General features: G+C 71.6%; 37 protein-coding genes, 1 other RNA gene and 1 pseudogene. 21 read left to right on the top strand and 18 right to left on the bottom strand.

All coding sequences use genetic code 11. The features are described from left to right. The 8 genes and pseudogenes from NON00_RS00815 to NON00_RS00780 form a co-directional block, all read right to left on the bottom strand. A pseudogene (locus tag NON00_RS00815) lies at positions 1-305 on the bottom strand (hypothetical protein); the annotation flags it as partial. Between the two features lie 22 nt (positions 306-327). Then, positions 328-852, bottom strand: a complete 525-nt coding sequence (gene tolR / locus NON00_RS00810; RefSeq protein ID WP_256016489.1) for a protein TolR — start codon at positions 850-852, stop codon at positions 328-330. A 4-nt stretch (positions 853-856) separates the two neighbouring features. Then, positions 857-1,570 (bottom strand): protein TolQ, encoded by a 714-nt coding sequence (gene tolQ, locus NON00_RS00805; RefSeq protein ID WP_256016487.1) that lies wholly within the window; start codon positions 1,568-1,570, stop codon positions 857-859. Positions 1,571-1,674: 104 nt separating this feature from the next. Beyond that, positions 1,675-2,103: a YbgC/FadM family acyl-CoA thioesterase gene (locus NON00_RS00800; RefSeq protein WP_256016484.1), complete on the bottom strand. Its 429-nt coding sequence runs from the start codon at positions 2,101-2,103 to the stop codon at positions 1,675-1,677. Next, positions 2,100-3,128, bottom strand: a complete 1,029-nt coding sequence (gene ruvB / locus NON00_RS00795) for a Holliday junction branch migration DNA helicase RuvB (RefSeq protein ID WP_256016481.1) — start codon at positions 3,126-3,128, stop codon at positions 2,100-2,102. Before ruvB ends, NON00_RS00800 begins: the two co-directional genes overlap by 4 nt. Positions 3,129-3,282: 154 nt before the next feature. Beyond that, positions 3,283-3,906, bottom strand: a complete 624-nt coding sequence (gene ruvA / locus NON00_RS00790) for a Holliday junction branch migration protein RuvA (protein ID WP_256016479.1) — start codon at positions 3,904-3,906, stop codon at positions 3,283-3,285. Then, a complete protein-coding gene (ruvC, locus tag NON00_RS00785; protein WP_256016504.1) occupies positions 3,903-4,409 on the bottom strand; it encodes a crossover junction endodeoxyribonuclease RuvC in 507 nt (168 codons plus the stop codon). The genes ruvA and ruvC overlap by 4 nt, the downstream gene beginning before the upstream one ends. 5 nt (positions 4,410-4,414) lie before the next feature. Then, entirely contained in the window at positions 4,415-5,164 is a 750-nt protein-coding gene (locus NON00_RS00780) for a YebC/PmpR family DNA-binding transcriptional regulator (RefSeq protein ID WP_256016476.1), read from the bottom strand. 208 nt (positions 5,165-5,372) lie between these two features. On the opposite strand from NON00_RS00780, the gene NON00_RS00775 reads away from it, so the two are divergent. The 3 genes from NON00_RS00775 to NON00_RS00765 are packed head-to-tail and all read left to right on the top strand — an operon-like array spanning position 5,373 to position 7,070. After that, positions 5,373-5,951, top strand: coding sequence for a cytochrome b (locus NON00_RS00775; RefSeq protein WP_256016474.1), 579 nt, complete (start codon positions 5,373-5,375; stop codon positions 5,949-5,951). Between the two features lie 60 nt (positions 5,952-6,011). Beyond that, complete coding sequence (locus NON00_RS00770; RefSeq protein ID WP_256016471.1) at positions 6,012-6,653, top strand: MSMEG_1061 family FMN-dependent PPOX-type flavoprotein; 642 nt, start codon at positions 6,012-6,014, stop codon at positions 6,651-6,653. Positions 6,654-6,713: 60 nt separating this feature from the next. Continuing rightward, positions 6,714-7,070, top strand: a complete 357-nt coding sequence (locus tag NON00_RS00765) for a hypothetical protein (protein ID WP_256016459.1) — start codon at positions 6,714-6,716, stop codon at positions 7,068-7,070. Positions 7,071-7,221: 151 nt separating this feature from the next. Here the strand turns inward: NON00_RS00765 and NON00_RS00760 are convergent, their stop codons facing one another. From NON00_RS00760 to NON00_RS00740, 5 genes are all read right to left on the bottom strand, one after another. Beyond that, positions 7,222-8,043, bottom strand: coding sequence for a TIGR00282 family metallophosphoesterase (locus NON00_RS00760; protein WP_256016456.1), 822 nt, complete (start codon positions 8,041-8,043; stop codon positions 7,222-7,224). Positions 8,044-8,048: 5 nt separating this feature from the next. After that, positions 8,049-8,657, bottom strand: coding sequence for a 5-formyltetrahydrofolate cyclo-ligase (locus tag NON00_RS00755; RefSeq protein ID WP_256016453.1), 609 nt, complete (start codon positions 8,655-8,657; stop codon positions 8,049-8,051). After that, positions 8,644-8,799: non-coding RNA, 6S RNA (gene ssrS / locus NON00_RS00750), on the bottom strand. The genes NON00_RS00755 and ssrS overlap by 14 nt, the downstream gene beginning before the upstream one ends. Positions 8,800-8,808: 9 nt before the next feature. After that, the gene (locus tag NON00_RS00745) at positions 8,809-9,144 is read right to left on the bottom strand and encodes a cell division protein ZapA (protein ID WP_256016450.1); all 336 of its coding nucleotides are present in this window, start codon (positions 9,142-9,144) and stop codon (positions 8,809-8,811) included. 2 nt (positions 9,145-9,146) lie between these two features. Next, positions 9,147-9,398, bottom strand: a complete 252-nt coding sequence (locus NON00_RS00740) for a hypothetical protein (RefSeq protein ID WP_256016447.1) — start codon at positions 9,396-9,398, stop codon at positions 9,147-9,149. 98 nt (positions 9,399-9,496) lie between these two features. On the opposite strand from NON00_RS00740, the gene NON00_RS00735 reads away from it, so the two are divergent. The 3 genes from NON00_RS00735 to thiE are packed head-to-tail and all read left to right on the top strand — an operon-like array spanning position 9,497 to position 11,832. Next, positions 9,497-10,201, top strand: coding sequence for a hypothetical protein (locus NON00_RS00735; protein WP_256016445.1), 705 nt, complete (start codon positions 9,497-9,499; stop codon positions 10,199-10,201). Between the two features lie 36 nt (positions 10,202-10,237). Then, positions 10,238-11,161, top strand: coding sequence for a class I fructose-bisphosphate aldolase (locus NON00_RS00730; RefSeq protein WP_256016442.1), 924 nt, complete (start codon positions 10,238-10,240; stop codon positions 11,159-11,161). Continuing rightward, positions 11,161-11,832, top strand: coding sequence for a thiamine phosphate synthase (gene thiE, locus NON00_RS00725; protein ID WP_256016439.1), 672 nt, complete (start codon positions 11,161-11,163; stop codon positions 11,830-11,832). The genes NON00_RS00730 and thiE overlap by 1 nt, the downstream gene beginning before the upstream one ends. Positions 11,833-11,957: 125 nt before the next feature. Here thiE and NON00_RS00720 read toward each other — a convergent pair whose 3' ends face one another. The 3 genes from NON00_RS00720 to NON00_RS00710 all read right to left on the bottom strand — a co-directional run bounded on the left by NON00_RS00720 (position 11,958) and on the right by NON00_RS00710 (position 14,082). Continuing rightward, positions 11,958-12,443 (bottom strand): cupin, encoded by a 486-nt coding sequence (locus NON00_RS00720; protein ID WP_256016437.1) that lies wholly within the window; start codon positions 12,441-12,443, stop codon positions 11,958-11,960. Positions 12,444-12,670: 227 nt separating this feature from the next. Continuing rightward, positions 12,671-13,357, bottom strand: a complete 687-nt coding sequence (locus NON00_RS00715) for a glutathione S-transferase family protein (RefSeq protein WP_256016434.1) — start codon at positions 13,355-13,357, stop codon at positions 12,671-12,673. A gap of 5 nt (positions 13,358-13,362) precedes the next feature. Continuing rightward, positions 13,363-14,082 (bottom strand): glutathione binding-like protein, encoded by a 720-nt coding sequence (locus tag NON00_RS00710; protein ID WP_256016431.1) that lies wholly within the window; start codon positions 14,080-14,082, stop codon positions 13,363-13,365. A 357-nt stretch (positions 14,083-14,439) separates the two neighbouring features. Here NON00_RS00710 and NON00_RS00705 point away from each other — a divergent pair, with 357 nt between their 5' ends. Both NON00_RS00705 and NON00_RS00700 read left to right on the top strand, forming a co-directional pair. After that, positions 14,440-16,659, top strand: a complete 2,220-nt coding sequence (locus NON00_RS00705) for an EAL domain-containing protein (protein WP_256016429.1) — start codon at positions 14,440-14,442, stop codon at positions 16,657-16,659. A 10-nt stretch (positions 16,660-16,669) separates the two neighbouring features. Continuing rightward, positions 16,670-19,243, top strand: a complete 2,574-nt coding sequence (locus NON00_RS00700; RefSeq protein ID WP_256016427.1) for a hybrid sensor histidine kinase/response regulator — start codon at positions 16,670-16,672, stop codon at positions 19,241-19,243. Between the two features lie 173 nt (positions 19,244-19,416). Here NON00_RS00700 and NON00_RS00695 read toward each other — a convergent pair whose 3' ends face one another. Further along, positions 19,417-20,355 carry a crotonase/enoyl-CoA hydratase family protein gene (locus NON00_RS00695; protein ID WP_256016425.1) on the bottom strand — a complete coding sequence of 313 codons (939 nt, stop codon included), beginning with the start codon at positions 20,353-20,355 and terminating at the stop codon, positions 19,417-19,419. 276 nt (positions 20,356-20,631) lie between these two features. On the opposite strand from NON00_RS00695, the gene NON00_RS00690 reads away from it, so the two are divergent. Next, entirely contained in the window at positions 20,632-21,183 is a 552-nt protein-coding gene (locus NON00_RS00690) for a sigma-70 family RNA polymerase sigma factor (RefSeq protein ID WP_256016422.1), read from the top strand. A 136-nt stretch (positions 21,184-21,319) separates the two neighbouring features. Here the strand turns inward: NON00_RS00690 and NON00_RS00685 are convergent, their stop codons facing one another. Then, the gene (locus NON00_RS00685) at positions 21,320-21,703 is read right to left on the bottom strand and encodes a PRC-barrel domain-containing protein (protein WP_256016420.1); all 384 of its coding nucleotides are present in this window, start codon (positions 21,701-21,703) and stop codon (positions 21,320-21,322) included. Between the two features lie 160 nt (positions 21,704-21,863). On the opposite strand from NON00_RS00685, the gene NON00_RS00680 reads away from it, so the two are divergent. The 12 genes from NON00_RS00680 (at position 21,864) to NON00_RS00625 (ending at position 41,584) form a co-directional block, all read left to right on the top strand. Further along, positions 21,864-22,085 carry a hypothetical protein gene (locus tag NON00_RS00680; protein ID WP_256016417.1) on the top strand — a complete coding sequence of 74 codons (222 nt, stop codon included), beginning with the start codon at positions 21,864-21,866 and terminating at the stop codon, positions 22,083-22,085. A gap of 163 nt (positions 22,086-22,248) precedes the next feature. Continuing rightward, a complete protein-coding gene (locus NON00_RS00675) occupies positions 22,249-22,542 on the top strand; it encodes a general stress protein (protein ID WP_256016415.1) in 294 nt (97 codons plus the stop codon). A gap of 47 nt (positions 22,543-22,589) precedes the next feature. After that, complete coding sequence (locus tag NON00_RS00670; RefSeq protein ID WP_256016411.1) at positions 22,590-22,790, top strand: hypothetical protein; 201 nt, start codon at positions 22,590-22,592, stop codon at positions 22,788-22,790. Further along, a complete protein-coding gene (locus NON00_RS00665; protein ID WP_256016408.1) occupies positions 22,787-23,035 on the top strand; it encodes a hypothetical protein in 249 nt (82 codons plus the stop codon). Before NON00_RS00670 ends, NON00_RS00665 begins: the two co-directional genes overlap by 4 nt. A gap of 148 nt (positions 23,036-23,183) precedes the next feature. Next, positions 23,184-26,387: an alpha-1,4-glucan--maltose-1-phosphate maltosyltransferase gene (locus tag NON00_RS00660; RefSeq protein WP_256016405.1), complete on the top strand. Its 3,204-nt coding sequence runs from the start codon at positions 23,184-23,186 to the stop codon at positions 26,385-26,387. 3 nt (positions 26,388-26,390) lie between these two features. Beyond that, on the top strand, positions 26,391-29,642 hold the full coding sequence (treS, locus tag NON00_RS00655) for a maltose alpha-D-glucosyltransferase (RefSeq protein WP_256016402.1): 3,252 nt from the start codon (positions 26,391-26,393) through the stop codon (positions 29,640-29,642). A 3-nt stretch (positions 29,643-29,645) separates the two neighbouring features. Continuing rightward, complete coding sequence (gene glgB, locus NON00_RS00650; RefSeq protein WP_256016399.1) at positions 29,646-31,817, top strand: 1,4-alpha-glucan branching protein GlgB; 2,172 nt, start codon at positions 29,646-29,648, stop codon at positions 31,815-31,817. A gap of 2 nt (positions 31,818-31,819) precedes the next feature. Then, positions 31,820-33,958, top strand: coding sequence for a glycogen debranching protein GlgX (glgX, locus tag NON00_RS00645; protein ID WP_256016397.1), 2,139 nt, complete (start codon positions 31,820-31,822; stop codon positions 33,956-33,958). Then, positions 33,955-35,730, top strand: coding sequence for a malto-oligosyltrehalose trehalohydrolase (gene treZ / locus NON00_RS00640; protein ID WP_256016394.1), 1,776 nt, complete (start codon positions 33,955-33,957; stop codon positions 35,728-35,730). Before glgX ends, treZ begins: the two co-directional genes overlap by 4 nt. Then, a complete protein-coding gene (gene malQ, locus NON00_RS00635) occupies positions 35,727-37,778 on the top strand; it encodes a 4-alpha-glucanotransferase (RefSeq protein ID WP_256016391.1) in 2,052 nt (683 codons plus the stop codon). Before treZ ends, malQ begins: the two co-directional genes overlap by 4 nt. Next, the gene (gene treY / locus NON00_RS00630) at positions 37,775-40,474 is read left to right on the top strand and encodes a malto-oligosyltrehalose synthase (RefSeq protein ID WP_256016389.1); all 2,700 of its coding nucleotides are present in this window, start codon (positions 37,775-37,777) and stop codon (positions 40,472-40,474) included. The genes malQ and treY overlap by 4 nt, the downstream gene beginning before the upstream one ends. A gap of 78 nt (positions 40,475-40,552) precedes the next feature. Then, complete coding sequence (locus NON00_RS00625) at positions 40,553-41,584, top strand: extracellular solute-binding protein (RefSeq protein WP_256016386.1); 1,032 nt, start codon at positions 40,553-40,555, stop codon at positions 41,582-41,584. Positions 41,585-41,683 lie beyond the last annotated feature (99 nt).

Raw genomic sequence — 41,683 nt, 5'->3', positions numbered from 1 at the left:
GGCGGCGGCGGCGGGGGGGGCGGCGGCGGCGTGGGCGGTGTCGGCTTCGCCGGCTCGCTCGACGGGTTGGGCGAGGGGTTGGGCGTCGGCGTGGGCGCGGGCGGTGCCGGCAGCGGCAGGGGCGAGGGCGCCTGGGCGAGCTGCGGCATGTCGGGCGTCACCAGCTCGACCGGCACGGCTTCCTGCGGCACGGGCAATTCCTTGCCCGGCATGCGGAGCAGCAGCAGCAGCCCGATCAGCACATGCAGCGCCGCCGAGATCGCCGCCCAGAAACGGAGGCCGTAGCCTAGGCCATGACGGGCCATGATGGTCGTGCCGTGATCCTGATCAGCGCCGCGGGGTGAGCGGCGCCGGCTGCTGCTGCGGGGTGGAAGGCGTGGCGGGACGCGCGCCGGAGGCGGCGGGGCGGCCGCCGGGGCCCGAGGGCTGCTCGGCCAGCAGGGCCACCTTGGTGAAGCCGGCGGAGGAGACGGTGCCCATCACCTCCATCACCCGGCCGTAATTGATGCCGCGGTCGCCGCGCACGAAGATGCGGCGCTCCGGCGCGCCGGGCTTCTGCTCGCGCATGATGGCCTGGAGCTGGGGCACCAGCCCCTCCAGCTGGACCTCCGTCTCCTGGAGGAAGATCCGCCCCTCGGCATTGACCGAGATGGTGAGCGGCTCGCTCTCCTGGTTGATCGCGCTGGCCTGGGTCTTGGGCAGGTCGATGGGCACGCCCACCGTCATCAGCGGCGCGGCCACCATGAAGATGATCAGCAGCACCAGCATGACGTCCACGAGGGGCGTCACGTTGATCTCGGCCATGGCGCGGTAGCGCCCGCGCCCCTTTCCGCCGCCGGTGGACATGCCCATGGTGTCAGCCCCGCTCCTCGGCCTGGCGGGAGAGGATGGCGCCGAACTCGGTCGCGAAGCCCTCCAGCCGCGCGGCGAAGCGCGCCAGGTCGGTGGTGATCTTGTTGTAGGCGAGCACCGCCGGAATGGCGGCGACGAGGCCGATGGCGGTGGCGAAGAGCGCCTCGGCGATGCCCGGCGCCACCACGGCGAGGTTGGTGTTGTTCATCCCGGCGATGGCCGAGAAGCTGTTCATGATGCCCCAGACCGTGCCGAACAGGCCAATGAAGGGCCCGACCGAGCCGACGGAGGCGAGGAAGACCATCCAGCGCTCCAGCCGGTCCATCTCGCGCTGGATCGCCACGTTCATGGCGCGCTCGGCGCGCTGCTGCACGCCGGCCAGGGAGGCGTCGGCCGGGCGGGCGGAGCTGCGCTCCCATTCCCGCATGGCGGCGCCGAAGACGGCGGCGATGGGGTGGGTCGGGCGCTCGCCCTCCTGCTGGTAGAGCGCCTCCAGGCTGCCGCCGGACCAGAAGCGGTCCTCGAAGGCATCGGCCGCGCGGTTCACCCGGCGCAGGCTGGTCACCTTCTCGAACACCACCGCCCAGACCCACACGCTGGCCACCAGCAGCGCCAGCATCACGCCCTTCACCACCCAGTCGGCCTGCATGAACAGGCCCCAGAGGGACAGATCGTGTGCCACCTGGCCGAGGTTGGACGCGGTCACGCTGTCACCCACGGCAATCTCCCTTCTCTCACCCCGCCGGCGAACCCGCCGGCCTCACCACGCACGCCCCAAGCCCATCCCTGGCCGCACCCTGGCGCTGGCGCAGGCTCCCCCGCTCAGGCCGGGGGCACCGTCTCCAGCGCCGCGCGGAAGGCGCTGCGCCAGGGTTCCGGCACCGGCACGGGGCGGACACCTTCCGCCCGCACACAGACCAGCCCGACCAGCAGCCGCGCCTTGTAGCCACCGGCCTCGTCGCGGATATCCTGGGTGAGGTCCACCGAGGCACCGCCCAGGCGGCGCACGGCGGTTTCCACCACCAGGGACTCGTCGAGGCGCGCGGGGGCCACATACTCCACTTCGATGCGCCGCACCACGAGCATCGAAGCGTGACGTTCTATCATAACTTGATGCGGCAAGTTTATGGCACGCAAGGATTCCGTCCGGCCCCGCTCCGCCCAGCGCAAGTAATTGGCGTGATAGACGATCCCGCCCGCGTCGGTGTCCTCGTAATAGACGCGGATGGGCCAGCGATGCGGCCAGTTCATGCCAGCCCCCCGCCCAGCAGGTCCGGCTGGGTGCCGGCCGGCGGGCTCAGGCCGAGATGGCGCCAGCCCGGATCGCCCAGCACCCGCCCGCGCGGGGTGCGCAGCACGAAACCTTCCTGGATGAGGTAGGGTTCCACCACCTCCTCCAGCGTGTCCCGCCCCTCGGCCAGGGCGGCGGCCAGGGTCTCGACGCCGACGGGGCCGCCATGATGGTGCTCCGCGATGCGGCGGAGATAGCGGCGGTCCATCGAATCCAGGCCCTTCGCGTCCACCTCCAGGCGGTTCAGCGCGGCATCGGCCATGGCGCGGTCCGCCGGCCTGCCGGAGACCAGGGCGAAATCCCGCACCCGGCGCAGCAGCCGCCCGGCGATGCGCGGCGTGCCGCGCGAGCGGTTGGCGATTTCCCGCGCGCCTTCCTCGGTCAGCGCGAAGCCGAGCTTCTGCGCGCCGCGCCGGACGATCAGCAGCAGTTCCTCGGGCGTGTAGAATTGCAGCCGCAGCGGGATGCCGAAGCGGTCGCGCAGCGGGGTGGCGAGCAGCCCGGCCCGCGTCGTCGCCCCCACCAGGGTGAAGGGCGGCAGGTCGATGCGCACGGTGCGCGCCGCCGGCCCCTCGCCGATGATGAGGTCGAGCTGGAAATCCTCCATCGCCGGGTAGAGGGTTTCCTCCAGGGCCGGCTGCAGGCGGTGGATTTCATCGACGAAGAGCACGTCGCGCGGCTGGAGGTTGGTCAGGATGGCGGCGAGGTCGCCGGCGCGCTGCAGCACCGGGCCGGAGGTGGCGCGGAAGCCCACCCCCATCTCGCGCGCCACGATCTGCGCCAGCGTCGTCTTGCCAAGGCCCGGCGGGCCGTGCAGCAGGACGTGATCCAGCGCCTCGCCCCGGGTGCGGGCGGCCTGGATGAAGATGGCGAGGTTCTCGCGCAGCGCCTTCTGGCCGGTGAAATCGTCCAGCGTCTGCGGGCGCAGCGTGGCCTCGGCGGCGTCTTCCTCGCTGCGGTGCGGGTTGGCGATGCGGTCGCTCATCGGCACAGATTCCGGGGGAATGAATTCCCCCGGACCCCCTTCTCTTTTTGTCCGTTCCCGGGCCCGCCGCTGGCGTGCCCTCCGGCGCCTTTTCTTACTGACAGAAAAAAGATGGGGGCCTGGGGGAATTCATTCCCCCAGCCTTTTTTCCTGTTCATCGCGGCGCCAGTTCCTTGAGCGCCTCGCGGATGAGCGGCTCCAGCCCTGCCCCCTCCCCCAACCTTTCGGCCACCCGCTGCACGGCGGCGGCGGCCTCGGCCCGCTTCCACCCCAGATTGGTGAGAGCGGAAATGGCATCCGCCTGTGCCCGGTCCGCCGGCGGCAGCTGCGCGGCGATGGTGACACTGCCCGGCGAGACCCCGGCCCCGGTCGGCAGCGCCCCCACCTTGTCGCGCAGTTCCGCCACCAGCCGGGCGGCGAGCTTGGCCCCCACACCGGGGGCGCGGCTGACCGCGCCCTTATCCCCCGCCATCAGCGCGCGGGCGAGGTCGGCCGGCGCCAGGGTGGAGAGGATGGCCAGGGCCAGCTTCGGCCCGACGCCCTGGATGGCCGTCAGGGTCCGATACCAGTCGCGTTCCGCCGCATCGGCGAAGCCGTAGAGCAGGATGGCGTCTTCCCGCACCACCGTCTCGATCAGCAGGGAGCCGGTGGCGGGCGGCTGCGGCAGGGCGGCCAGGGTGCGGGCGGAGCAGGCCACCAGATAGCCCACCCCGTTCACGTCGAAGATGCAGCCCCCGTCAAAGGGCGTATCGAGCCGCCCGGTCAGCTTGCCGATCATGCCAGGGTGTATCCCTTCGCCAGGGCGACGCGGGTGCCGCGGTGATGCGCGTGGCAGATGGCCACCGCCAGCGCGTCCGAGGCATCGGCGCGCTTCAGCGTGGCGCCGGGCAGCAGGCGGCGCACCATGGCGGCCACCTGCTCCTTCTCGGCATGGCCGGTGCCGACCACGGCGCGCTTCACCTCCATCGCCTGGTATTCGGCGACGGGGATGCCCGCCAGGGCCGGCGCCAGCAGCACCACCCCGCGCGCCTGGCCGAGCTTCAGCGCGGCGCCGGGGTTCTTGTTGACATAGGTGTGCTCCACCGCCGCCTCATCCGGCTTCCACAGGTCGAGCAGGGTGTTGAGCGCGCGGTGGATCTGGCACAGGCGCTCGGCCAGGGAGAGGTCGGCGGTGGTGGAGATCACCCCGTCCCCCAGGTGCCGCAGCCGGCTGCCCGCGCTTTCCACCACGCCCCAGCCGGTATGCTGGAGGCCCGGGTCAAGGCCGAGCAGCCGGACCACCGCCATCAGGCCGAGAGACGGGCGAGGATCTCTTCCGAGACCTCGAAATTGGCGGTCACGGCCTGCACGTCGTCATGCTCGTCGAGCACGTCGATCAGCTTGAGGACGGAGCGCGCCTTCTCCTCGTCGAGCGGCACGGTGACATTGGGGCGCCATTCGAGCTTCGCGCTTTCCGCCGGGCCGAATTTTTCTTCCAGCGCGTCGCGGACGGTGAAGAGGTCCTCGATGGCAGTGCGGATCTCGTGGCCTTCCTCGCCACTCTCGACATCATCGGCGCCGGCCTCGATGGCGGCTTCCAGCACGGCATCGGCGCTGCCCGCGGCGGCGGGGAAGCGGATGACGCCGTTGCGGTCGAACTGGAAGGAGACGGAGCCCGTCTCGCCCAGCGCGCCGCCATACTTGGAGAAGGCGGAGCGGATGTCGGAGGCGGTGCGGTTGCGGTTGTCCGTCAGCGTCTCGACGATGATGGCGACGCCGGCGGGGCCATAGCCCTCGTAGCGGACCTCCACATAGTCATCGCCGCCGCCGGCGCCGGTCGCCTTCTTGATGGCGCGGTCGATCGTGTCCTTCGACATGTTGGCCACGCGCGCGGCCTGCACGGCGGAGCGCAGGCGCGGGTTGAAGGCGGGGTCCGGCAGGCCCTGGCGGGCGCTGACGGTGATCTCGCGGATCAGCTTGGCGAAGGCGCGCGCGCGCTTGGCGTCCTGCGCGCCCTTCCGGTGCATGATGTTCTTGAACTGGGAATGGCCGGCCACGCGCTTGCTCTCCGGTATTCTCGGGATGTTCCGGGGGTCGGCTCCTATACCGTCCCGGGGCCTCTTAGGCGAGGGGGGCGAGGCCCGGCCGCTTCATCCGCCTCCCGCGCCCTCTTGCCCGCCCCCTTTGCCGGCCCCTTTGCCGGGCGGCGGCGCGGCCATAACATGACAGGGCCGCAATCCACCGGACAGAAAGGCGACTGCCCGCATGACCTCCCTTCCCTGGCGCGACACGCCGGCGCTCTATGGCCGCGTCAGCCGCGCGCTGCACTGGGGCATGGCCCTGCTCTTCGCGTGGCAGTTCACGGGGATGGGGGTGCGCGCCGTGCTGGGGCGGCACCCGGTCAGCGCCTTCTTCGTCGGCACCCATGCGCCGCTCGGCACGCTGCTGCTGGCGCTGGTGGCGCTGCGCGCGGCCTGGGCGCTGGCGCAATGGCGCCGCCGGCCGGGCCATGCGCCGGGCTGGGCCGGGCGCGCCGCCCTGGCCGGGCATCTGGCGCTCTACGGGCTGATGCTGGTGGTGCCCACCCTGGCGCTGCTGCGCGCCTATGGCTCCGGCCGGGCCTTCGCGCCCTTCGGCCTGCCGCTCTTCCCCGGCTTCCCGGGCGGGCCGGTGGGCTGGATGGTGGCGCCAGCCAATGCCCTGCATGGCTGGCTGGCCTGGCTGCTGCTGGCGCTGGTGGCGGGGCATGCCGCCATGGCGCTGCTGCACCGGCTGCGCGGGCAGGGCGACGTGCTGCGCCGCATGGCGGGCAGGATGGGCGGGCAGGATGGCGCCAGGGCCTGAAATCGTTTCTGCTACGGCATCCCGCACCGCCGGGACGCACCGCCAGGAAGCCGCCGCGCCATGACCGACAGCCCCCGCCCCACCCTCCACCCCGACCCGCACCGGGTGACCAGCCAGGAGGCGCTCTCCGCCCTCTACAACCCGCCCAGCGCGCTGGTGATGAACAAGGTGGCGAAGCGGGTGGACCCGCGCACCGCCGCCTTCATCGCCGCCAGCCCCTTCTGCCTGCTCTCCACCAGCGGCGCGCGCGGGCCGCACTGCACCCCGCGCGGCGACGCGCCGGGCTTCATCACCGTGCTGGACGAGAAGACCCTCGCCCTGCCCGACCGCCGCGGCAACAACCGGCTGGATGCGCTGCGCGACATCCTCGACAACCCGGCGCTCGCCCTGCTCTTCCTGGTGCCGGGCATGGGGGAGACGCTGCGCATCGGCGGCCTCGGCCACATCACCACCGATCCGGCGCTGCGCGAGCGCCATGCCGTGCAGGGGCAGACCCCCGCCACCGTGCTGCTGGTGGAGGTGCGGGAGGTCTACATGCAATGCGCCCGCGCCATCGCCCGCTCCAAACTCTGGGCCGGGCGGGCGAAGCCGGAGGCCGCGCCCAGCGGCGGCGAGCTGCTGGCCGCCCATACCGGGGGGCTGGTGGACGCGAAGGATTTCGACGAGACGCGCGCGCCGCAGATCATCGCGACGCTGTACTGAGCAGGCTTTCCGCAAGCACCCGCCGCCAGAATGCGGGGCCGGACCGCGATGAGGACAGGAATGAAACGCCACGCCACCCCTTGGCTGCTGCTGGCCTGCGCGCCGCTGCTGGCCGGCTGCGAGGAGCGCTGGGCCAAGCCCGGCGCCAGCCCCGCCGAATACGAGGCCACCCGCGCCCGCTGCGAGCAGCGCCTGCACGCCCAGTTCCCGCCCATCCTGGAGCGGGTGCAAAGCTCGGGCGGCTATGTCTCGCCCGTGCAGACCCGCTGCTCCGGCGATGCCAATAACCGCCGCTGCACCACCACCGGCGGCAACTGGGTGCCGCCCTCCTTCACCACCATCGACCACAACGAGGATGTGCGCGAACGCGGCATCGCCGGCTGCCTGATCGAACAGGGGTGGCGACGGGTGGAGTGATTTTTTTCAGGAAGGAAGGGTTCTTTTTTGAAAAAAGAACCAAAAAACTTTTTTTCAGTTGGCGTTCCGCTTCAGGCCTGAGGCGGGACGCCTAACTGAAAAAAGTCTTTTTGCTTCTTTTTCTTTAGAAAAAGAAGAATCTTAAAAAAAATCAAACCAAAGGCATCGCCTGCGCCAGATGGCCACCCAGGCGCACCGGCTCGATCCGCGTGGCGAGGCCGGTGGCGTCATCCGTCTCGACGAAAACACCGGCGAGGCTGGCGGTGCCCTCGGCCGGGGCCAGCTTCTCGCCCGGCACCTTCTTCCAGAAACGCAGCGCGGCGCCGCCCTTCTGCATGCCGATCACGCTGTCATAGTCGCCGCACATGCCGGCATCGGTCTGGTAGGCGGTGCCATTCTCCAGGATGCGGTGGTCGGCGCTCGGCACATGGGTGTGCGTGCCGACGACGAGGCTCACCCGCCCGTCAAAACTGTGGGCGAAGGCCATCTTCTCGCTGGTGGCCTCGGCGTGGATATCCACCAGGATGGCCTGCACGGTGCCGGAGGCGCCCATGCTGTGCTGCGCCAGCACCGCCTGCGCGGCACGGAAGGGGTCGTCCAACGGCTCCATGAACAGGCGGCCCATGACGTTGAGCACCAGCGCCTTGCGGCCACCCGGCACCTCAACCACCGTGGCGCCGCGCCCCGGCGTGCCGGGCGGGTAGTTCAGCGGGCGGATCAGCCGCGGCTCGCCATCGATGAAGCCGATGATCTCCTTGCGGTCCCAGGAATGGTTGCCGAGCGTCAGAACATCCGCCCCCGCCGCCAGGAAGGCGCGCACCATGTCCGGGGAGACGCCGAAGCCATGGCTGGCATTCTCGGCATTGACGACGACCAGATCCGCCTTCAGCCGGGCGCGCAGCCCGGGCAGTTCGGTGGTGAGCGCGTCGCGGCCGGCACGGCCGACGACATCGCCGAGAAACAGGATACGCAAGACGCTCAGGACCTTTCGGCAGGAAGGAAGCCGGCCTCGGTGGCGATGCCGGCCAGCGGCCGGTCATTCGGGCCGGTGGGAACCAGGGGCACCTCCTGCGCCGCATAGGCCACGCCGATGGCGGTGGCCCGGGGCAGCAGCGCCAGGGTGCGGTCATAATAGCCGCCGCCATAGCCCAGCCGCGCGCCGCGCCGGTCGAAGGCCAGCAGCGGCACCAGCAGCCAGTCCGGCCGCAGCGCCTCCGCCGCCTCGGGCGGGACGGAGGTGCCGAAGCGCCCGGCCACCAGCGCCTCCCCCACCCGCCAGCGGCGGAAGGTGAGCGGCTGGCCGCGCGGCGGCGTCACCGGCAGGGCCAGGGCATGGCCGCGCCGCTCCAGCCGGCGCAGCAGGGGGCGGATGTCGATCTCCTCCCCCATCGGCCAGAAGCCGCCGATGACGGCACCGGCGGGCGGCGGGCAATGGGCGAGGACGGTATCGGCCAGGGCGGCGGGTTTGCCGGCGGGGTCCACCGCCGCGCGCGCCGCCAGCGCGGCCTGCCGCAGCGCCGCCTTCCCGGCGGCCAGTTCGGGCGGGTCGGCCGCGGGATGCAGCGGAATGACGTGCGGAGCCACCATGGCCGTTGGCGTCTTATCCTCCTAAGGCCTGCGTGAGCAGGTGGGCGCCAGGTAACCGGACCAAGGCCCGGCCAGAGCCAGCTCCCGGAGGATGCTTATTGGCCCCAGGGATAAAGTTGCCTGACGCGCCGGGCAGCCCCGCAGGGTTCATTTAGGGGGCGTCGAGCGTCGCCGCAATGCCCTCGATCCGCTCGGCGAGGCGCGAGAGGCGCTCGGCCAGGACGGGGTCGGCCGCGGCGGCGCCGGCGGGGGCGGGCTGGGCCGACTTGGCGCGGGAGAGTTCGACGCGCAGATCGTGGATCTCATCGGCCAGCAGCAGGGAGGCCAGCAGCAGCAGGCGGCTCTCGCCGAACTGCCCGCCCATGGCGCGGATGGAGGAGACACGGCGGTCCACCTCCGCCGCCAGGGCGATGAGATGGGCTTCCTGCCCATCCTCGCAGGAGACGGGATGGGTATAGCCGCCGACGCGGACCGTGACCTGTCCCATGCTCAGCCTTCCTTGCTGGGGGTGGCGGGGGTGGCCGATTCGGCCTCCTCTTCCGCCGTGGCTTCCGAATCGGCGGCCTCGACCTCCGCCAGGGCGAGGCGCAGGCGGGAGAGGGTCTCATCCAGCCGGGCCGAGAGGGCCGCCACGGCCTCGGGCGGCACGCCCGCCGCTGGCGCGGGGCGCGCCAGGGCTGCCGCCAGCTTTTCCACTGCCCGCTCCAGCCGGGTCGCGGCCTCGCTCACCGCATCACTCATGCTGCTGCCTTCGCTCGCGCCGTAGACTTCATGATGTCAGGCTTTACGCGGCGTGCGCGGGCAGGGTCAACGGATGCTCAACAGATTGGCTTGCGGGAATGGCGCGAGAGCGGGGGTCTGACGGGGTGGTGAAGGCGGAAGCGATGGCCGGGCGGCGGGCCGTGCGGGTGCGCGGGGCGGCCCAGGCGCGGGCGGCGCTGGAGGTGGCGCGCGAGATCGGCTGGGCCGGGCCGCTGCCCCTGCTCTCGCCGCCGGGCGCGGCGGCGTGGCTCGGCGCGGCGGTCTTCCTGGCCCAGATCGCCGCCGCCTGCCGGGGGGAGAACGGGGGGGAAAACGGGGGGGAGGAAGGCGGGCCGATTCCGCCCCACGGCCCGCCTTCCGCCGCGCCCAGGCCCGCGGAATACCCCTCGCCAGAATGGCCGCTGCCAGAATGGCCCGTGCCCTGGCCCGTGCCCTGGCCGGTGCTGGATTGCGGCGCGGCGCCCGGGCTGGCCCTGGCGGCGCTGCGCCACGCGGCCACCCCAGCGCCGGCGGGCGCACCGCGCCTGCAAGCGCTGGTGCTGGACCCCGCCTGCCCCGCCTGGGAACAGGTGGCCGCCGCCGCGGCGCGCGCCGGGCTGCCGCTCTGGCCCGCCCTGCCCCCTGCCCTCGACCCCGGCCCCCGCCCCATCCCCGGCCCGGCGGAGCGCGCGCGCCTGCGCCACTGGCTCGCCGGAGCGGAAGCCAAGGACAGAAGCGGGGGGACAGAAGCGGGGGCGGCCCTCACGGCGGCTCCAGGTGACAGCCCCACGGCCCTCCGCTAAAGGCCCGTCACCCTCGCCGACACGGAAGGACGGACCATGAAGCTCACGCGCCGCGTGAAGGAAATCCTCTCCTGGTATGAGAGCGACAACCCCGGCACCAAGTCCAACCTCGTCCGCATCCTGATGGAGGGGCAGCTGCGCGGCACCGGGCGGCTGGTCATCCTGCCCGTGGACCAGGGCTTCGAGCACGGCCCGGCGCGCAGCTTCGCCCCCAACCCGGCGGCCTATGATCCGCGCTACCATTTCGAGCTGGCGGTGGAGGCCGGCCTCTCCGCCTATGCCGCGCCGCTCGGCATGATCGAGGCGGGCGCGGCCAGCTATGCCGGCGCCATCCCGACCATCCTGAAGGTGAACAGCTCCAACAGCCTGTCCACCACCAAGGACCAGGCGGTGACCGCCACCGTGGCCGATGCCCTGCGCCTCGGCTGCTCGGCCATCGGCTTCACCATCTATCCCGGCTCCGAATACCAGTTCGAGATGATGGAGGAGCTGCGCGAACTGTCGGCCGAGGCCAAGGCCGCCGGCCTCGCCGTCGTCGTGTGGAGCTATCCGCGCGGGCCGATGCTCGACAAGGCGGGCGAGACGGCGCTGGATATCTGCGCCTATGCCGCGCACATGGCGGCGCTGACGGGGGCGCACATCATCAAGGTGAAGCCGCCCACCGATGTCATCGCCCTCGACGCGGCGCGGAAGACCTACGAGACCTATCCGGTCGATACCGCCACCCTGGCGGCGCGCATCCGGCATGTGGTGGAGGCCTGCTTCGGCGGGCGGCGCCTCGTGGTCTTCTCGGGCGGCGAGGCGGGCACCGCCGAATCGATGATCGACATGGCCAAGGCCATCCATGCCGGCGGCGGCAATGGCTCGATCATCGGCCGCAACACCTTCCAGCGCCCGAAGGCGGAGGCCCTGAAGCTGCTGAACGACATCATCGCCGTCTACAAGACGCCGCTCGCCTGATGGCCACCGCCACCCCGGCGCAGGGGAAGCAGGGCGGCGGCGGGGAAGCCGGCTGCCGCCTCTACCTCATCACGCCGCCCGCCCTGGACCCCGCCGCCTTCGCCGATACCCTGGCGCGCGCCCTCGATGCCGGCGATGTCGCGGCGGTGCAGCTCCGGCTCAAGGATGTCGGGGATGAGGCGCTGAAGCGCGCCATCGACATCCTGCGCCCCGTGGCGCAGGCGCGCGATGTCGCCTTCCTGCTGAATGACCGCGCCGACCTCGCCCGCGCCACGGGCTGCGACGGCGCCCATCTCGGCCAGGGCGATGGCGACCATGCCCGCGCGCGCAAGCTGCTGGGGCCGGAGCTGATGCTGGGCATCACCTGCCATGGCAGCCGCCACCTGGCGATGGAAGCCGGCGAGGTGGGGGCGGATTACGTCGCCTTCGGCGCCTTCTTCCCCACCGCCACCAAGACCGTGGAGCACCGGGCCGAGCCCGAGATCCTGGAATGGTGGAGCGAGATGTTCGAACTGCCCTCCGTCGCCATCGGCGGCATCACGGCGGAGAACTGCGCGCCGCTGGTGCGCGCGGGGGCGGATTTCCTGGCCGTGGTCGGCGCCGTGTGGAACCACCCGGATGGCCCGGCCGCCGGGGTGAAGGCCCTCAACGCCGCCATCGCGGCCGCCTGAGGGGGAAAGATCCAGGGGGAAAAAATCCGGGGAAAAAGAATCCGGGGGGACAGGGTCCCCCCGGACCCCGCCTTCTGCTGGCGCCACCGGGGCACGGGGTCGCCAGGGGCGGAGTGCCGGCTCTCTCATGGCCGCCTCGGGTAAGGCTCCCCGGTGACGGGGCTGCCCGGCGGGTCCGGCAGGCGGGCGACGCGGGCGCGGACCTCGGCGGCCTGCCCGGGCGAGGCGCGGCGCTGGTCCGGCACCTGCCCCAGCGGGTAGGCGCCCACCACCAGCAGGTCCGCGCTGGCCTCCAGGCACTGGTGGCCCGTGCCGGCGGGCAGCACCACCACATCGCCCCCGCGCAGCGCAAACTCCGGCCCGGCCTCGCCCCCCAGGCGCAGCTGCACCGCGCCCGCGGCAATGCCCAGCGCCTCATGCGCGGTGGTGTGGAAATGGACATAGGGGTGAATGCCGTCCCGCCAGACGGGCGGCCAGCCATGGCGGGCGAAAAGCCCCTCCACCGCCTCGGGCCGCCCGGCGGCGAAGGCCGCGCGGTACAGCAGCACCGGAAGGCGGGGATTGTTGGGCACCCCCGCTTCACCCTGAAGCCAGATGGTCTCACGCGTCATCGGGTCATCCTGGACTGTGGTGCCAGGGCAACGGCAGGAGGCCCGCATAGGTTGCCCCCACAGGCCGGGGCAGCCCCGCCTCGGAGGCCGTCTGGCGAATAGGGCGCGTGGTCTTGAGAGGGGCTTTGACCCTCTCAAACTCTCCCCACCAAAGGCCTGAGGCCTTTGGAAACCCATGCGGGAGGCTCCCCCGCACAAGGGGAAGCCCCCTCAGGCCAGGCCGCCGCTCAGCAATGCGGCACGTGGCGCGCCAGGCCGCCGAACAGGTCCAGCATCCGCTCCCGCCACGCCGCCACCGGGTCATCCGCCTCCAGCAGCGCGAAGGCGGAGACACAGCGCGCCCACTGGAAATTGCCGAAGACGGCGTAGTCGGCATAATCCGGCGTGGCGCCGCCCAGGAAGGGCTGCCCCTTCAGCACCAGACGCATCGGCAGCAGCGCGGCGCGGAAGGCGCCCACGCGCTCCTCCCGGTCGGCCGTCACCTGCTCCAGCGTCATGCCGAAGCGCGCCTCCCGGCTGGCGCGGAAATAGCCGCGCTGCGCCTCGCCCAGCCAGGGCTCGATGTCGCTGAGGATGAGCCGACCGAGCAGCGGCAGCAGCGCGGCATCCGCCCAGGCGGCGGAAAGCCGCGCCGCCGCCGGGTTGCCGCCGGCGAAGAGCGCCGGGCGCTCCGGATAGGCGGCCTCCAGATAGGCGGCGATGGCCCAGGAATCGGAAATCACCCGCGCCCCATCCACCAGCACCGGCACCTTGTCCTGGCCGGAGAAGGCCAGGGCCGCGCTGTCGGCGAAGCGCCAGGGGATGCATTCCGCCTCCAGCCCCTTATGCGCCAGCGCCATGCGGCTGCGCCAGCAGAAGGGGCTGAAGCGCCGCGCGGGGTCTTCCCCCACCAGTTCGTAGAGGGCGAGGGCCATGATTCTCAGACCTTCGCCGCCGTATTGGACGCTGTCTGGCCGAACAGGATGGCGCGCGACTGCTCGTTGACCGAGGGCTGGGCGCCGGGATTGACCTCGGCGGCGCGGGCATAGGCGCGCTGCGTCGCCGGCCGCGCCTGGATGGCGGCGAACCAGCGCGCCAGCTCCGGGAAATCCTCCAGCTTCTGGCCCTGGCGCTCATGCGGCACGATCCAGGGATAGATCGCCATGTCGGCGATCGAATAATCATCCCCCGCGACGAAGGCGCGGCCCTTCAGCCGGCGGTCCAGCACGCCATAGAGGCGGTTGGTCTCCTTCACGTAGCGGTCGATGGCGTAGGGGATCTTCTCCGGCGCATACTGGGAGAAATGGTGGTTCTGCCCGGCCATGGGGCCAAGGCCGCCCATCTGCCAGAACAGCCATTGCAGCACCTCCGCCCGCGCCGCGACCTCGGCGGCGGGGGGGATGAAGCGGCCGGTCTTGTCCGCCAGATAGAGCAGAATCGCGCCGCTCTCGAACAGCGATACCGGCGCGCCGCCACCGGCCGGCGCCGGGTCCACCAGGGCGGGGATGCGGTTATTGGGCGCGATGGCGAGGAAGTCGGGGTGGAACTGCTCGCCCTTGCCGATGTTCACCGGCACCAGCCGGTAGGGCAGCCCCGCCTCTTCGAGGAACATCGTGACCTTGTGGCCGTTGGGCGTCGTCCAGTAATACAGGTCGAGCATGGCGCCTTCTCCTTGCCGCGTGACGGCGGTGGGGGTGACGCTAGTCGGCACCCGGCGCGCGGGCAAGCCGGCCTGCCCCATGCCGCCCCGCCCGCCGGAAGCCCCGCGCCTGGATGCCCATTTCCTGGACGCCATGCGGGGCAGCGGACGCCACGGCGCCAGAACGCGGCGCCAGACCAGAAGGACGAAAGTTCCACCGCCGCCCGCGCCAGAAGGCCCGTGCCACACGCCCCACCGCCTTGGACCTTGCAACATGGCCGCAGCCATGCCGTGCTCCGCGCAAGATGATACCTCAGCAGGCCTGCCCTCCGGCACGCGGAGGCTGCGCCGCGCTGAGACCGGCCCCCATGGAGCGAAATGGCCACGATCCTGATCCTGGATGACAGGACGACCAACCGCGACATCTTCACCCGCCTGGCGCTGACGCTGGAGCCCGGCGTGCAGGTGCAGTCCTTCGGTGACCCGCAGGAGGCCCTGGTCTGGCTCGCCAGCCACAGCACCGACCTGGTGGTGACCGATTTCCGCATGCCGGAAATGGATGGCGCCGAATTCACCCGCCGCCTGCGCCACCTCCGCCACGCCTCAGGCCAGGGGCCGGCCCCCGCCACCGACGTGCCCGTCATCGTCATCACCGCCTATAACGACCGCGCCTATCGCATGCGCGCGCTGGAGGCGGGGGCGACGGATTTCCTCCTCAGCCCGGTCGATCATTACGAATTCCTGACCCGGGCGCGCAACCTCCTGCGCATGCGCTGGCAACAACTTGAACTCCAGCGCCGCGCCGAATCGCTGGAGCAGAAGCTGGAGCACAGCACCCGCGCCCAGGAGGAGATGCTGCGCGACAGCCGCGCCGCCCTGGCCCAGGTGATCGACACCGTCCCCGCCCTGATCAGCGCGGCGGACCGCCAGGGGCGCTGCGTCTTCGTCAATGCCTGCCAGGCCGAATTCGCCGGCGCCACCCCCGAGGCGCTGGCCGGGCACGATGTCGAGCGCCTCTTCGGCCGCGAGCGCGCCGCCCGCTCCCGCGCGCTGGACGCGCTGGTCTTCGAGACCGGGCAGGCCCTGCCCGGGCGCGAGGAGGAGACGGAGACGCCGGAAGGCCAGCCGCGCATCTTCCTCACCACCAAGGCGCCGCTGCACAATGGCAGGGGCGAGGTGGTGGCGGTGCTGACCACCTCCCTCGAGATCACCGACCGCAAGCTGGCCGAGCGCCGCCTCGGCCACATGGCGCATCACGACGCGCTGACCGGCCTGCCCAACCGCGCCTTCCTGCGCGACCGGCTGCGCCGCGAACTGGCGCGCGGCCGCCGCGGCGACCACGCCTTCGCCCTGCATTTCCTCGATCTCGACCGCTTCAAGGCGGTCAACGACGCGCTCGGCCACCATGTGGGGGATGAGCTGCTGCGCACCGTCGCCCAGCGCCTGGAAGCCACGGTGCGGGAGGAGGATGTGGTGGCGCGCCTCGGCGGCGATGAATTCGCCATCGTGCAGAGCGCCGTCCACGGCGCGGAGGAGGCCGCCAACCTGGCCGACCGCGTCATCGCCGCCCTCTCCGAGCCGGTGTTCTGCGAGGGCCACAGCCTCTCCACCGGCGCCAGCATCGGCATCACCCTCTACCCGCGCGACGGCACCGACCCGGATGAGCTGCTGCGCAATGCCGACCTCGCCATGTACCGCGCCAAGGCGGAGGGGCGGCAGGGCTGGCGCTTCTTCGCCGCCGCCATGGACGCCCGCGCCCGCGAGGCCATGCGCATCGAGGCGGAGCTGCGCGCCAGCCTGGGGCGGGAGGAATTCCTGCTCTACTACCAGCCGCAGGTCGAGCTGCGCAGCGGCGCCATCATTGGGGCGGAGGCGCTGCTGCGCTGGCGCCGCCCCGGCCATGGCATCAGCACGCCCGGCGTCTTCCTCTCCATCGCCGAGGAGACGGGGCTGATCGTGCCGATCAACGAATGGGTGCTGCGCGAGGCCTGCCGGCAGGCGGAGCAGTGGCGCGCCGAGGGGCTGGCGCCGGTGCGCGTGGGCGTCAACCTCTCCCCCGTGCAGTTCCGCCGCCAGGATGTGCGCGCCCTGGTGCTGCGCGTGGTGGAGGAGACCGGCCTGCCGCCCGACCAGCTCGACCTCGAATTGACCGAGGGCATCCTGATGGAGCAGGACCAGGCCACCGCCGCCGGGCTGCAGGCGCTGCGCGCGCGCGGCATCCGCATCTCGGTCGATGATTTCGGCACCGGCTATTCCTCGCTCAACTATGTGAAGAACTTCCCCGTGGACCGCCTGAAGATCGACCAGTCCTTCGTCCGCGGCATGACCAGCGAACCCAACGATGCCGCGATTGTTCGCACAATTGTCGAGCTCGGCCACATGCTGAGGTTGCAGGTGATCGCCGAGGGGGTAGAGAATGAAGACCAGCTCGCCCATCTGCGGGCCGAGGGTTGTGACGAGGTGCAGGGTTACTACTTCAGCAAGCCCCTGCCGGCCGAGGAGTTCGCCCGGCTGCTGCGCCAGCCGCAGCCCTGGCAGCGCCTTGAACGGGAAACCGCCTTGCCCGACCCCAGCAATGCCCTGAGCCAGGGGATGTGAGACCCATGCCATGACCGCGCACCTGCCCCCCGTGCCGCGCCCCGGCTCCCTCGGCTGGCTGCGCGCCCGGCTGCGCGGCCGGCCCGACAGCGAACACGAGATGAGCTTCAACCGGCTGGCCTTCGCCGGGGTCATCACCCTGGTGGTCTGGGCCAGCGCCGGGCCGGGGCCGGCCCTGCTCGGCATGGCGGCCTTCTTCCTGCTCGCCTTCGGCCTGCTCGCCCATATCGTCGCGGTGCCGGATGTCTGCCCGCCGCGCCGCCTCGCCGCCGTGCTGCTCGACTGCGGCTTCCTCTCCCTCCAGCTCCACCTGGGGGGGGAGCCGGTGGCGATGTTCTGGCCGGTCTATCTCTGGGTGATCCTGGGCAATGGCTTCCGCTTCGGCATCACCTGGCTGCGCGTCGCCATGCTGGCCGCCCTGGCCGGCTTCGGCGCCACCGCCCTCGCCACGCCCTACTGGCAGGAGCAGGGCCACCTCGCCCTCGGCCTCTGGGCCGGGCTGCTGCTGCTGCCGCTCTATGCCGGCACGCTGATCCGCAAGCTCTCCCAGGCCAAGCAGCAGGCGGAGGCGGCGAGCCAGGCGAAGTCCCTCTTCCTCGCCAGCGTCAGCCATGAGCTGCGCACGCCGCTCAACGCCATCATCGGCATGGGCGGGCTGCTGCGCGGCACCCGGCTGGACGAGGACCAGCGCGACATGGTCCGCACCGTGGACAGCGCGGCGCGCTCCCTCCTCGCGCTGATCAACGACGTGCTGAACCTCTCCCGCATCGAGGCGGGGCGCATGCCCTCCGAGCATGAGCCCTTCGACCCGGCGGAGCTGCTCTCCGAGCTGCGCGGGCTGCTGACGGCGCAATGCCGGGACAAGGGCCTCTCCTTCAGCCTGCACCTGACGCCGCGCGTGCCCACCGAGCTGCGCGGCGATAAGCGCCACCTGCTGGAAGTGCTGCTGAACCTCGCCGGCAATGCGGTGAAGTTCACCGCCGAGGGCGGCGTGACCGTGGCGCTCGACGTGCTGCCGGCCCCCGCCCGCGGCGGGCTGCTGCTGCGCGCCGAGGTCTCGGACAGCGGCATCGGCATCGCGCCCGAGGCGCAGGAGCGCATCTTCGAGACCTTCACCCAGGCCGATTCCAGCATCATCAACCGCTTCGGCGGCACGGGGCTGGGCCTGTCCATCTGCCGCCAGCTCGTCGCGCTGATGGGCGGGCAGATCGGCGTCCGCTCCGCCCCCGGGGCGGGCAGCACCTTCCATTTCGAGGTGCCGGTGGAGGCCATGGCCGACGCCCTGCCGCGCCCGCTGGCCGGCCTCACCGCCGTGCTGCTGGACCCCGCGCCGATCCGCAGCGCCGCCCTGGCCGAGCGCCTGGCCGCCCTCGGCGTCGAGACCCGCCCCGCCGCCACGCCGGAGGAAGCCGCCGCCCTGCTGCGCACCCGCCCGGAAGGGCCGGAAGGGCGCTGCCTGCTGCTCGCCTATGCCGGGGAGGCCCTGCCGCCGCCCGGCGCCTCCACCCATCCGCGCGTGCTGATCGCCGAGGGCGCGGGGGAAGGGCTGCCGCCCGAGACGCTGCGCCAGGCCTGCGCCGCCCTGCTGCCCGCCCATGCCAGCGGCGAGGCGATCGCCGCGGCGCTCGGCGCGGCCCAGGCCCTGGCCCCGCCGCGCCACCACGCCACCGCCGCCCCCCCGCCCCTCCACACGGGCCTCTCCAGGGCGCCCGCCCAGGCCACGCCGGCGGGCGAAGCCGAGGCCCTTGCCGCCACGCCGGAGGCGCCGCCCGCCACCCCCACCCGCCGCCTGCGCGTGCTGGTGGCCGATGACAGCCGGGTGAACCAGCGCGTCTTCACCCGCATCCTGGAGCGCGGCGGCCATACCGTGCTGCTGGCCGACAATGGCGACATCGCCCTCGACGTGCTGGAGCGCGAGGCGGAGAGTCTCGACCTCGTGCTGATGGACCTCAACATGCCGGAGATGGACGGCGTCGAGGCCACCAAGATGTTCCGCATCATGGCGCTGGGGCAGCCCCACCTGCCCATCCTCGCCCTCACCGCCGACGCCACCGAGGATGCCGAGCGGCGCTGCGCCGAGGCCGGCATGGATGGCCATATCGTCAAGCCGGTGGAGCCCGAGGCGCTGCTGCGCATCGTCGAGGAACGCGCCCGCCCGCCGCGCCCCGGCCAGGCCCTCGCCCCGGCGGTGGCCGACATCGCCTCCCACCCCCGCTTCCGCGCCAGCGGCCCGGCGGTGGACATGGAGACGGTGGACAATCTGCGCCGCCTCGGTGGGGATGACTTCGTCCGCCAGCTCGCCCAGGACTTCGTGAGCGATGCCGCCACGCTGATCGAGGCCATCGGCCAGGCCGCCACGCAAGGGGACATCCCCCGCTTCCAGAGCGAGGCCCATGCCCTGCGCAGCAGCGCCGCCAACCTCGGCGCCGTCGGCATCACGCGGCTCTGTGGCGAGTGGCGCAAGCTGAGCCGCGAGGAGTTGATGCGCGAAGGCGCCGATCAGGCCCTGCGCGCCCGCGCCGAACTGGAGCGGGTACGCCAGGCCCTGCTGCCCTCCAGCAACGGGCAAAGCCATCTTGGCTGAAGCCCGCGCCCGAGGATTTCATTGACCAGAGGATTTCATTTAAAAGAAGCCTTCTTTTTCTGAAGAAAAAGAAGCAAAAAGACTTTCTCAGCTTGGCGTCCCGCATCAGGCCACAGGCGGGACGCCATCTGAAAAAAAGTTTTTGGTTCTTTTTTCAAAAAGAACACTTTTTCTCACTCGGCTGCGGTGGCAAGGCCCGGCGAGCCGATCCCGGACAGGCGCCGCTCCTGCGCCGCCACCAGCCGGCCCATCTTCTTCAGGTCGGCCTCGCCCAGATTCATCGCCGCCTCGGCCCACATCTCGACCACGTCGCGCAGTTCCTCCAGCGTCACCGGGTTCACCCGCCGGCGGGCGCGCAGCATGGTCAGATGGGCATTGTGCTTGCGGGAATGGCGGGCGATGTAGTCCCGCGCCGTCATCTCGCCCTCGCCATCCTCGGACAGCACATCCACCACGCCCATGGCGTGCAGTTCCTCCGCCGTGTGGATGCGGCCCGAGAGGATGAGTTCCTCGGCCCGCCGGCGGTCCAGCCGGCGCGAGAGGAAGCTGTAGGCCCCCATGCCGGGGAACATGTTGAACAGAATCTCCGGCAGGCCGATCTTGGCGCTGCGCTCGGCCACGATCAGGTCGAAGGACAGGGCATGCTCGAAGCCGCCGCCCAGCGCATCCCCCTGCACCAGCGCCATCGTCACCACCGGCAGGCCGAAGGCGATGCTGTTGTTGTGGATGGCCTCCACCGCCACATGGCCATAGCGCACCAGCGAGGCATGGTCGCGCGCGCGGATGCGCTCGGCGAAATGCGCCAGGTCGCCGCCCAGATTGTAGATGCCGGGCACCGCCGAGGCCATGACGAACCAATCCGCCGGCCGCTCCGGCGCCGTGGCGAAAAGGGTGCGGACATGGCGCTGCATGGTGTGCACATCCTGCATCAGTTCCATGGTGTAGCTCGGCCGGCCCTGCGGCCGCATCGTGCACCACAGGCTGCGGCTGCCGGCCTCCAGCCGCAGGTCGAGATTGTCGAGGCGGGCCAGCGTTTCATCCGAAGCCGTGGCGATCTGGCCAAAAGCGGTCTGAGCCGAGGCCTGGGCAGCGAGGGGGCGGTCAAGGAACATGGGGGACTCTCCTGATGCGGCGGCCCTCTGGGCCGGCCCGGTTGCGTGGCGCCGCCCGCCGACCACCGACGGGTGCAACCGGAACGCCACGCAAGCCCTCATCTTAAGCCCCGCTTAACCCTGTCGTGTGGATAGCTTTTCGCATACCCCCATCCATGCGCGCATATCCTGACTGATACGCAACCAAGGCGGGCATTCCACCTTCCCGACCTGCGCCGCAACTCCCTGTGCCGCCGGCACGTTCAACCCGGGATGCAGCATGCGAATCAGGTCCCGATGGCGTCCATCAACGAAGAGCTTCTCGCCTGCCTGCCGGACTTGCGGGCCTATGCCCGCTCGCTCACCCGCAACCGCCATGACGCGGATGACCTGGTGCAGGATGCCGTGGTGCGGATGCTGAACGCGGCGGACCGCTACCAGCCCGGCACCCACTTCAAGGCCTGGGCTTTCACCATCCTGCGCAACCGGTTCCTCAACGAATTCGTCGCCAAGCGCAGGATGACGCGCGCCATGGACGAGGAGGAGATGGAACGCCTGCCCGTCTCCGCCCGGCAGGAGGAGGGGTTGGAACTCTCCGACTTCCAGAAGGTTTTCCATGGTCTGCCGGAGGATCACCGCTCCATCCTCACCCTCGTCGCCGGCTCGGGGCTGCCCTACGAGGATGTGGCGCGCGTGCTGGGCTGCGCGGTGGGCACGGTGAAAAGCCGCGTCCACCGTGCCCGCGCCGCCCTCTTCGCCCTGCTGGAGGAGGCCCATGCGAGCCAGAGCGCCACACCCCGCTTCCACCGCACCGCGCGGGCGGAGGACCAGCGGCGGGGCGCCCGATAAAGTCTTCTCTCCGCGAAGAATTTTCTTCCAGTTCGCGCCCCGCCTCACCTCCCAAGCGGGCCGCAAACTGAAAAAAGTTTTTTGGTTCTTTTTTTCAAAAAAGAACCCTTCTCCTTACAAATCTTCTTACAAACCTTCACATCCCATCCCGCGACCCATAGGGCGCCGGCCCGTAATAGCCGCGCAGGCGTTCGCCCCATTGCCGGTCTGACCAATCCACCGGCCCTTCCTGGCTGAAGGAGGGGGCGGTGGCGAGCTGGGTTTCCGTCACATCGACCACATAGCCGCCGAGGCCGGTGTCGTAGCGCAGGCGGTTCCAGGGCAGCGGGTAATGGGAGCTGCCCAGCCCGAGGAAGCCGCCGAAGCTCAGCACGGCGTATTCCACCGTGCCCGCCACCTTGTCGAGCATCAGCGTCTCGATCCGTCCGAGCCGGTTGCCGGAGGGGTCGTAGACCGCCGTGCCCTGCACCCGGTCCGAGGCGATCAGGGGCGATGGGGCGGGCGAAAATGTCTCGGCCATGCGGGGCTCCTCGCGCTGTGTGCTCGCCAGGCGGCGGGCTTCCGCAAGAGGCAACACCGCGGCGGGCAGGAAGTTCCCGCCCCGGCTGCAACCCTGGCCATGCCGGGGCTTTTCTTCCGCTGCGGGCGCGCGCCGCCCGCCGGGACAGAGGAGCCACCCCATGACCGAGCCTCCCAGGCGCGAAGGCGCCGAGCCTCCCCGGCGCGAAGGCGCCATCGAGCCGCCGGCCACCGGCCACAGCCGGGCCAGGATGCCGGAGCACCCGCTGGAGACCGAGCAGGCCCGCCAGGGCAGCACCCTCGGGCATATGCGCTGGGTGCTGCTGGTTTCGCTCGTGCTGGTGGTGCTGGGCTTCATCCTCTCGGCGGTGATCAGCACCTGATCGCCGCGGCAGGAGCCCGCGTTTTTCACCGCATCCCGCCCGCGTGCCGGAACCTGGCCGAAGCATGGCGGTTGATGCCCTGTCCGGGTCCTGCGGGACCCGCCCCTTCAACCCAGCGCCCACCCCGCCCCCGGGGCGGTGGCCGGCGACAGGAGCAGGACCCATGAGTCAGTCACGCAGCGGCGGCGGCAAGCAGGGCTTCGCCTCGATGGACCAGGAGAAGCAGCGCAGCATCGCCTCCAAGGGCGGCCAGAGCGTGCCGGCGGAAAAGCGCAGCTTCGCCCAGGACCCCAGCCTGGCCGCCGAGGCCGGGCGCAAGGGCGGCCAGGCGGTGAAGGCGGCGGACCGCTCCTTCTCGCGCGACCGCGGCCTGGCCGCCAAGGCCGGGCGCAAGGGCGGCCAGGCCACCCACGGCAAGGCGGGGCGCGACACCGCCGAGCCGACGCAGGACGCGTAAGGCCAGCGCGCCGCGCCGGCCGGCCTCTTCCGCGGAAGCCCTCTTCCATGACCCCTTCCTTCATGACGACAGGCAGCCTTGCCCTGCGGAGCCTTTCCGCCGCTGCCAGCCTCTCCCACAGCCTGCGCCGCGCCCTGGCTGAGCGGCTGGCCGGCCTCCCGCCGCGCGACGGGCGGGAGAGCGCCCGGCGGAGCGTGACAGCCGCCTCCGCCACCCCCTCACCCACCCCTCAGGACAGCCCCGCATGACCCAGCGACATCTCACGCCCCTGTCGGCTACCCCCGGCACTGCCGCGCAGCTCCCCCCGCAGACGCCGCCCTCCGAGGCGCCACAGCCCTGGCCGGATCCCCCCGCCACGCCGCCCCCGCCCGAAGTGCCGGTGCGCGAGGACCCGCAGCCCACCCCGCTGCCGCCCTCGGCCAACCGGCAATTCCCCGGCACCCGCTACGGCACGGCGGAGCCCCAGGACCCGCCACCCGAGACGCAGCGCTGACGCGCCCAAAAGGCCGGGCGCGGACACGCCCCAAAGGCCGGGCGCCCAGGCGCCCCAAAGGCCGAGCGCTCGCGCGCTCCAAAGGCCGGGCGCTTGCGCGCCACGGCACCGCCGCCCCTCACACGCCCTGGCGAAAGGACGCCGCCCTTTGCCTGATGCCACCCCGCCGCACACCCTCTATCACCTGAACCCCTTCGCAGCCGGGCCGCTGGCGCGCTGGCCGGGGGAATTCGCCCGCATCGCCGCGCTCGGCTTCGAGGGCGTGGTGCTGGCGCCGCCCTTTGCCTCGGCGCCGGGCCAGCCCTGGCTGCTGCGCGACCCCACCCTCCTGCACCCCACCCTGGGCGAGGGCGAGGCCCTGCCCGCCCTGCGCGCCATGGCAGACGCCGCGCGGGCGGAGGGGCTGGCGCTGCTGCTGGATGTCCGCGCCGGGGCGGTGGCCCGGGGGGCCGCCCTGCCGGCCGCGCTGCCCCCTACGCCCGACATGCCACCCGACCCGCGCCACCCGCCGGGCGAGGAAGAGGCCCTGCCCCTGCCCAGCCCGCCGCCCGCGCCGCTGGCAGCCTGGTGGGCGGCGCGGCTGGAGGAATGGCACGCGGCCGGCATCGCCGGTTTCCGCTGCCTGGACCCGGCCTGGGGGGGAGATTTCTGGCGCGGGCGCATCGCCGCGCTGCCGGGGGCGCTGTTCATCGCCTGGGCGCCGGGCCTGCCCGCCTCGGCGCAGGCCACCCTGGCCGGGGCCGGGTTCGGGCTGGTGGCCTCCTCCCTGCCCTGGTGGGATTTCCGGGCGGGCTGGTGGGCGGAGGAGGTGGCGCGCCTCGCCGCCGTGGCCCCGCTGCTGTCCGTGCCCGAGGCGCCCTTCGGCCCGCGCCTCGCCGCCGCCGTGGCGGAGCCTGAGGCCGCCGCCCGGCTGCTGCGCCGCGCGCTGTCCTTCGCCGCGCTGTCGGGCACCGCCTGGATGATGCCGATGGGGATGGAATTCGGCGCCCTGCACCGCGCCACGGCCTCCGCGCGCGAGGCGGAGCATTTCGCGGCCCTGCGCGCCGCGCCGCGCCTCGACCTGCGCGGGGAGGTCCGCGCCGCCAACCGGGCGCGCCGGGCGCAGCCCGCCGCCACGGGGCGCGCGGCGCCGGTGGTGCTCTCCGCCCCGCAGGCCCCCGTGGTCCTGCTGCGCGAGGGCGCGGCGGGGGAGCGGCTGCTGGTGGTGGCCAACCCCTCCGCCCGGCAGGGGGCGCGGCTCTCCGCCGGGCAGGTGGCGGGGCTGTTGCCGCGCCCCGCCCTCTGGCCCCGGAAGGCTTTCGGGGCGGAGGGGGTGCTGGAGCTTGGGCCCGCGGAAACCCGCATGCTGCGCCTCACCGGGGTGGAGCCGGCCCGCCATGCCGCCCCGCCGGTGGAGGCCGCCCTGCACGCGGAGCGCATCGCCATCGAGGCGGTGCAGCCCGCGGTCGATGGCGGGCGCTTCGCGGTGAAGCGCCCGGTGGGGCAGGCGGTGCGCGTCACCGCCGATCTCTTCGCCGAGGGGCATGGCAGGCTGGCCGCCCGCCTGCAATGGCGCGCGGCGGATGAGGCGCTGTGGGCCGAGGTGCCGATGCGTCCGGAGGGCAATGACCTCTGGGCCGCCAGCTTCGTGCCCGCGCGGGTCGGGCGGCATGTGTTCCGCGTCATCGCCTGGATCGACCATTTCGCTGCCTTCCGCGAGGAGATCGGCAAGAAGCACGCCGCCGGGCTCGGCGTGGCGCTGGAGCAGCGGGAGGGGCTGGCCCTGCTGGAGGCCGCGTTGCCCGCCCTGCCGCCGGAGGAGGCGGCCGAGCTGCGCGCCCTGGCCGGGCGGATCGCCACGGCCTCCGCCGGGGATGAGGCGGTGGCCCTTTTCACCACGCCGCGCCTGGGCGCGCTGATGGCGGCGGCGGATGCGCGGCCTTTCCTGGCGCAATCGGCCGTGCTGCCGCTGGAGGTGGAACGCCGTGGCGCCGGCTTCGCCGCCTGGTACGAGATCTTCCCGCGCTCGCAGAGCGGCAGCGCGGCGCGCCACGGCACCTGGCAGGACGTGATCCGCGCCCTGCCGCGCGTGCGGGACATGGGCTTCGACGTGCTGTATTTCCCGCCCATCCACCCGATCGGCCGCAGCAACCGCAAGGGGCGCAACAACAGCCTCGTGGCGCAGCCGGGCGACCCCGGCAGCCCCTATGCCATCGGCGCGGCGGAGGGCGGGCATGACGCCATCCATCCCGAGCTGGGCACGCTGGAGGAGTTCCTGCGGCTCGTGGCGGCGGCGCGGGAAAACGGCCTGGAGATCGCGCTGGACTTCGCCATCCAGTGCTCGCCGGATCATCCCTGGCTGCGCGATCATCCCGAATGGTTCGCGTGGCGGCCGGATGGCAGCATCCGCTACGCCGAGAATCCGCCGAAGAAATACGAGGACATCGTCAACGTCGAATTCTACGCGGAGGGCGCGAGGCCGGCGCTGTGGCTGGCGCTGCGCGATGTGGTGCTGTTCTGGGTGGCGCAGGGCGTGCGGCTGTTCCGCGTGGACAACCCGCACACCAAGCCCCTGCCCTTCTGGGAATGGCTGATCGCCGATGTGCGCGGGCGGGAGCCGGATGTGGTCTTCCTGTCCGAGGCTTTCACGCGGCCCAAGCTGATGTACCGGCTGGCGAAGCTCGGCTTCTCGCAGAGCTACAGCTATTTCACCTGGCGCAACAGCGCGGCCGAGATGCGCGCCTATCTGGAGGAGCTGAACCGCCCGCCGGTGGCGGATTTCTTCCGGCCGCATTTCTTCGTGAACACGCCGGACATCAACCCCGTCTTCCTGCAGGAGAACGGGCGGGCCGGGCACCTGATCCGCGCCGCGCTGGCGGCGACGCTCTCGGGCCTGTGGGGCGTCTATAACGGCTTCGAACTCTGCGAGGCGCGCCCCGTGCCGGGCAAGGAAGAGTATCTCGACAGCGAGAAATACGAGATCCGCGCCTGGGACTATGACCGCCCTGGCCATATCGCCGCCGAGATCACCCTGCTGAACCGGCTGCGGCGCGAGAACCCGGCGCTGCAGACGCATCTGGGCGTGACCTTCCTGCCGGGCGGCCATGACGCGCTGCTGGCCTATGTGAAGGCGACGCCGGGGCGGGAAAACATCCTTCTCGTCGTCGTCTCGATGGAACCGCGCCATGCGGTGGAATCCGGCTTCGCCGTGCCGCGCGCCGCGCTGGGCCTGCCCGAGGGCACGCCGCTGCTGGCCGAGAACCTGATCCAGGGCGGGGAGGAGGCATGGCACGGCCCCTGGCGGCCGCTCCGCCTCGATCCCCACCAGCTTCCCTTCGCCATCTGGCGCCTTCGCGCCGCCGACAAGGCCTGATCCATGCCGCGTGACCGCAAGCCGGAGATGCCGGCAGACCCGCTCTGGTACAAGGATGCGGTGATCTACCAGCTCCACATCAAGTCCTTCTTCGACTCGAATGATGACGGGGTGGGCGACCTGCCCGGGCTCATCGCCAAGCTCGACTATATCGTGTCGCTCGGCGTCGATGCCGTGTGGCTGCTGCCCTTCTACCCCTCGCCACGGCGCGATGACGGCTATGACATCGCTGAATACAAGGCGGTGCATCCGGAATATGGCGCGCTGGCCGATCTGCGCCGCTTCATCCAGATGGCGCATGCGCGCGGCATCCGCGTCATCACCGAGCTGGTGATCAACCATACCTCGGACCAGCATCCCTGGTTCCAGCGCGCGCGGAAGGCGAAGCCGGGATCGGCGCATCGCGACTACTATGTGTGGTCCGAAACGGACCGGAAGTATGATGGCACGCGCATCATCTTCATCGACACCGAGAAATCCAACTGGACCTGGGACGCCGAGGCCGGGGCCTATTTCTGGCACCGTTTTTACAGCCACCAGCCGGACCTGAATTTCGACAACCCGCAGGTGATGCGCGAGGTCCTCTCGGTCATGCGCTTCTGGCTCGATGCCGGGGTGGACGGGCTACGCCTGGACGCCATCCCCTATCTGATCGAGCGCGACGGCACCAACAACGAGAACCTGCCCGAGACGCATGCGGTGCTGAAAAAAATCCGCGCCGAGCTGGACCGCCACGCGCCGGGCCGCATGCTGCTGGCCGAGGCCAATCAATGGCCGGAGGACACGCAGCAGTATTTCGGCGAGGGTGATGAATGCCACATGGCCTTCCACTTCCCCCTGATGCCGCGCATGTACATGGCGATGGCGCAGGAAGACCGCTTCCCCATCACCGACATCCTGCGCCAGACACCGGAGATTCCCGAGACCTGCCAATGGGCCATCTTCCTGCGCAATCATGACGAGTTGACGCTGGAGATGGTGACCGACAGGGAGCGCGACTATCTGTGGGAGACCTATGCCTCCGACCGGCGCGCGCGCATCAATCTCGGCATCCGCCGGCGGCTGGCGCCTCTGCTGGAGCATGACCGCCGCCGCATCGAACTGATGAAATCCCTCCTGCTCTCCATGCCCGGCACACCCGTTCTCTATTACGGCGATGAGATCGGCATGGGTGACAACATCCATCTCGGCGACCGCGACGGCGTGCGCACGCCCATGCAATGGTCACCCGACCGCAATGGCGGATTCTCCCGCGCCACACCGGCGCAGCTGGTCCTGCCCTCCATCATGGACCCCGTCTATGGCTTCGAGGCGGTGAATGTCGAGGCACAGGGCAACGATCCGCATTCGCTGCTGAACTGGACGCGCCGCATGCTGGCGGTGCGCAAGCGGCACAAGGCCTTCGGGCGCGGCAGCTTCGGCTATCTCTATCCCGGCAACCGCAAGATCCTCGCCTATCTGCGCGAGCATGAGGGCGAAACCATCCTCTGTGTCTGCAATCTCTCGCGCACGGCGCAGGCGGTGGAGCTGGATCTCTCCGCCTATGCAGGGCGCGTGCCGGTCGAGCTGGTGGGCGGCTCCTCCTTCCCGCCGATCGGCCAGCTGACCTATCTGCTGACGCTGCCGCCCTATGGGTTCTACTGGTTCCTTCTCGCCACGGAGGCCGCGATGCCAGGCTGGCACACACCCGCGCCGGAGCCGATGTCGGAACTCTCCACGCTGGTGCTGCGGGGCGGCCTGGGCGATGTGCTCAACGCCGCGCCGCGCCGCATCCTGGAGCAGGAGGCATTGCCGCACTATCTCACGCGCCGCCGCTGGTTCGCCGGCAAGGATGGCGCCACGCTGGCGCCGCGCCTTGTCCTGGCTGAAACCCTCAGCGTGCGGGAGAGTGAAGTCCTGCTCACGGAAGTCGAGGTCACCGAAGGGAACGGCACGGCGCGCTACCTGCTGCCGCTCGGGCTGGTGTGGGAGGAGGAACTCACCACGGCCCTGCCGCAGCAGCTGGCCCTGGCCCGGGTGCGCCGTGGCCGCCGGGTTGGCCTGCTGACCGATGCCTTCGCCCTCGATGCCTGGCCGCAGGGCGTCCTGCGGGGGCTGCGCGACGAGGCGGTGATACCGCTCTCCGAAGGGGAGATCCGCTTCCTTCCGACATCCCTCTTCATGCCCGACGCCATTCCCGGTGATGCGGAAATTCGCCGCCTCTCGGCCGAACAATCCAATTCCTCGCTCATCATCGGCGAACAGGCGGTGCTGAAGCTGGTGCGCCGCGTCACGGAGGGGATCAGCCCCGAGACGGAAATGACGCGGCACCTGACGGAGCGCGGCTTCGCGCAGACCGCCCCGCTGTTGGGCGAGGTGGTGCGCGTGACGCCGGATGGGACACCCCGCACACTGGTGGTGCTGCAGGGCTTCGTGCGCAACCAGGGCGATGGATGGGGCTGGACCATCGAGTTCCTCAACCGCTCCGTGGCCGATATGGCGGTGAAGGAAGCCGCGGCGGAAGAACAGGATGATGCCTTCTCCAACTATGCCGTCTTCGCCGCGGCGCTGGGGCGGCGCCTGGGCGAGATGCATGCCCTCCTGGCCGAGGATTGCGGGGAGGACGCCTTCAGGCCGGAGATCGCCACGGAGAAGGATGCCCAGGCCTGGGCCAAAGGCGCGCGGGCGCAGTTCGAGGCGGCGCTGAAGACCCTGGCGCAGGTGCCGGAGGCGGAACCGCTGCGCACCGGCCGGGCCGCGCTGCTGGACGCGATCGACCGGCTGGCGGCGCTGGGAGTGGGCGCGCTGAAGACCCGCATTCACGGCGATTTCCACCTGGGCCAGGTTCTCGTTGTGCAGGGTGATGCCTGCATCATCGATTTCGAGGGAGAGCCGGCGAAGTCTCTGGCACAGCGGCGTGCCAAGACATCGCCCCTGCGTGATGTCGCCGGGCTGTTGCGTTCCTTTGACTATGCCGTGGCCAGCGCGGAACCGGACCGTGGCGCGCCCGGGGAGGCCAGCAACCGCCATGACGCGCTGCTCGAAGGCTTCCGCCAGCGTGCTGCTGCCACTTTCCTGGAGGCCTATCGTGATGCCCAGGCCAGGGCGGCGCGCCCCTGGGCCAGCGCGGCCGCAGAGGCTGCCCTGCTCGATCTCTTCCTGCTGGAGAAAGCGGCCTACGAGATTTGCTATGAGGCCGCCAACCGCCCTTCCTGGCTGCCCATTCCACTCGCCGGGCTGCGCCGCATCGCCGACCGTCTGCTGGGCAAGGAGTGACGCATGGTCACGACAATGCTGCACCCCGATACCATCACCGCCCTGGTCGAGGCACGCCATGGCGATCCCTTCGCCGTGCTGGGGCCGCATGACACGGAGCAGGGATGCAGCCTGCGCGCCCTGCTGCCCGGGGCGCAGGCGGTCACGGCCGTGACGGAAGCCGGTGAATTTCCCCTGGCTCTCCAGCATCCTGCCGGATTCTTCGAAGGCCTTTTGCCAGACCGGAAAAAATATCACCTCCGCATCGACTGGGGTGATACCGTCGAGGAGAGCGAGGACCCCTATGCCTTCCCGCCGCTGCTGGGGGAGCTCGACCTGCATCTCCTGCGCGAGGGCACGCACCAGGATCTGGGCCATTGCCTCGGCGCGCATCCCCTGGTGGTGGAGGGGGTGAGAGGGGTGCGCTTCGTGCTCTGGGCACCGAATGCGCGCCGGGTTTCCGTTGTTGGCGACTTCAACCGATGGGATGGGCGCCGTCACCCCATGCGGCTGCGGCATGGTGCGGGTGTGTGGGAAGTGTTCATTCCACGACTCGCGCCCGGTGCCATCTACAAATACGAATTGCTGGACCCGAATGGCAGCCTTCTGCCCCTGAAAGCGGACCCCGTGGCCTGGCGGTCGGAGATGCCGCCGGCGGATGGCTCCATCGTCATGGACACGGCCGCCCTGCCCCGCCCGGCGGCACTGCCCTCCCCGCAGGCCCCCGCCGCCGCACAGCCGCTCTCCATCTATGAAGTGCATGCCGGGTCCTGGATACGGGACGCAAAAAATTCTTCTCTCGGCTGGGAAGATCTCGGGGATCGCCTGATTCCCTATCTGCGCGGCATGGGCTTCACCCATGTCGAATTCCTGCCGGTGATGGCGCATCCCTTCGGCGGTTCCTGGGGCTACCAGCCACTCGGCCAATTCGCGCCCCATGCCGCCTTCGGGCCGCCCGAGCATTTCGCGCGGCTGGTGGAACGCCTGCACGAGGCCGGTATCGGCGTGATCCTGGACTGGGTGCCGGCGCATTTCCCGACCGATGCCCATGGGCTGGCACGCTTCGACGGCACCGCGCTCTACGAGCATGCCGACCCGCGCGAGGGTTTTCACCAGGACTGGAACACCCTCATCTACAATCTTGGCCGCCGCGAGGTGCGCAATTTCCTCATCGGCAGCGCCCTGCACTGGCTGGAGGCGTATGGCGTGGATGGGCTGCGCGTCGATGCCGTGGCCTCCATGCTCTACCGGGACTACAGCCGCGCGGCGGGGGAATGGGTGCCCAACATCCATGGCGGGCGCGAGAATCTCGAAGCCATTTCCTTCCTGCAGGAACTGTCACGCATCGTCGCCGGGCGCTGCCCGGGCAAGCTGCTGATCGCCGAGGAATCCACCGCCTTCCCGGGAGTCACGCGGCCGCCCGGGGAAGGCGGTCTTGGCTTCAACTTCAAATGGAACATGGGCTGGATGCACGACACGCTGCACTACATGCAGCGCGAGCCAATCCATCGCCGATACCACCATGGCGGCATCGCCTTCGGGCTTGTCTATGCCTTCTCGGAACGCTTCATGCTGCCCCTCTCGCATGACGAGGTGGTGCACGGCAAGGGCTCGCTGCTCGGCAAGATGCCCGGCGATGACTGGCAGAAATTCGCCAATCTGCGTGCCTATCTCGGCTTCATGTGGACGCATCCGGGCAAGAAGCTGCTCTTCATGGGCGGTGAGATCGCCCAGCGCCGCGAGTGGAACCATGATTTCGCACTGGACTGGCACCTTCTCGATCAGCCGCCGCATGCCGGGGTGCAGCGGCTGGTGCGCGACCTGAACCAGCTCTACCGCGGCCTCCCCGCCCTGCATGAGCGCGATGCCGAAGCGGAAGGCTTCCGCTGGGTCGTGCTGGATGACGCGCAGAACAGCGTCTTTGCTTTCCTGCGCCAGGGGCGGGAGGGAACGCCGCCGGCCCTGGTGGTCTGCAACTTCACCCCGGTGCTGCGGCAGGGCTACCGCATCGGCGTGCCGCGCGGCGGTGCCTGGCGTGAGGCCTTCAACTCCGACGCCGCGATCTATGGTGGCGCCAACAACGGCAATGGCGGGCTCGCCCATGCGGTGGAGACCGCTTCGCATGGCTTCGATGCCGCGCTGGAGCTGCAATTGCCCGGCCTCTCCACCCTGGTCCTGGTTCCGGCGGAGGGCTGAGCTTGCCGCCGCCGCCGGACTGGCTGCTGCCGGGCCGCCCGGATCCGCTGGGCGCGCACTGGGATGGGCTCGGGGTGAATTTCGCCGTCTTCTCCGCCCATGCGGATCAGGTGGATCTCTGCCTGTTCGATGCCGCAGGGCGGCGGGAGACGGCGCGGCTGCCGCTGCCGGAATGCACGGACGAGGTGTTCCACGGCTACCTGCCGGAGGCCCGCCCCGGCCTGATCTATGGCTACCGCGCGCATGGCCCCTACCAGCCGGAGCGCGGCCACCGCTTCAACCCCAACAAGCTTCTTCTTGACCCCTACGGCAGGAAACTCCACGGCACGCTGCGCTGGTCGGATGCGCTGTTCGGCCACCGCCTCGGCGCGCCGCGCGGCGATCTCAGCTTCGACCGGCGCGACAGCGCCGCCGCCATGCCGAAATCCGTCGTGGTGGATGATGCCTTCAACTGGGGCGATGACCGTGCGCCGATGGTGCCCTGGGACCGCATGGTGATCTACGAGGCGCATCTGCGCGGCCTGACCATCCGGCGCGAGGATCTCGCCCCGCGCGAGCGCGGCACCTTCGCCGCCCTGGCCGACCCGCGCGTGATCGAGCATCTGCTGAAGCTTGGCGTCACGGCGGTGGAGCTGCTGCCGGTGCAGGCCTTCTGCCAGGACCGCTTCCTGGTGCAGAAGCGCCTGCGCAACTACTGGGGCTATTCCCCCCTCGCCTATTTCGCGCCGGAGCCGGCCTATCTCTCCTCCGGCGCGCAGGATGAAATCCGCGTCGCCATCCGCCGCCTGCATGCCGCCGGCATCGAGGTCATCCTCGATGTCGTCTACAACCACACCTGCGAGGGCGGGGCGATGGGCCCGACCCTCTCCTGGCGCGGCCTGGACAATGCCAGCTATTACCGCCTGCCCGCCGAGGATCCGCGCCATTTCATCGATGAGACGGGGTGCGGCAATACCGTGAACCTCTCCCATCCGCGCGTGTTGCAGATGGTGATGGACAGTCTCCGCCACTGGGCCACCGCCTACCGGGTGGATGGCTTCCGTTTCGATCTCTGCTCCACCCTGGGACGGGAGGCGCAGGGCTTCGACCCCGGCTCCGGCTTCTTCGATGCCATCCGGCAGGATCCGCTGCTGTCGCGCCTGAAGCTGATCGCCGAACCCTGGGATATCGGCCCGGGCGGCTACCGGCTCGGCCAGCATCCGCCGGGATTTTCCGAGTGGAATGACCGCTTCCGCGACGGCGTCCGCCGCTTCTGGCGCGGCGATGACGCCATGCGCGCCGATCTCGCCGCGCGCCTCGCCGGCTCGGGCGATCTGTTCGAGCGCCGCCGGCGCCGCCCCTGGGCCTCGGTGAATTTCGTCGCCGCGCATGATGGCTTCACGCTCGAGGATCTCGTCAGCCACACGCAGCGCCACAACGCGGCGAATGGCGAGGAGAACCGCGACGGCCATGGCGAGAATTTCAGCACCAACTGGGGCGAGGAAGGCCCGACCGCCGACCCGCAGATCCGCGCCACGCGCGATCGCGTCAAGCGCGCCATGATGATGACGCTGCTCGCCGCGCATGGCACGCCCATGCTGCTGGGCGGCGACGAGTTCGGCCGCAGCCAGCGCGGCAACAACAACGCCTATTGCCAGGACAACGACATTTCGTGGCTGGACTGGTCGCTGGCGGGGTCGGAGGCGGGCATCGCCCTGTCGCATTTCATCGGCCGCGCGGCGATGCTGCGGCGGCGCCACCCGACGCTGCGCAGCGCCGCCTTCCTGCATGGCCGCACCCGGCCGCTGCCGGGCATCCCGGACATCGCCTGGTTCGACGCCGATGGCCACCCGCTGACGCCCGAGGCCTGGAACGCGCCACAGGGCCGCACCCTGGCGCTGCGCCGCGCCGGCCCGGCGGAGGAAGGCGGCGCCGAGGTCACGCTGCTGCTGCTCAATGCCAGCGCCGTGCCGGTGGATTTCCTCCTGCCGCCGCCTGCCCTGCCCTGGGTGCTGCTGCTCGACAGCGCCGCCCCCGAGGCGCCGGAAACCCCGCTGGGTGTCCCGCCGGACGCAGCGTTGGGCGGCCCCCTCCTCACCCTCGCCGCGCGCTCGGCCTGCCTGCTGGCCGCGTGGCCGATTGCCCAGGACCCCTTGCCATGACCCATGCCTTCGGTGCGCTGCCTCTGGGCGGCGGGCGGTGCCGCTTCCGCCTCTGGGCGCCGGGCCAGCCCGGTGTCACCCTGCTGCGCCGCGATGCCATGCCGCTGCCGATGCAGGCCGCGCCGGAGGGCTGGTGGACCCTGGAGACGGAGGCACCACCCGGCACGCGCTACCGCTATGCCCTGGGCGATGGCCCCACCGTGCCCGACCCCGCCTCCCACGCGCAGGAAGGCGATGCGGAGGGCTGGAGCATCGTCACCAACCATGCCGCCTATCACTGGCAGAACACGGCGTGGAACCCGCATCCCTGGCCGCAGAGCGTGGTCTATGAGCTGCATGTGGGGGCCATGGGCGGCTTCCGCGGCGTCATCGACGCGCTGCCGCGCCTCGCGGCGCTCGGCGTGAACACGCTGGAGCTGATGCCGGTGAATGATTTCTCCGGTGCGCGCAACTGGGGCTATGACGGCGTGCTGCCCTATGCCCCCGATGGCGCCTATGGCACGCCGGAGGAGCTGAAGGCGCTGGTGGATGCGGCGCATGGCCATGGCCTCGCCGTCATGCTCGATGTCGTCTACAACCATTTCGGCCCGGCCGGGAATTACTGGCACAGCATCGCCCCCGGCTTCTTCCGCGGCGATCTGCGCACCCCCTGGGGCGACGCCATCGATTTCCGCCGGCCCGAGGTGCGCGACTTCTTCATCGGGAACGCCCTCTTCTGGCTGCGCGAATACCGCTTCGACGGGCTGCGGCTGGATGCCGTGCACGCCATCGCCAGCGAAACCTTCCTGGCCGAGCTGTCAGAGCGGGTGCGCGCGGCCATCGCGCGGCCCGTCTATCTGGTGCTGGAGAATGAGCGCAACGATGCCGCGCTGCTGGCGGAAAAATTCGACGCGCAGTGGAATGACGATGCCCACCACTGCCTGCACGTGCTGCTGACCGGCGAGGCGGAGGCCTATTACGCCGACTATGCCGATGCCCCGGCGGCGCGCCTCGCCCGCGCCCTGGCGGAAGGCTTTGTCTATCAGGGCGAGGTCTCGGCCCATCTCGGCCATGCGCGCGGCCAGCCCTCGGCGCATCTGCCGCCCTCGGCCTTCGTCAACGCGCTGCAGAACCACGACCAGGTGGGCAACCGCGCCTTCGGCGAGCGCATCGCCAGCCTGGCGCCGCCGGATGCGCTGCGCGCGGCCTTCCTGCTGCTGCTGCTCGCGCCGCCCGTGCCGATGCTCTTCATGGGTGACGAATTCTTCTCGGAACGCCCCTTCCTCTTCTTCACCGGCTTCGCCGCGCCGGCGCTGGCGGAGGCGGTGCGCGAGGGGCGGCGGCGCGAATTCGCCCGCTTCGCCGCCTTCCAGGACCCGGCGCGGCGGGCGCGCATCCCGGATCCCAACGACCCCGCCACCTTCGCCGCCAGCCGCCCCGACCCCGCCGAGCGCATGGCCGCGCCGAAGGCGGAGGCGGAAGCCTATATCGCCGGGCTGCTGGCGCTGCGGCGGGAGCGGCTGGCCTTCCGTCTGGCGGGGGCGAAAAGCCTCGGCGCCCGCGCCCTCGCCCCGCGCGCGGTGCGGGCGGAATGGCAGCTGGCCGATGGCGCCGTGCTCGGCATCGCCGCGCAGTTCGGCGATGGCGCCCTGGCGCTGTCTACGGCGCTGTCTCCGCCGCTGGGGGAAGGCGCCATCCTGGCCGGCTCCGCCCCCGGCGTGGCGGAGGCCGTGGCGGCGGGCGAATTGCCGCCGCGCAGCGCCATCGCCTGGCTGCGCGAGGCCGGGGCATGAACGGGGAGGACAGCCTGCACCGCCTCGCCCGCGCCGTCGGGCTGATGGCGCGCTGGGAGGATGCGCAGGGCCGCCCGCGCGGCACCACGCCCGAGACGCTGCGCGCCGTGCTCACGGCGCTCGGCCTGCCCTGCGCCAGCCAGGCGCAACGGAAAGAAAGCCTTGCCCACTGGCACGCGGCGCAGCGCCGCCCGGCACCGCTGCGCACCGCCCTGCCCGGCGGAGCGCTGCGCTTCTCCCAGCCCCCCGGCCGCTACCGGCTGATGGCGGAGGATGGCACCATGGTGGAGGGCCTGGCCGAAGCTGCCCCGGGCGGCGGGGCGCGCCTCACCGCCCCCGCCCTGCCGGGCTACTACACGCTGGAACTGGGCGGGGCGCCGCTGACCCTGGCGGTCGCGCCGGAGCATGGCCACCGCATCGCCGAGGCCTGCCCGGGCGGCGGGGCCTGGGGGCTGGCGGTGCAGCTCTACGCGCTGCGGCGGGAGGGCGATGGCGGGGTGGGCGATTATGCCGCCCTGGCGCGGCTGGCCGCCGGCGCGGCGGCGCTGGGGGCGGATGCCATCGCCCTCAGCCCGGTGCATGCGCAGTTCAGCGCCGATCCCTCGCGCTTCAGCCCCTATGCCCCCTCCAGCCGGCTGCGGCTGGATGCGCGCCATGCCGAGGGGGAGGCGCTTCTGGGCGCCCTCACCCCCGCCTTCCCGCCCGAACTCGCCGCCGAATGGGCGCGGCTGGAGGCGCTGGACCTCGTGGACTGGCCCGCCGTCGCCCGTGCCCGGCTGGCGCGGCTGCGCCAGCTCCATGCCGCCTTTGCCCGCGTGGCGCCGGAGGGGCTGCGCGCCGAATTCGCCGCCTTCCGGGCCGAAGGCGGCACGGCGCTGCACCGCCACGCGGTGTTCGAGGCGCTGCACGCCACGCAGTTGGCGGAAAACCCGGCGCGCTGGCACTGGCGGGACTGGCCCGCCGCGCTGCGCGACCCGGAGAGCCCGGAGGTCGCCGCCTTCGCCGCCACCCAGGCGGAGGCGGTGGAGCAGCACGCCTTCCTGCAATGGCTGGCCGACCGGGGGCTGGGCGCGGCGCAGGCGGCGGCGCGGCAGGCGGGGGCGCGCATCGGGCTGGTGGCGGATCTTGCCATCGGCGTCGATGGCGGCGGCAGCGATGCCTGGTCCCGCCAGGACGAATTTCTGTCGGATGTCGAGATCGGCGCGCCGCCGGACCTCTTCAACACGCGCGGGCAGGGCTGGGGCATCACCACCTATGCCCCGCACGGGCTGCGCGCCACCGGCTTCGCCGCCTTCCGCGCCATGCTCGCCACCGCCTTCCGCCATGCCGGCGGGGTGCGGCTGGACCATGTGCTGGGGCTGCGCCGCCTCTGGCTGGTGCCGCGCGGCGCCAGCCCGGCCGGGGGCTGCTATCTGCGCTACCCGCAGGAGGACCTGCTGCGGCTGGTGGCGCTGGAATCGCACCGCCACCGGGCCATCGTCATCGGCGAGGATCTCGGCACCGTGCCGGCGGGCTTCCGCCCGGCGCTGGAGCGCGCCGGCCTCGCCGGCATGCGGGTGATGTGGTTCGAGCAGGCGGCGGGCGGCTTCCGGGCGCCGCAGCGCTGGACGCGCGAGGCGGTGGCCATGACCTCGACGCATGACCTGCCCAGCGTCGCCGGCTGGTGGCGCGGGCGCGACCTGGAATGGCGGGAGCGGCTGGGCCTCACGCTGGAGGGGCAGGCGGCGGCGCGCATGGTGGAGCGGCCGCGGCTCTGGGCCGCCTTCCGCCGCGCCGGGGTGGCCGCGGGCCCGCCCCCGCCGCCGGAGGCGGTGGCGCCGGTGGCCGATGCGGCCGCCGCCTATATCGGCCGGGCGCGCTGCGGCCTCGCCCTGCTGCCGCTCGAGGATGCGCTGGCGGCGGTGGAGCAACCCAACCTGCCCGGCACCGTTGACGAGCATCCCAACTGGCGCCGCCGCCTTTCCCCCCCGGTGGAGCGGATGTTCCAGGACCCCGCCATCGAACGGCGCCTGCGCGGCCTGGCGCGGGCGCGGAGAGCGCCCGCATGACCCCCGCCCCCCCCCCTGCCGCCCATACGGCGCCGCGCGCCACCTGCCGCATGCAGTTCCATGCCGGCTTCACGCTGGACGACGCGGTGGCGCGGGTGCCCTATCTGGCGCGGCTCGGGGTGAGCCATCTCTATGCCTCGCCGCTGCTGCCGGCGGCGCCGGGCTCGCTGCATGGCTATGACATCACGGCCTATGACGCGGTGAACCCGGCGCTGGGCGGGGAGGCGGCGCTGCGCCGGCTGGTGGCCGCGCTGCGCGCCGCCGGGATGGGGCTGCTGCTCGACATCGTGCCCAACCACATGGGGGTGGACGGGCCGCACAATCCCTGGTGGCAGGATGTGCTGGCGCATGGCCGGGAGAGCCGCTTCGCCGCCTTCTTCGATATCGACTGGGACAGCGCGGACCCGGCCCTGGCCGGCCGGCTGCTGGCCCCCTTCCTCGGCCGCCCCTATGGCGAGGCGCTGGCGGAGGGGGAGCTGGCCCTGGTGGCGGAGGGGCCGACCGGCCTCTCCCTCGCCTATTTCGACAACCGCTTCCCCATCCGCCCGGAGGATGCGCGCGCCGTGCTGGAGGCGCCGGAGGGCCTCGCGCCCTATGACCCGCGCGGGGTGGCGGGGGCGGCGCGGCTGCATACCCTGCTGGAGCGGCAGCATTACCGCCTCGCCTGGTGGCGCTGCGCGGCGGATGAGATCAACTGGCGCCGCTTCTTCGATGTCACCGGCCTCGCCGGGCTGCGCGCCGAGGTGCCGGCGGTGTTCGACGCCACCCATGCCCTGGTGCTGCGCCTTTATACGGAGGGGCTGATCGATGGCGTGCGCATCGACCATATCGACGGGCTGGCCGATCCGGCGGGGTATTGCCGCCGCCTGCGCCGCCGCATGGCGGCGGCCGGGGCGCGCCGCCCGGCCGGTGCCCCGGCGGGCGCCCCCTATATCGTGGTGGAAAAAATCCTGGCGCCCGGCGAGCGCCTGCCGGAACGCTGGGGCGTGGATGGCAGCACGGGCTATGACTTCATGGACCAGGTGGGCGCCGTGCTGCACGACCCGGCCGGGGAGGCGCCGCTCTCCGCCCTGTGGCGGGAGGTGAGCGGCAGCGCGCGGGATTTCGCGGCGGAGGAGGTGGCGGCCCGCCGCCAGATCCTGCGCGACAATCTCGCCGCCGAACTCGATGGCTGCGCCCGCGCCCTGCACCATCTGGCCCGCGCCCATCTGCGCACGCGCGATATTTCCTTCCGGGCCATCCGGCGGGTGCTGGCGGAATTGCTGGCGCATTTCCCCGTCTATCGCGTCTATGTCCGCGCCGGGCGGCCGGGCGAGGCGGATGGGGCGGTGCTGCGGCAGGCGGCGGGGGCGGCGCGGGCGCATCTGCCCCCCACCGACCACGCGGTGCTGGACCAGATGCTGTTCTGGCTGGCCGGGGAGGCGCCGCGCCAGCGCCCACCCGGTGAATCCCGCCAGGCCCTGCTGCGGGCGCGGGCGCGCTTCCAGCAGCTTTCCTCCCCCACCGCCGCGAAATCGGTGGAGGATACCGCCTTCTACCGCTACGGGCGGCTGCTCTCGCGCAATGAGGTGGGCTCGAATCCCGGCCAGTTTTTCCTCTCCGCCGGGGGGTTTCATGCCGCCGCGGCGGCGCGCGGGCGCGATTTTCCGCGCGCCCTGCTGGCCACGGCGACGCATGACCACAAGCGCGGCGAGGATCTTCGCATGCGCCTCGCCCTGCTCTCCGGCATGGCGGAGGACTGGGCGGCCTTCCTGCGCGACGTGCTGGGGCGTGCGGCGGGGCTGGTGCGGGCGCTGCCGGAGGGCCCGGCGCCGGAGCCGGGCGAGGCCGCCATGCTGGTGCAGATGATCGTCGCCGCCTGGCCGCTCGATCTCGCGCCCGGGGATGGCATGGCGCTCGCCGCCTGGGCGGAGCGGCTGGCGGGCTGGCAGCGCAAGGCGATGCGCGAGGCCAAGCGGCGCACCGGCTGGGCGATGCCCGAGGCGGCCTATGAGGAAGCCTCGGCGGCCTTTCTGCACGGGCTGCTGGACCGCGCGGCGGACCCCGCCCTGCCCCGCGCCCTGCATGATTTCGCGCGGCGGATCGCCGCCCCGGCGGCGCTGGCCTCGCTCGCCCAGGCGGTGCTGCGGCTGACGGTGCCGGGCGTGCCCGATCTCTACCAGGGCTGCGACTTCTGGGATTTCTCGCTGGTGGACCCGGATAACCGCCGCCCCGTGGACTATGCCGCGCGCGCCGCCGCGCTGGCCGACCCGGCGCCGCTGGCGGCATTGGCTGACCCGGCGCCGCTGGCGGCGCTGGCCGGGCGCTGGCGGGACGGGGCGGTGAAGCAGCGGGTGATCCAGCGGCTGCTCGCGCTCCGCGCCACGGCCCCGGCGCTGTTCGAGGCGGGGGATTATGTCCCCCTCTCCCCGCGCGGCGCGATGGCGGAGGGCTGCCTGGCCTTCCTGCGCCGCGCCGGGGGCGAGGCGCTGCTGGTGGCGGTGCCGCTGCGCCCGTTGTGGCTGATGCCGCCGGGGGCGGAAGGGCCTTTCCCCGACCCCGCGCGCTGGGGCGATACCGCCCTGCCGCTGCCCGCCGACCTCGCCGGCCGGGGCTGGGAGGAGGTGCTGGCGGGCGGGCGGGTGGCGGGGGCGGCGGAGATGCGGCTGGCGGCGCTGCCCCTGCCGCTGGTGGTGTTGCGCGCCGCCAGGAATTGAGACGCTTCCGCCCTGGAAATTCCTGCGAGTGCCTCTCATTCTAGGGAGGTGGATTAAAATGCATCCAGGGATGACGCCATGTTCCGCCGCACCGTGCTGGCCACGCTTTCCGCCCTTGCCTTCGCCCTTCCTGCCGTGGCGCGCGCGCAGGGGGGCGAGATCAACCTTTATTCGGCCCGGCATTACGATACCGACCGTGCCCTGTATGACGAATTCACCAAGGAAACCGGCATCCGGGTGCGGCTGATCGAGGGGCAGGCGGACCAGCTGATCGAGCGTATCCGCAATGAGGGCGGCAACAGCCCGGCGGATGTGTTCCTGACGGTGGATGCGGCGCGGATCGCGCGGGCGGCGCAGGCGGGCATCCTGGCGCCTCATGGCTCGGCGGTGATTGACGGGCGGGTGCCGGCGGCGCTGCGCGATCCGGGCGGGCTGTGGTTCGCCATCAGCCAGCGGGCGCGGCTGATCATGTATGACCGCGAGAAGGGCCGGCCCGAGGGGCTGAACCGCTATGAGGATCTCGCCAATCCGCGCTTCCGCGGGCAGATCTGCACGCGCAGCGGCTCGCACCCCTACAATACCAGCCTTGCCGCCTCGCTGCTGATCGCTGACGGGCCGGAGAAGGCGGAGGCCTGGGCGCGCGGGGTGGTGGCCAATTTCGCGCGTCCGCCGCAGGGGGGTGACCGCGACCAGTTCCGTGCCATTCCGTCCGGCCAGTGCGGCATCGCCATCGCCAACAGCTACTATCTTGGCCATTTCGGCCGCAGCGACAAGCCGGAGGAGCAGGCGCTGTTCAAGCGGATTGGCGTGATCTTCCCGAACCAGGGCGAGGGCGACCGGGGGACGCATGTGAACATCTCCGCCGCCGGGCTGGTGAAGAGCGCGCCGAACCGGGCGCAGGCGCTGCGCTTCCTGGAGTTCATGACGACGCACAAGGCGCAGGAGATGTTCGCCCTGGGCAATATGGAATATCCGGTGGTGGAGGATGCGCCGCTGCATCCGGCGCTGGCGGCGATGGGCAAGTTCCGCGCCGAGCCGGTGAATGCCGCGGGCAATCTGGACCGCACACCGGAGGCGCTGCAGCTGTTGCAGCGGGCCGGCTGGAACTGAGCGAGGCGGCGGGCATCGCCCGCCGCCCCTGACAGACAGAAGATGGGGGCCATGCGCGCCGCCTTCGCCGCCTGCGGCTGGAGCGAGGCGGCGTGAGCC

This window comes from Roseomonas sp. GC11 (assembly GCF_024437745.1).
Classification (GTDB): domain Bacteria; phylum Pseudomonadota; class Alphaproteobacteria; order Acetobacterales; family Acetobacteraceae; genus Pseudoroseomonas.
Note: the sequence above shows the minus strand (reverse complement) of the source record. Positions and strands in the feature narration are given on the sequence as shown.

Bases quoted from the DNA above. Each gene is read 5' to 3' on its own strand.
- ruvA (WP_256016479.1), bottom strand. From the start codon at position 3,906: ATGATCGGCAAGCTGACCGGGCGGCTCGATACGCCCTTTGACGGGGGC.
- NON00_RS00740 (WP_256016447.1), bottom strand. From the start codon at position 9,398: ATGAGTGATGCGGTGAGCGAGGCCGCGACCCGGCTGGAGCGGGCAGTG.
- malQ (WP_256016391.1), top strand. From the start codon at position 35,727: ATGAACGGGGAGGACAGCCTGCACCGCCTCGCCCGCGCCGTCGGGCTG.
- NON00_RS00765 (WP_256016459.1), top strand. From the start codon at position 6,714: ATGAAACGCCACGCCACCCCTTGGCTGCTGCTGGCCTGCGCGCCGCTG.
- NON00_RS00730 (WP_256016442.1), top strand. From the start codon at position 10,238: ATGAAGCTCACGCGCCGCGTGAAGGAAATCCTCTCCTGGTATGAGAGC.
- NON00_RS00735 (WP_256016445.1), top strand. From the start codon at position 9,497: ATGGCGCGAGAGCGGGGGTCTGACGGGGTGGTGAAGGCGGAAGCGATG.
- NON00_RS00705 (WP_256016429.1), top strand. From the start codon at position 14,440: ATGGCCACGATCCTGATCCTGGATGACAGGACGACCAACCGCGACATC.
- NON00_RS00745 (WP_256016450.1), bottom strand. From the start codon at position 9,144: ATGGGACAGGTCACGGTCCGCGTCGGCGGCTATACCCATCCCGTCTCC.
- NON00_RS00775 (WP_256016474.1), top strand. From the start codon at position 5,373: ATGACCTCCCTTCCCTGGCGCGACACGCCGGCGCTCTATGGCCGCGTC.
- NON00_RS00800 (WP_256016484.1), bottom strand. From the start codon at position 2,103: ATGAACTGGCCGCATCGCTGGCCCATCCGCGTCTATTACGAGGACACC.
- NON00_RS00770 (WP_256016471.1), top strand. From the start codon at position 6,012: ATGACCGACAGCCCCCGCCCCACCCTCCACCCCGACCCGCACCGGGTG.
- NON00_RS00680 (WP_256016417.1), top strand. From the start codon at position 21,864: ATGACCGAGCCTCCCAGGCGCGAAGGCGCCGAGCCTCCCCGGCGCGAA.
- NON00_RS00755 (WP_256016453.1), bottom strand. From the start codon at position 8,657: ATGGTGGCTCCGCACGTCATTCCGCTGCATCCCGCGGCCGACCCGCCC.
- NON00_RS00690 (WP_256016422.1), top strand. From the start codon at position 20,632: ATGGCGTCCATCAACGAAGAGCTTCTCGCCTGCCTGCCGGACTTGCGG.
- thiE (WP_256016439.1), top strand. From the start codon at position 11,161: ATGGCCACCGCCACCCCGGCGCAGGGGAAGCAGGGCGGCGGCGGGGAA.
- NON00_RS00700 (WP_256016427.1), top strand. From the start codon at position 16,670: ATGACCGCGCACCTGCCCCCCGTGCCGCGCCCCGGCTCCCTCGGCTGG.
- NON00_RS00675 (WP_256016415.1), top strand. From the start codon at position 22,249: ATGAGTCAGTCACGCAGCGGCGGCGGCAAGCAGGGCTTCGCCTCGATG.
- tolR (WP_256016489.1), bottom strand. From the start codon at position 852: ATGGGCATGTCCACCGGCGGCGGAAAGGGGCGCGGGCGCTACCGCGCC.
- ruvB (WP_256016481.1), bottom strand. From the start codon at position 3,128: ATGAGCGACCGCATCGCCAACCCGCACCGCAGCGAGGAAGACGCCGCC.
- NON00_RS00665 (WP_256016408.1), top strand. From the start codon at position 22,787: ATGACCCAGCGACATCTCACGCCCCTGTCGGCTACCCCCGGCACTGCC.
- treZ (WP_256016394.1), top strand. From the start codon at position 33,955: ATGACCCATGCCTTCGGTGCGCTGCCTCTGGGCGGCGGGCGGTGCCGC.
- treY (WP_256016389.1), top strand. From the start codon at position 37,775: ATGACCCCCGCCCCCCCCCCTGCCGCCCATACGGCGCCGCGCGCCACC.
- NON00_RS00710 (WP_256016431.1), bottom strand. From the start codon at position 14,082: ATGCTCGACCTGTATTACTGGACGACGCCCAACGGCCACAAGGTCACG.
- NON00_RS00670 (WP_256016411.1), top strand. From the start codon at position 22,590: ATGACCCCTTCCTTCATGACGACAGGCAGCCTTGCCCTGCGGAGCCTT.
- NON00_RS00695 (WP_256016425.1), bottom strand. From the start codon at position 20,355: ATGTTCCTTGACCGCCCCCTCGCTGCCCAGGCCTCGGCTCAGACCGCT.
- treS (WP_256016402.1), top strand. From the start codon at position 26,391: ATGCCGCGTGACCGCAAGCCGGAGATGCCGGCAGACCCGCTCTGGTAC.
- NON00_RS00685 (WP_256016420.1), bottom strand. From the start codon at position 21,703: ATGGCCGAGACATTTTCGCCCGCCCCATCGCCCCTGATCGCCTCGGAC.
- glgB (WP_256016399.1), top strand. From the start codon at position 29,646: ATGGTCACGACAATGCTGCACCCCGATACCATCACCGCCCTGGTCGAG.
- NON00_RS00715 (WP_256016434.1), bottom strand. From the start codon at position 13,357: ATGGCCCTCGCCCTCTACGAACTGGTGGGGGAAGACCCCGCGCGGCGC.
- NON00_RS00720 (WP_256016437.1), bottom strand. From the start codon at position 12,443: ATGACGCGTGAGACCATCTGGCTTCAGGGTGAAGCGGGGGTGCCCAAC.
- NON00_RS00625 (WP_256016386.1), top strand. From the start codon at position 40,553: ATGTTCCGCCGCACCGTGCTGGCCACGCTTTCCGCCCTTGCCTTCGCC.